Source organism: Pseudomonas sp. B16120 (genome assembly GCF_044218845.1).
Classification (GTDB): domain Bacteria; phylum Pseudomonadota; class Gammaproteobacteria; order Pseudomonadales; family Pseudomonadaceae; genus Aquipseudomonas; species Aquipseudomonas paracarnis.
Window position 1 is genome coordinate 2563219 of record NZ_CP162588.1, and the last position, 57671, is coordinate 2620889.

The following is a 57671-nucleotide window of genomic DNA, read 5'->3' on the forward strand; positions in this document are numbered from 1 at the left end:
CTGACTGTGCGAAGCCAAGCTTTTGGATACAAGTGCTTCTGCGTCTTCTAAAGTTTTGAACGTAGACGCTGCAGGTATATGTGGCTTCACCTCAAGCCTTTCTACCAATTGATAGTCAGTCCGCTCTACGTGCTTCTTAATCAGATGTCCGCCTGCTTTTTCATGCCCGTCTAGTACGCCGCTGGGTATTTTTTTTGCTGGAGCGTCGATTTTTGAGCCAGGACAAATTCCAACCTTACAGCTCAGCCCTAAGGGATCTACCCATCCCGTCGGATTGGGCACATACCGGTACCCATTGATCCCTCCCGCCAACTTCACCGGATCTGGCGTCAGGTAGCGACCAATATCTGGATAGTAGTAGCGATGGCGGTTGTAATGCAGCCCGCTTTCCGCATCGAAATACTGCCCTTGAAACCGCAGTGGGTTGTCGATTTTGCCCACGTCGAGCCGGGCGATCTGGCCGTAGGCGCGGTAGTGGGCGGACCAGACGATTTCGCCTTCGGGGCTGGTCAGTTCCTGCGGGGTGCCGAGGTGGTCGAGTTGGTAGTGGTAGGGCTTGGTTTCTTTTGGGCCGAAACCGTCCAATAGTGCCAATGGGCGGAAGCTGCCGGGCTCGTAGAGGTAGCTGCGATGGCGCTCTGCATGGTGTTCGGCAATCAGCTTGTCGCCTTGCCAGAAAAACTCGGTGGTCTTGGCGTCCACGGTTTTGCTGATGCGACGTCCAAATGGGTCATAGCGATAGCTGGCGGTTTGGCCGTTGGGCGTTGTAACCCCGACTAACCGATGCTGGCAGTCGTAGCGGTACTCAGTGACAAGTTGCTGGCCCTTGCCGCGTCGTTCGCGGATGAGGTTGCCGAAGGCGTCGTAGTCGTAATGACGGTCGCCCTGGATCATCAGGCGGTTGGCCGCAACGATGTCCGGGCCGGGGCGGTCTTGCATGAGCAGGTTGCCGGCGGGGTTGTGGCCGAAGCGTTCCTGTACGTCCTGCGAGTGATCGGCGCGGGTCAGGCGGGCGAGGGGGGCGTAGCGGTAGTCGTGTTGGCCTTTGCGGGTGTCGAGCAGGCGGGTGAGGTTGCCGGCTTTGTCGTAGTCGTATTGGCGTTGGTAGAGGTGGTTTTGTTGCTGCGTTACCGCATGGGCGTGCAGGCGGTGTTGGTCGTCGTAGTGGTAGTGGCTGAGCACTTGGCCTTGCTGGCGCTGATGCTCTCGACCGCTCTTGAATAGGTGCGAGGTAAGCACTTCACCGTTGAGTTCGATGGTGGCGAGGTGGCCGCCTTTGTCGTGGTTGAAGGTGACGCGGTTGTTGTCCGGCAGGCACAAGGTTTTAAGCTGCCCGCAGGCGTCGTAGCCGTAGCGCAGGGTGCCCCAGCCTTGGTGTTCGGCGGTGAGGCGGTTTTGGCGGTCGTATTCGTAGGCCAACGCCCAGTGGCCGTCCTCGACGCTGAGGAGGTTGCCTTGGCGGTCGTAGGCATAGTCGACAATGCTGGCATCGGGCAGGATTTTTCGGACGAGGCGCCCGGCGTGGTCGCGCTCGTAACGGGTGATTAGCTGACTGCCATCGTCGCCGTATTCGGTCTTTTCCAGCAGGTTGCCGTTGAGGTCGTAGGCATAGGCGGTGCGCTGGCCGTCGAAGCCGGTTTCCTGCCGGATCAGGCCATTGGGGTGGTAGTCGAGTTGGTAGGTTTCGCCGGCTTCGTTTTCGATCTCGGTGAGCAGCAGCCGGGCGTTGTCGTAGCGGTACTTGACCTGGGTGCCGTCGGCGTTGAGACGGCGGCTGATCAGGTGCAGGCCGTCGGCGTATTCATAGCGGGTGACGTGGCCCAGTTCGTCGCGTTCGGCGATGATTTTGCCGTAGGGGTTGTAGCTGAATTCCCTACAACTACCGCCTGGCAATACAAGACGAATCAACCTGCCGACGCAGTCCCAGTGATATTGCGTCAGCGCACCATGCTCATCCTCACAGGCAACTTGCCGCCCCAGATCGTCATAGCGATAACGCTTGATCCCACCATTGGGCAATTGCTCCTCAAGCAGTTGCCCGCGTTCGTTCCACACCAGCCGCTGGCAACTGCTGTCGGGATACCAAACCCCAACTAATTGCCCATGTTTGTCATAGCTGTAGTCAGTCGAATTGCCATCCGGGTCAATCTTGCGGATGACATCGCCCTGAACATTGCGCTCATATTTCCAGACCGCCTCCCCACGCCTGACAACCCGAACAAAACCGTTGTCATGTTCGTAGGAAGTCGGCTCATCATCCCCCGGAAACAGCGCCACCAAGCGTCCGGCGTCGTCATATTGATAGGCCGTCACCGCGCCCATCGGGTCTTGCTCGACGGTCAGCCGGCCCTGGTCGTCGTAGGATTTGAAATGCGTGGCACCATCCGGATCAATCCTCTGTACCAGCCGCGCCCGCTGATCATGGACATACACTTCCTGGCTACCATCGGCGTTATGCACGGTGACGCGCCCGTCATCGCCCCAGGCATAACGCGTGTCCATCTGCGAAAAACTCGCCCAATGCCGAACGCAGCGCGCCGCCTTGCCAGCGTGTTCCCATTCCCAATAGAAACTCGCGCCTCCGGCCAACTGCCGCTCGAGAATGACGTGCTGATCGTCGTACCGATAACGCTCGCTTTCCCCGACAGCATTGGTCGCGCAGACCAGTCGTCCGTGTTCGTCATAGGCGTAGGAAACAAGGTTCTGCTCGGTCTCCCACACGTAGGGCTCACGCCCTTTGGCGCGATGCACCTGATAGTCCACCGCGACGATGCGACCCAACTCATAACGCAGCAGCAACGAACGACCGGCGCCGTTATCCAGCCGCTCAATCCGCCCTGAACGATCCCGGCAAAGGCGCAGGCGGTTGTCATACGCGTCGCTGATCGAGACCAGCACACCGTCGCGAAAGTGATAAAAACGCGAGGCCTGGGCCAGCACCAACTCGTCAGGCGCCGAACCCAAATAGATCGCCGCTTCCGCCAGGCTATTGGTGATCGCGGGCCGAGAGTCGGTGGGCAATGGAAACTGCGTATGGCGGTTCTCATGATCGGTCCACACCACCGAATCGCCCGACACCACCAGCCGATGAGCCAGCGCATGACTCCAGCCAAACCCCAACCCACAATCAATGTCCACCGCACTGGTGCGGTACAGCCTCGTCCACTCAAACGGCAAGATCCCATCCAGCACGCCATCGGTGAGGGTCAGCAATTCCTCGCCGGTGACCATCGACACCGGGCAGCCGTGAGTGACTGTTTTATCCGCAGGCGCCGCCGCATCGCCCTTCGGATTCGACGCCATGGCCGGCACATCATCGACAGGCTCCTGACGAACCAACGTCGTGCGCTGGGCCTTGCCGCGCACCATCGGCACCGGGTTCGAAACCAGCGTATCGCCCGCCTTCAACGGCACAGCCGGCACCGTCTTAATCGGCGTCGCCGCACTGCTCAGCAACACCGGCTTGGCGGCCTCGACATGGGTTTCCAGCCGAGGCCCCGCCACCTGCTTGGCCAGCAACTCCAACAACGCCCGCGCCCGCCCGGACTTGACGCCACTAAGCACCTGAGCACCCAGGCGCAGCTGTACTCCAATACCCCGTGTGGCCCAGATCAGCAGCAAGTTGATCAACACTTCGCCGGTGATTTCACCCAGCAGTTCGTACATGTCGGGTGGCGGCAGCATGCGTACCCAGGCCACCAGCGCCGACAGGTAGATAAACAACAGCGGCTCATCACTGAGTACCAGCAACCCCTTGGCCAGCGTGTCTTTGCCCAGTTTGAGCAGTGCATCCAGCTCGGCCTGGGACAGGTATTTCAGCAACGTTTCGCTGTTGGACTTGAGGTTGGCGAGCAGGTCGTACAGCTCGGTGATGTTGTCCCACAGGTTGTAGAGCGCCTTGCCCAGCCCGGTCGCAAAGGCAATGCCCTGAATGCCGCTACGCTTGTAGGCTGGCGCTTTGGCAAAGTCTGTCCATCGAGGCTTGAAGTGCTCGGCCCATGCCGTGCGCAAATCCGCTTCCAGCCCGGCGATCACAGACTCATAGGACGCATACAGCGCCTGGACGTGAGCCTTGGAAACAGTGGGGTAAAAGGTGATTTCGTACTGTTGGTCGCGGCTACAGTCGCTGACTTCAAGAATGCCGCTGGGGCCAATGGTCCGATGCAGTGGCGCGCCTACCGGGCTGCCGTCCTGTGCAACGGCTTGCAGCCTCACGGGCGTGTTGCCGATAGGCACGAACTGCGTGCTTTCGAAAAGATGCACCAAGGTCAGCCCGCCCTGGGCTTTGCATTGAGCGACGGTGCGGCTGGGTTTGTCGGAAGAGATCGGCGCGACCAGTGCGACGTCTTCCCCAACCTTGAACACCTGCTCCACGCTAAGTGCCGAACCACTTAAAAAGCTGTCGGTCCACTTATCAAAGGTATTCAGGCAGGTACGCAAATCCGCGAATACGCGCTCAACCTTCGGCGCTTCGGGATCCATCGGCACCAGCATCAGGTTGGCCAGCACCGCGATCAAGAGACAGCCCCATTCATCAGGGCTCTAACGAACACCACCATCTGCAATCCCTCGCACTGTTTGATCAGGCGAGGGACTTTGCAGAGGTTTACAGGGGAGGGGAGTAGAGCTTATCCGGCAGTTACGTGGGACGTTTCAGCAACCTTGTCGCGCAGTACCAGGCTGCACAGCGCCGGCAGAAACAACAGCGTCAACACCGTGCCCACCAGCACACCGCCAATCAGCACATAAGCCAGCGACGACCAGAACACCGACAGCGTCAGCGGAATGAACGCCAGCGCCGCTGCCAGTGCGGTAAGGATTACCGGCCGCGCGCGCCGTACCGTGGCTTCGATGATGGCCTCGCGAATTGCCATGCCGTGGTCCTGGTTCTGGCGGATCTGGTCGGTGAAGATCAGCGTATTGCGCATCAGAATGCCGCCGATGCCAATCAGGCCCAGGATCGCGTTGAAGCCGAACGGCTGGTTGAACAGCAACAAGGTCGGCACTGCGCCAATCAGGCCCAAAGGCGCGGTAGCGAACACCATGAACATCACGCCGAACGAGCGCACCTGGAACATGATCACCGTGAGGGTCAGCAGGATCATGATCGGGAACAGCGCCGCCAGGGCGACGTTGGCCTTGGCGCTTTCCTCAACCGGGCCGCCGATGTCGATTTTGTACCCGCTGGGCAGTTTGGCGATCAGTGGCTGCAGGTCTTTGTACACGGCCATTTCCACATCGGGCGGTTGTACGCCGTCGATGATGTCGGCGCGCACTTCCACGGTGGTGGCGCGGTCGCGGCGCTTGAGGATCGGCTCTTCCATTACCGCCTGGAAATGCCCGACCTGGGCCAGCGGCACCGACGTACCGGCGCTGTTGGTCAGCGTCATGTTGTTGAGGTTGGCCAGGTCTTCGCGTTGGCTGCCTTGGGCGCGGGCCACCACTGAGACGGTGCGGTTGCCTTCGCGGACTTCGGTGATCGGGTTGCCGCTGAGCAGGGCGTTGAGTTGGGACTTGACCTCGTCGGGGGTAAAACCCAGCAAGCGCAAGCGATCCTGGTCCAGCACCAGGCGATAACCGCTGGCACGTTCGCCCCATTCGAGGAAGGTGTCCCTGGTCAGCGTGTTGCCAGCCACAACCTGACGCACGTCTTCCGACAGCCCGCGCAGCACATTCAGGTCCGGCCCGGAGACGCGGAACACCACCGGGAACGGCACCGGCGGTCCGAAGACGAGCTGCGTGACCCGTACCCGCGCCGACGAAAATTCGCCTGCTGCAATGCGCTCGCGCATCCGCAGTTTCAGTGCGTCGCGGGCGTGGGAATCCGGGGTTTGCACAATCAATTTGGCAAACGCCGGGTCGGGCATTTCAGGGTTCAACGACAGGAAAAACCGCGGTGCACCGCCCCCCACATAGGTGTCGACCATACTGGTCTGCGGCTCTTGCAACAGCGCCTTCTCCACCTGCGCCGCCACGGCTTCGGTGCTTTTGAAGGCGCTGCCGGGTGGCATATACACTTCCACAATCAGTTCCGAGCGGTCGGAGTCCGGGAAGAACTGTTTCTTCACCACCGCCATACCCAGGCCGCACACCACGAACGCGGCCACCACCAGCCCGGTCACCAGCCAGCGCCCGCGCACGCAAGCCTCCACCAGGCTGCGCAGTTTCTGGTAGTAGCGCCCGGCATAAATCGCATCATGCCCGCCGGGCACTGGCTTGATCTGCGGCAACAACTTCACGCCCAGGTAGGGCGTGAACACCACGGCCACCAGCCAGGATGAAATCAGCGCGAAACCCACGATCCAGAAGATATTGCCGGCGTATTCACCCGCCCCGGAGCGCGCAAACCCAACCGGCAGAAAGCCGATGATGGTGACCAGGGTGCCGGTCAGCATCGGCGCCGCCGTGGAGCTCCAGGCGTAGGTGGCCGCGTGGATGCGGTCAAAGCCTTCTTCGAGTTTGACCACCATCATCTCGATGGCAATGATCGCGTCGTCCACCAACAGGCCCAGGGAGATGATCAATGCCCCGAGGGTCACGCGGTCGAATTCGCGGCCCGTGACCAGCATGATCACGAACACGATCGACAGCGTCAGCGGCACGGCCGCCGCCACCACCAGCCCCACGCGAAAGCCCAGGGCCAATAGGCTGATCAGCATCACCACCGCCAGGGCGACGAAGAATTTGAGCATGAATTCATTGACTGCCAGGCTGATGTTTTTCGCCTGGTCGGAGACCTTGGCGAAGTTCACGCCCAGGGGCAGGTCGGCCTGAATCCGCGCTTCTTCGGCTTGCAGGCTCTTGTCCAATTCCAGGCCGTTCCAGTGCTTCTCCATGATCACGCCCAGCATCAACGCCGGGTCGCCCTGATGGCGGATGCGATAACTGGGCGGGTCTTCATAACCGCGGCTCACGGTGGCCACATCGGCGATGCGCAATACGCGGCCATTGACTTGCAGGGGCACGTTCTCGATCAAGGCCAGGCTGTCGAACGCGCCGTCGATGCGGATATAAGCGCGGGCGCCCGCCGTTTCGACGAAGCCTGAGGGCGCCACGGCGTTTTGTGCGGCGAGGGCGGCGAAGATCTGTTCGGGCTTGATGCCCAGGGTTGCCAGGCGTTCATAGGAAAACTCCACAAACACGCGCTGGGCCTGCTCGCCAAGGATATTGACCTTCTTCACCCCCGGCAGGTTGAGCAAACCCTGGCGCAGTTCCTCGGCCATTTGCACCTGTTGACGGTGGGGCAGGTGTTCGGCTTCCAGGGCGTACAACGCAAAGTACACGTCGGAATATTCATCGTTGAAAAACGGCCCGATCACGCCCTTGGGCAGGCGCGTGGCTTCGTCGCTGAGTTTTTTGCGGGTCTGGTAGAACAGTTCCTGGATTTCGCTCGGGCGTGTGGACTCCAGGAAGGTCATGCGCATCGACACAAAGCCTGGCTGGGCGATGGTCTCGACGCGGTCGTAGTAGTCCAGTTCCTGTAGGCGTTTTTCCAGGCGGTCGGCCACTTGCTCCTGCATCTCCTGGGCGGTGGCGCCGGGCCAGGCGGCGGTGATGGTCATGACCTTGACGGTAAACGAAGGGTCTTCGGCGCGCCCCAGCTTGCCGAACGCGAAGACCCCGGCAACGAGGATCGCAATCAGCAAGAACAAGGTGACGGCGCGGTGTTTGACGGCCAGTTCGGAGAGGTTGATCCCGCGCATACTCAATGGTCCTGCTGACGGTTGAGGGCCAGCGCCTGGGCGGGCAGCAAGCGCACCGTGTCGCCGCTGTGCAGCAGGTGAGCGCCGAGGGCGACGATGGTTTGGCCGGGTGTTACGCCGCTGTCGAGCAAGGCGTCTTCCTGGCCGAGGCTGGCGACCTTCACTGGGGCGAAGCTGATCTTTTGGTCATCGCCAATCAGCCAGACGCCCGTGCCTTGCCCCGCATCCTGCAAGGCGCCAATCGGCACGCGGGTTTGCAGCGGCTGGCCATTGCCTTGCAGGCGTACGGTGATGGTGGAGCCGAGGGCGAACCGCTCGACCGGACCCTGCAGCACATAACGTGCGCGGTAGGTGCGGGTGACCGGGTCGGCGCTGGCGGACAGTTCGCGCAGGGTGGCGGTCACGGCCTGGTCCGCTGCGCCAAAGGGAAGCGCCAGGGCTTTTTGCGCGGCCAGGTCACGCCGGTTCTCCGGCAGGTTGACGATGGCTTCGCGGGCGCCGTCATGGGCCAGGCGCGCCACGATTTGCCCTTCGGCCACCACTTGGCCGCGATCGGCCAGTACGTCGGTGATGATGCCGTCGCCATCGGCCTTGAGGACCGAATAAGTGCGACGGTTTTCGATCTGGCTGGCGTCCGATTGCGCCGCGGCCAGTTCGGCCTGGGCGACGCGCAGGTTGGTGGCCGACTGGTCGAAGATCTGCCGCGACACCGCGCCGGTACTGGCCAGGCGTTGGTAACGGTTTTCATCATCACGGCGCTGGCGCAGTTGGGCCTGGGCGGCGTTGACGCGGTTCTTGGCCGAGCGCAGCGCCAGTTCGAAGTCGCCGATGTCCAGCACCAACAGGGTGTCACCACGGGAGACGTGCTGGCCGGGGTCGACCTTGCGCTCGATCACCTTGCCGCTGACCCGAAAGCCCAGGTCACTTTCAGTGCGTGCCGCCACCACGCCGGTATAAGCGCTTTGCTGGGTGCCGGCTGCTTCGACTTTGACGGCCAGCACCGGGCGCGATGTGGGCGCCTGGGCGGCGCTGTCGGCCTTGCTGTTACAACCACTGAGGACCACCAGCAGAGCCAGGGGCGTGAGAAGGCGCAGGGGGAGAGGGGGCATGACGAACTCCAGGGTGACCATAGGGCAAAAAATTATGGACATAATTTTTTGCTCATATTATGGTCGAAATATAAATTAATCCAGCCCCCGGATATTCCCCATGGCAAACGCCCCGGCACCCTCACGCAGCTTGCTGTTCTTGCTGGTTGCCCTCACCGCATTGGGTGAAGTCTCGACGCAACTGATCATCCCCGGCCTGGGTGCCATCGAGCACGCGCTGCAGGCGCCGCAAGGCTCGGCACTGATGGCGCTGTCGGCGTTCGTTGCTGCGTTTGGCCTGGGGCAGCTACTGTTCGGGCCGCTGTCGGATCGCATCGGCCGGCGGCCAGTCTTGATCGGGGGCCTGGCGCTCTACGTAGTGGCGACGCTGGCGATGCTGCTGGTCACCGACATCCAGCAGTTTATCGCCGCTCGGGTGTTGCAAGGCCTGGGCGCGTGCGCCGCGCTGGTACTAGCGCGCACCGTGGTGCGCGATGTGTGGAAAGCCGAGGCGGGCCCGGCCCTGGCGCTGACGATGATCGGCATGTTGTATGCCATCGTCGTTGCGCCGATAGCAGGGGGCTTGCTGATCAAATTACTGGGGTGGCGTGCGCCCATCGCCCTGGCGTTGGTGATCGGCAGCCTGGTGTTATTGCTGGCGCTGCTGTTCTTTCGCGAGAGCAATCATCACCTCGATCCCAGGGCCGCACACTGGCGCACCCTCGGCGGGCAGTATCTGGATCTGCTCAAGGGGCGCCAGTACCGTGCTTACGCGGTGGCCCTGGCGTGTACCTATGGCGCGATGTTTGCAGTGATCGCGGGTTCATCGGCGGTGTTTATCAATCTGCTGGGGTTCAGCAGCCTTGAGTACGGGCTCAACTTCGGGCTGATTGTGTCGATGCTGATCGTCGGCTCCACCTACACCCGGCGTAACATTCAGCGCCTGGGGCCGCAGCGCATTGTGGCGATGGGTGTGACGATGGTGGCGGTGGGCGGGGTGGCAGCCCTGGCGATTTACCTAGTGTTCGGGTTGTCGGTAGTGGGGCTGGATATTCCCATCGCCCTGGTCACGCTCGGCGGCGGCCTGGTGCTGCCGGGATCCGTTACCGGGGCCGTGATGCCCAATGCGCACCGTGCGGGTTTAGCCGCCGGGCTCATGGGATTTGCACAGATGTTCGGCGCCACGTGCAGCGGGTTGCTGCTGAGCCAGTTACGCGATGGCAGTGCCGCGCCGATGATCATTATCCAGGCCGGGCTTGCACTGTCGGCACTGGTTGCCTTTCAACTGCTGCGCCAACGCCAGGTTAAAACGCTGTCCTATATATAGAACAATCAGGGCCATTTTTACCGGCTAGTGCTCAAGGGTGAGGCGATTTAAGGTGTACTCACTTTGGAGGTACACCATGAAAAAGCTGATTGGTATCTACACCAGCCCCCGCGCCCACTGGGTCGGCGATGGCTTTCCGGTACGCACGCTGTTTTCCTACGACACCATGGGCAAGCACATCAGCCCATTCCTGTTGCTGGATCACGCAGGTCCGGCCGAATTCACCCCGACTGAACAACGTCGCGGCGTCGGCCAGCACCCGCATCGCGGTTTTGAAACCGTGACTATCGTCTATGACGGCGAAGTCGAGCACCGCGATTCCACCGGTGCCGGCGGCAAAATCGGCCCAGGTGATGTGCAATGGATGACTGCGGCCAAGGGCATTCTTCACGAGGAGTTCCACTCCACAGACTTCGCCCGTCGCGGCGGCGCACTGGAGATGGTGCAACTGTGGGTCAACCTGCCGGCCAAGGACAAAATGGCGGATGCCGGTTACCAGACCATCGTCGATGGCGACATTCCGGTGCTGCCATTGGCGAACGACGCTGGCCACCTGCGCCTGATCGCCGGGGAATTTGCCGGTACTCAAGGCCCGGCCCGCACCTTCACGCCGATAGACGTGTGGGACTTGCGCCTCAACGCCGGTAAAGCGGTCACGCTGGACCTGCACGCCGGGCGTAACACCGCTTTGGTGGTGCTCAGCGGCACGTTGTTGATCAACGGCGAGGAGGTCGCACGCCAGGGGCAGTTGGCGCTGTTCGAGCGCGACGGTAAGCAACTGACCCTGGAGTCCAACGACGACGCCAAGGTGCTGCTGCTCAGCGGCGAACCCATCGACGAGCCCATCGTCGGCCACGGTCCGTTCGTGATGAATACCGAGCAGGAGATTCACCAGGCATTTGCCGACTTCCAGTCGGGAAAATTCGGGCAGATGCACGCCTGACGGTTCACCGCCACCCCCTGTGGGAGCTGGCTTGCCTGCGATAGCATCATCATGGTGTAGCTGATACACCGCGGTGTGTGCATCGCAGGCAAGCCAGCTCCCACATTTTGTTTCCAGGGTTCTGATTTCATGCGATCTTCTCGGCATTCGCCCTGGAGTCGCCTGGATGCCCTCATTTATCGCTGATCACCCGATGCTGTGCGCCGTGGCGTTGATCCTGATCGACATCGCCGTGTGGCGCCTTATTTCCCCAAACCTTGCCAACTGGAAACTCGCAGCGCGGCTAGTGATCTTTGCGGTGTTCAGTGCCGTATTGTTCAACGACGGCATGAACCCTATGCAGGCGGCGCCCTATGCCGATGACACCACCTTGCACCTGGCCGCCACGGCATTGCAGATCGGCTGGTGGCTGTTTGCGGCGCGTACCCTCACGGTATTGCTCGGCGCAGTGATGATGCAGCGGGTCGGCCATACCGGGCGCTTGTTGCAGGACCTGATGGGCGCGGTGATTTTCCTCATTGCGATCATCGCCGCCATGGCCTATGTGCTCGACCTGCCGGTCAAGGGCGTGCTGGCCACCTCCGGCGCCGTGGCAATCATCGTCGGCCTGGCGTTGCAAAGCACTCTGAGCGATGTGTTTTCCGGGATCGTCCTCAATACCACCAAGCCTTACCAGATCGATGACTGGATCTCCATCGACGGCACCGAAGGCCGTGTCACCGATATCGACTGGCGCGCCACGCGCCTGCAAACCTCTCAGGGCAGCCTGGCGGTGATCCCCAACTCCCTGGCGGCCAAGGCCAAGATCATCAACTTCTCGCGTCCGGCGGACATGTTCGGCCTGGCGGTCAGCCTGCAAGTCAGCCCCCATGCGCGCCCGCAAACCGTGATCGAAGCGCTGGAGCGTGCGATGCAGGGCTGCCGGCCGTTGCTGGCCCAGCCGGCGCCCAGCGTCGCGTTCAAGGCGTCCACCGGCAGTGGCGTGGAGTATGAGATCAGCGGCTTTGTGCCGGCCATGGGCCTCAAGCGCGAAACCCGCAACCAGCTTTACGACCTGGCCTACCGGCATTTGCAGGCGGCAGGCGTGGGCCTGTTGTCCGCCACCGAAGGCAGCACGCCGCCTGCGGTGTCTGGCGCCCGCGCCTTGCTGGAGCGCTCGACGATCTTCTCCACCTTGCGCCAGGAAGAAAAAGACACCTTCAGCCAGAACATGACCCTGCACACCTACCGCGCCGGTGAGATGATCCTGGCGGCGGGGGAGGTCAGCGATCACCTGTTCATCATCGAGTCCGGCGTGGTCTCGGTGCTGTTGATCAAGGACGGGCACACGTTCGAGGCAGGGCGCATGGGCCCGGGGGAGGTGATCGGTGAGTCCGGCATTCTCTCCGACCAGGCGGCGCTGGCGGATTTTTCGGCCAAGACCTACTGCACGCTCTACCGCATCGAAAATGAATACCTCAAGCCGTGCCTCGACGCCCGGCATGATATCGGCGAAGCCATGAAGGCGCTGCTGGACTTCCGCCGCCATGCCGCCCAGGCCCTGACCGAAGACGCGCCCGTGGTACCGGTCAAGAAGGGCTTCATCCAGTGGCTGAGGAACCGCGGCCTGTAGATTGGTCACCTGTTCTTCGCCCGGATTGGCTATTTCTCCAGGACGCCGGGGTGACTAACCTGCTCACCAATCCCACTGTCCTGGAGCAACACCATGCAAACCCGTACCGATTTCTACACCGCTTCCCCAGACGCCATGAAAGCCATGCTCGCCCTGGAAGCGGCAGTCGGCAAACTCTCCATCGAACTGCCACTGCTGGAACTGGTGCGCCTGCGCGTATCGCAGATCAACGGCTGCGCGTTCTGCCTGGACATGCACACCGCCGATGCACGCAAGGGCGGCGAAACCGAGCGGCGCCTGTACACCGTGTCGGCCTGGCGTGAAACCCCGTTCTTCACCCCGCGCGAGCGCGCCGCCCTGGCTTGGGCCGAAAGCCTGACCCTACTCAGCCAGACCCACGCCCCGGATGGAGACTTCGACGCACTGGCCGCCCAATTCAGCCCCCAGGAACAAGTCGACCTGAGCGTCGCCATCGCCACCATCAACAGCTGGAACCGCCTGGCGGTGGGTTTTCGCAAGATGCCCAAGTAAGGCCTTCAGTTGGCTTTGAAATAGCTGCGCGGCGTGGTGCCGGTCATGCCTTTGAAAAAGGCGATCAGTGCACTGTCGCTGGCAAAGCCCAGTTCAAAGGCGCAGTAGCCCAGGCTGCGCCCGGTGGCGAGCAGTTCGATCACCCGCATCAGACGCCACTGTTGGCGCCATTGCTGATACCCCAGGCCGGTTTCCTTGAGGAAAATCCGGCCGATGGTCTTGGTGCTGGCGCCAATGTGCTGTTCCAGGTCCTGCAGCGTGGGGGGCAGGCGGTCGAGCTGGGCTAGCAGCGGCGCCAGGCGCTTGTCCCGTGGCAACGGCAGCAGCATGGGTTGTGCGGCTGCGTGGCGGATTTCATCCAGGCACAGCCCCAACAAATGGGCATAGCGACCCGCCTGCCAATCAGTCTCGAACGGCGCCAGGGCCATGGGCTCCAGCACTGCCCTGAGCAAGGCACTCACTTCGATCACCCGCACCTGGGCCGGTAATTGCTCGGCCAGGGCCGCACTCACATACACCGACCGATAGTCCACCGCCTGCTGCATCACCGCACGATGGGGTAGGCCGCTGGGGATCCAGGCTGCGCGGCTAGGTGGCAACAGGCACAGTTGATTGTCCAGGGTGATGCGCGTGCAACCTTGCTGGGTGAACAGCAGTTGCCCGCGCTGGTGCACATGCAGGCCCGAATCGTGATTGCCCAACACCGCCGCGATGCCGATCACGGGCGCTGAGTAAACATCGGGGTTGAAAGACGCGGTAGCGGCAAGCCAGGCCATGGGTTGTCCGATTTGATGGATAAAGTGTCGAAGTCTGGATAATAGCCCAGCTGGCGCGCCCTAGAATTCGTCCGTTGTGTTTATGGAGGGATCTTGTGATGACGTTTAAAAAATTGCTGGCGCTGACCATGGCCCTGCTGATGTTCCCGCAGTTGGCCCAGACCCTTTACAGCCCGGCCTTGGGCGATATCGGCCGGGCCTTTGATGTCGCGCCCGAGCGAGCGGGGCAGACCTTGTCGGTGTATTTCCTCGCCTTCGCCCTGGGCGTGGTGGTGTGGGGCCGGTTGAGTGATCGTTTGGGGCGGCGGCCGGTGATGCTGATGGGGCTGGCAGTCTATGTGGGCGCTTCGGCGCTGGCCTTGACTGCGACGACATTCAACGCCTTGCTGCTGGCCCAGGCCTGCGCGGCATTGGGTGCGGCCGTGGGGTCGGTGGTCACGCAGACAGTGCTGCGTGACCGTTTCCACGGTGCCGAACTGGCCCAGGTGTTTTCCGTGATGGGCGTTGCGCTGGCCGCCAGTCCTGCTATCGGCTTGTTCAGCGGTGCGAGCCTGGTGGAGTTTTTCGGTTACCGCGGTGTGCTCTGCACGTTGCTGATGCTCGCGGGGGTGTTATGGGGGCTGGTGTTGGTGGGCCTTACCGGAGACCCGTCCGGCATCGCTGCCCACCGCCGCCCTTGGCCAGACGCTCGGCCTGATGCTCAAGGATGCCGGAGTATGGCGCTCGGTCGGGTTGGTCGCGGCGTTCAATATTGCGCTGTTCAGCTATTACAGCGTGGGGCCGTTTATCTTCGCGCAGCAGGGGCGTTCCACCGCCGAGTTTGGTTACAGCGGTGTGCTGCTGGCGCTGGGCTCCGGCTCGGGTGCATGGCTGAACAAAGCCTTGCTCAAGCATGGGTGGAGCGGCGAGCGGTTGGTGGTTGTCGCCGCCGCGGTGACCGTGGTGGGGAGTCTGTTGGTGTTGGCCCTGCAGCACAGTTGGCTGTTGGTGTGGCCGATGCTGTTGGTGGTGCTGGCCTTCGGCATGGCGATTCCCAACGTGCTGGGGGCGGCCCTGGTCGATTACCGTGACCGCCTCGGCACCGCCGCCGCCCTGTTTGGCTTGCTGTACTACCTGGTGATTGGTGGCGGGCTGGCTTTGGTGACCTGGTCCCAGGATCTTGGCTGGAGCCTGTTGGTGTGCGCTTTAGCGGCGTTGTGGCTGGCCACGTCGCGGCTATTCAGAAGTTGACCGACGCGCTCAGGCGCGCGGTCAACGGTGCGCCCTGGAACAGGTAGTCATCACCCATGTATTCGCCGGCGTCGCGCCAGTAGCGCTTGTCGAACAGGTTATCGACGCTCAGGCGAAACACCGTTTCGTAGCCATCGACCTTGGTGGTGTAGCGGCTACCGACGTTGACCACCGCGTAGTCGCCCACTTCCACATTGCCGGTGCGATTGGCGGACTTCTTGGCGCTGTATTGCACGCCGCCCAATACCGCCAGGCCGTTGACCCAGGGCAGGGCGTAGTCGGCGTACACGCTGGCGCGCAGCTTGGGCACGTTGATCGCCTGATGGCCTTCGTACGCCGGCGTGCCGCTGCCGCTCACCCGCGCTCGGATCGCGGCCACGCTGGTGGCGATCTGCAGACGGTCGGTGGCCCAGCCGTTGGCGGACAATTCAATGCCGGTGTTTTTTTGCTGGCCCTGCTGCACGTAGTTGAACGTGTCACCTTCGGGTTTGGCGTACTGGTAAGCCTGGCGCGTCTGGAACACGGCGGCGGCGAAGCTGATACGGCGCCAGTCGTATTTCACCCCGGCTTCGAGCTGGCGCGAGACAGTGGGGGCGAGTGTTTCATCCGCATTGTTTGCGAACCACGGCGCGGTGCCGCCCAGGGACAGGCCCTTGCTGTAGCTGGTGTACAGCGAAACGTTGTCCACTGGCTTGTAGATCAACGAGGCCTGGGGCAGGAACACGTATTGCTGGGTGTGGCGCGTCTGGTTGCCGGTGACGCTGTCGAAGGCTTTTTCGTCCAGGCGCACTTCACGGCCGCCGAGGATGGTTTGCCATTGCTCGTTGAAGCGGATGCGGTCGGTGACGAACAGCCCGTACTGGCGGCTGTCGAGGTTGCGGTGGCTGTCGTTCAACGGCTTGTCGGTCGGGGGAAAGCTCGGCACCTCTTCGTTGATATTGGCGGTGCCGATGAATTCGTTGACCGACTTGCGTTTGTCGATCACCCGGCGAAACGCGCTGGTGCCAAAGGTCAGTTCGTGGCCGATGCCGGCGGTGTCGAAGAGGCCGGTCATGGCCGCCTGGATTTCGTCGTCGCGGCGAGTGTCGTCCGGGCTGCGGTAGTCGTAGACGTCGTAATTGCCTTCGGGGCTGAAGTAGTTCGGCACGCTGGCGGCACTGCAACTGGCCGAACCATAGCAACCCCAGGCAAACGAGCTGTAGTCATCAATCACCACCTTGCTACGCGCCGCGCTGACACTGCCTTTCCACTGATCGCTGAAACGGTACTCGAACTTGCCGTTGAGGTTCAGCGAATCAATCCCCACCTGCTTGCCGCCCGTCTGGTGCCCCAGCAGCTTCTTCGGTGAAGCACCGTGGGGCACTTCGGTGCCGCCCAACAGTTGATACCCCGGTACCGAACGCTGTTGCTTGTTCTGGTATTCGGCGTCCAGTTGCAGCACGGCGTCGGGGCTGATGTTCCAGTCAAAGGCCAGGGACACGAAATCGCGCTGGCCGTTGGCGTGTTCCACATAGGAGTTGAGGTCTTCATGGGCGACGTTGGCACGCAGGCCGAACTGCTGCTCGCTGCCAAACCAGCCGCCGACATCGGTGGCGATATAACCGCTGCCGCGATCATCGGTGGACACCGTCACCGAGCGCACATCCTGGGGGCGTTTGGTCACGTAATTGATCACCCCGCTGGGCTCGGAAATACCGCTCTGCAAACCGGCCAGGCCCTTGAGCACTTCCACCTGCTGCTTGTTTTCCAGCGCGACGTTCTGCTCGCCGGTGATGGTGCGCCCATTGATCTTGTAACTGCTGGCCGCGTTCAGCGAAAAGCCACGCACCACGAAATTCTCGTAATAACCGATAGGCGCATAACTGTCGCCCACTGAGGCATCGTTGCGCAGCACTTCACTGAGCAAGCGTGCCTGCTGGTCCTTGATCAGCGCGGCGTTGATCACGGTGATCGAGGCGGGGGTGTCCAACAGCGGCGCTTCATCAAAGCCGCCCACCGACGCGGTTTCACTGCGGTAGCCCGACTCATCCTGGCCCTGAACCTTTACCGTCGGCAACTCGATCTCGGCGGCCAGGCTGCTGCCGATGCCGCCACTGAGCAACAGGCCGAGGGCGAAACGTGAAGTGACGACGGGGCGAAAACGCAAAACCATGGGGCAAGGCCTTAAAGCGCTGGGCGGGGGGCGCCTAAGCTAGGCATAAGCGCGGCCTTTTACAAGCTTTCGCGCAAGGTTCGCACGGCGAGACAACCCGTCTCAGCTCCGATGCCGATCCTGTTGCGGCTCGACAGCCAGGCGCCGGCTTGCGATAGACAAGGCTCCCCTCATCGTTTCAGGAGATTGTCATGGGTATCGCAGGTAAAGTCGCGCTGGTCACCGGCGCCGGGCAGGGCATAGGCCGGGCTATTGCCATGCGCCTTGCACAGGACGGCGCCGATGTCGCGTTGGTGGACATTGACGGCGCCAAGCTCAACGCCGTGGCCGCCGAAATCGTCGCCACCGGCCGCAAAGCCTCTGTGTTCATCGCTGATGTATCCAGACGCGAACAGGTGACGGCTGCGGTAGAGCATGCCCACCAGACGCTGGGCGGATTCGACATCATCGTCAATAACGCCGGAGTGGCGCAGATCGACTCATTGCTCGATGTCAGCCCGCAGCAGGTCGAGCGCACCCTGGATATCAACGTCAAGGGCGTGCTGTGGGGGATCCAGGCGGCCGCCAACAAATTCAAGGCGCTCAAGCACAAGGGCAAAATCATCAATGCTTGTTCAATCGCAGGGCATGAAGGCTTTGCGCTGTTAGGGGTCTACTCGGCGAGCAAATTCGCGGTGCGCGCCTTGACCCAGGCGGCGGCCAAGGAACTGGCGAGCGCGGGGATCACGGTAAACGCCTATTGCCCCGGTGTGGTGGGCACCGATATGTGGGTTGAGATCGACAAGCGCATGGCCGAGATTACCGGGGCGCAGGTGGGGGCAACCTACAAGCAGTACGTGGATGGGATTGCCTTGGGCCGTGCGCAAACGCCGGAGGATGTGGCGGGGTTTGTGGCATTTCTGGCAGGCCCGGACGCAGACTATATGACCGGGCAGGCGCCGTTGATCGACGGTGGCCTGGTCTACCGCTGACAGCGTGGTCGACTCGCCTGCGTGGGAGTCGATCCCTTGTATCAGTGGGTTTTGCCGGGCATATCAATACCCAGTTGGTTCACGCGTCGGTACAGGGTTGCCCTTGAAATCCCCAGGGCCTGTGCCGCAGGCGAGGGTTTCCAGCGATGGCGAATCAACGCATCCAGAACCATTTGACGCTCGGGGCTGGCGCTTTGCTCTTCCAGCCCTTGAGGCTGCTCGCCCCGGATTTCAATCGGCAAATCCACCACTTGCAGCGTAGTGCCTTCGCACACCGCACAGGCGTACGCCAGCACATGCCGCAGTTGCCGCACATTGCCCGGCCACGCATAACCCAGTAGCAATTGCAGTGTGGCCTGGCCGATGCCCAACGACACGCCACTGTTACGCGCCTCTTGCTCCAACAGCCGATTGATCAGGGCCAGCTTATCGGTGCGTTCGCGCAACGGCGGCAGGCAGAAGCGCGCACAACCCAGGCGAAAGTACAGGTCTTCACGGAATCGGCCCGCGCTGACCAGCGCCGCCAAATCGCGGTGGCTGGCGCAGATCACCTGAATGTTCACCACGCGGGTTTTCGCTGCGCCCAACGGCGCGACTTCACCCTCGGCCAGCACCCGCAGCAACCGTGTCTGCAACGCCAACGGCATATCGCCGATTTCGTCGAGGAACAACGTACCGCCTTCGGCTTGCAGTAGCAGCCCGCTCATGCCTTTGCTGGAGGCTCCGGTGAAGGCGCCGGGCGAATAGCCGAACAGCTCGCTTTCAATCAGGCTCTCCGGAATCGCCGCGCAGTTCACCGCCACAAACGGCCCGTGCCGGCGCGCGCTGTGCTCGTGCAACTGGCGGGCGAAGACTTCTTTGCCGACGCCGGTTTCACCTTGCACCAGCACGGGCAGGTTGCGGTCCTTGACCCGCGCAGCCAAGCGCAGGTGCTCCTGGATCCGCGGGTCGACTTGAGTCTCTGGCAGCGCCCGAACCGAGGGGCGTCGGGGTGCATTGACCCTCACGTGTACCGCGTCGGGCTTGCCCAGCCAGTGCAACTGCCGGGTTGACTGATCACTGGCTGCACGCAATGCATCCACATCGAACACTTCGCCGATATGCTCAGGCAGCTGGCCAAAGCGCAAGCGCAGGGCTTGACGCGCCTTGCTGTTCAAGGCGTGCAGACGTCCGTCCTGGTCCCAGGCCAGCAGCAGGTCGGGTTGGCTGTCGACAAAGCCTGGAGTGCTATGGGCTTGTAACACCCAGTGCTGCCGGGCGCTGTGCATGAAAAAAGCGTTTTCGATGGCCTGGGCGCTCTGCGCCACCATCTGCCTTATCAGGTGCTGGCTGCCGCGGTCATCCGGCGACTTGAGCGCCGAGACATCCAGCACACCCAACAGGTGGCCCTGCGGGTCGAAGATGGGCGCAGCCGAACACGTCAGGCCGATAAACGCTGCGCGAAAGTGATCACGCTTGTGCACCGTTACCGCCGTTTTACTGGTCAGCACCGTGGCCACGCCGCAGGTGCCTTCCTCGGCTTCCGACCAGCAGGTGCCCAGGTAAAGGCCGGCCTTGCGGCAGTCGGTGCGAATGCTCGCATCGACACGGTGATCGATGGTCTGGCCCTGGGCGTCGGTGAGCATCACGCAGTAGTCGGCATGGCGCACGCGATGGTGCAACTGTGCGACTTCTTCGCCGGCGATGCGCATGAACAGCTCGGCGCGCTCGCGGCATTCCTTGAGCAAGGGTTCGCTGAGGATACGTGGACCTTGCAGGGAGCCGGGGTCCAGGCGGTGTTGCTCCATGGACCGCCGCCACGAATCGAAGATCAGCGACGGCACGGGCGCCTGGGGCAGGCGCTCGGCATTGCGGACCACGCGGCTGACACAGTCGACATGCTCCCTGGAGTTCATGGCGAGCATAAAGCCTCCGGTTCTCAAGCTTTGTTGTTATGCGCGTCATTAAGCGCGCATGTGTGCCCACGGACAAGGGCACCCTGACCAACGCCTGCATTGAGACGCTGCGTCTCATGCCGCTGAGACTCAAGGGTCGAACTGCGTGGTTGCGTCTCACATTTAGTCGACCACTTGCCTGGGCATCGCTGTGTTGCACGGCTCTGGATCAAGGCTTTGCCAGGTTTTCTCGACGGTTGGCACAAGCTGTGCTGAACAGCTTGGCACTGGCCGCAGCCAGTTTTTTGTGCGTCGAGACAACCTGGAGAACAACAAGATGTCCACCCACCTGTGCACCGATCAGTTACTGCATGCCTACACCGTGATGCGCACCATCCGCGATTTCGAAGAACGCCTGCATGTGGAGTTCGCCACCGGCGAGATCCCCGGTTTCGTTCACCTGTATGCCGGTCAGGAAGCCTGCGCCGCTGGCGTCATGGCGCACCTCAATGACGATGATTGCATCGCGTCCAACCACCGCGGCCACGGACACTGCATCGCCAAGGGCGTCGACGTGTTCGGCATGATGGCCGAAATCTATGGCAAGAAAACCGGCGTGTGCGGCGGCAAGGGCGGCTCCATGCACATCGCCGACCAAGAGAAAGGCATGCTCGGCGCCAACGGCATTGTCGGTGCCGGCGCACCGTTGGCCGCGGGGGCGGCGCTGGCTGCCAAGCTCAAGGGGAGCCAGGGCGTGGCAGTGGCATTTTTTGGCGACGGTGGCTCCAACGAAGGTGCCGTGTTCGAAGCGATGAACCTGGCGTCGATCATGCAGCTGCCGTGTCTGTTTGTCGCCGAAAACAACGGTTATGCCGAGGCCACTGGCGCCGGTTGGTCGGTGGCCTGCAAAGACATCGCTGAGCGCGCCGCCGGGTTTGGTATGCCGGGGGTGATCGTCGACGGCAATGATTTTTTCGCGGTGCATGAAGCACTCGGCGTTGCTGTGGAGCGGGCGCGCCAAGGCGACGGGCCAACGCTGGTCGAGGTCAAGCTCAGCCGTTTCTATGGGCACTTCGAGGGCGATGCGCAAACCTATCGCGGCGCTGACGAAGTGAAAAACCTGCGTGAAAACGCCGATTGCCTGGCCTTGTTCCGTCAGCGCTGCCATGCCGAAGGCTGGCTGGATGCAGCGCAGTTCGAGCGCATCGACGGTGAAGTGGCGCAATTGATCGAAGACGCCGTACGCCTGGCCAAAACCGATCCCAAGCCCCAGGCCGCCGACCTGCTAAGCGACGTTTACGTGGCCTACCGCTGATACCAACCCTATAAAAACAAGACGTGGAGAGAATCTAATGGCTCGTAAAATCAGCTATCAGCAGGCGATCAATGAGGCCTTGGCTCAAGAGATGGGCCGTGACCAGAGCGTATTCATCATCGGTCAGGATGTGGCCGGTGGCACCGGTTCCCCCGGTGAGCAGGACGCATGGGGCGGCGTGCTCGGCGTGACCAAGGGCTTGCACCCGCAATTTCCCGGGCGCGTGCTGGACGCACCGTTGTCTGAGGTCGGCTACGTGGGCATGGCGGTGGGCGCCGCTACCCGTGGCATGCGCCCAGTGTGCGAATTGATGTTCGTCGACTTCATCGGCTGCTGCCTGGACCAGTTGCTCAACCAGGCTGCCAAGTTCCGCTATATGTTCGGTGGCAAAACCACTACACCGCTGGTGATCCGTGCCATGTACGGCGCCGGTTTGCGGGCGGCTGCCCAGCATTCGCAAATGCTCACCTCCATGTGGACGCATATCCCCGGCCTCAAGGTGGTATGCCCGGCCACGCCCTACGACGCCAAGGGCATGTTGATCCAGGCAATCCGCGACAATGACCCGGTGATTTTCCTTGAGCACAAAATGCTCTACGGCATGCAGGGCGACGTACCGCAAGAGCTGTACACGGTCCCGTTTGGCGAAGCCAACTTTGTGCGTGAGGGCAAGGATGTGACGCTGGTGACCTACGGCCGCATGCTGCATATCGCCCTGGAGGCTGCGGCCAACCTGGCGCGTCAAGGCATTGATTGTGAAGTGCTGGACCTGCGCACCACCAGCCCGCTGGATGAAGACAGCATCCTTGAAAGCGTCGAGAAAACCGGGCGCCTGGTGGTGATCGACGAATCCAACCCACGCTGCTCGGTCGCCACCGACATCAGTGCCCTGGTGGCCCAGCGGGGGTTCGCTTTCCTGCGCGCTCCCATCGAGATGGTCACCGCGCCGCACACCCCGGTGCCGTTTTCCGATGCACTGGAAGACCTGTACATCCCCAACGCCGCGAAGATCGAGGCCGCCGTGATGAAGATCGCCGACAAGAGGACCGCCGCATGATTCATACCCTGACCATGCCCAAATGGGGCCTGTCGATGACCGAGGGCCGCATCGATGTCTGGCTCAAACAACCCGGCGACCGAGTGGAAAAGGGCGAGGAAGTGCTGGACGTGGAGACCGACAAGATCTCCAGCAGTGTCGAGGCGCCTTTTAGCGGCGTGCTGCGTCGGGTACTGGCGCTCAGTGATGAAACCCTGCCGGTGGGCGCTCTACTGGGAATTGTGGTGGAGGGCGAGGCGACAGAGGCTCAGATCGATAGCGTGATCGAAAGCTTCAACGCCGGGTTCGTCTCCAGTGCCGCCGAAGCCAAAGAGGCCGGCCCCAGCGCACAAAAAGTCGAGGTAGGCGGGCGCTTGCTGCGTTATCTGGACATGGGCGAGGGCGGCACGCCGCTGGTGTTGGTGCACGGCTTCGGGGGCGATCTGAACAACTGGCTGTTCAATCAACCGGCCCTGGCCGCCGAACGCCGGGTGATTGCCCTGGACCTGCCGGGGCACGGGGAGTCGGGCAAGTCTCTGCAAACGGGAGACGCTGCCGAACTCAGTCATGCCGTACTGGCATTGCTCGACCACCTGGCGCTCGACCGTGTGCATTTGACCGGCCACTCCATGGGTGGGCTGGTGACCCTCACCGTCGCCAGCCTGGCGCCTGCACGTATCGCCTCCATCACCTTGATCGCCAGCGCCGGTCTGGGTGCCGATATCAACGGCGATTACCTGCGAGGTTTTGTCGAAGCCAACAACCGTAACGCGCTCAAGCCGCCATTGACTCAACTGTTCAGTAACCCTGCGTTGGTGACGCGGCAGATGCTGGAGGACATGCTCAAATTCAAGCGCCTGGAAGGGGTGGATCAAGCGTTGCGCCAGCTCGATCACAAGCTGTTCGATGGCGGGCGGCAGATGCTGGATCTTCGCAGCGAGGTGGGCCGCCAGCCGAGCCTGGTGATCTGGGGCAGTGACGATGCGATCATCCCGGCAAGTCACGCCCAAGGGCTGCAGGCTCAGGTGCATGTATTGCCGGGGCAGGGGCATATGGTGCAGCTGGAGGCGGCGGAGCAGGTCAATCAACTGATCTCCACTTTTTTGAACGCGCAGCCCTGATTGAGGTTCAAGGGAGGGACGGTTTGGTCTGTCCCTCCCACAAGGTCAAGCGTGTTTTTTCAGCTGGAGCGTTTCAGGGTTTCGCTGGGCAGCTCCTGAAAAAGCGCCCGGTAGCTGTTTGAAAACCGCCCCAAATGCCAGAACGACCAATTCATCGCGACCTCGGCCACCGTGGTGTCGGTCGTGCTCAGCAACTCCCGCCGCGCCCCGTTCAAGCGGCGCAACCGCAACCACTGCGCCGGGCTTATCCCCGTGTAGGTCTTGAACCCTTGCTGCAATTGGCGCAACGGCACACCCGCAATCTGCGCCAGTTCCAACAGGTTGGCGGTTTCATCCGGTGCATCCGCCGCCCATTCGCCGATGCGCGCCATCAATTGGCGTTCTTCATTGCGCTTTTGCAATGAACTGCCGTCCAGGCACACGCAGGCGTTATCGAGGATAAACAGGCAGTCGTCGAGCAGTTGCTGGGTGAGGGCATCGCGGCTGATGGGGTCGGTCAGTGCCGACAGGCGCGTAAGGGTGCCGCTCAGCCAGCGAGTGAACAGCGCATTTTGCCGACAGGTCAGCGGTGCCATGAACAAGCCTTCGAGTTTGGCTATATCCAGGCCCTGGCGCTGGACGAACTGCGGGCCGAACACCACTGCCACTTCGCGGTAGTTTACCGGGGTGATCCAGGTGTTGCGGCTTTCGCCATTGAGCAGGTACAGCGCGTTGTCACTGGCGTCGAAACAAAACGCCAGGGCGCCGGCAGGTGCGTTGAAATGCTGCTCCACCCGGGTGTTCATGCACTCTTCGTAGACCTGCACCCCGTGCAGGTCGAGGTAGCGCACCTGCCCGGCAAAATGCCCGGGGGACATCTGCTGGTACTGCTGCACCCAGCCGGGTGTCGCACTGCATTGGGCGGCCACATCGCCGGTGGCGAAGGCCTGTACGCGCAAAGCGGTTGCCTGTGTCATGGTGATCCGTGCGCACCCTATTGGTGCGTTGTGCCGCGTGCAAAGTGGATAGATGCCGTTTCAAGGCTGGCCCAAGATAGACCTCAATGCGCTGGGAGTACAACCCAGCGTCGCATCCCACCCAAGACGAGGTCCTTATGAACGCCCCCTTCGATCAGCTGTCCACCTGGCTGAAAGAACACAAGATTACCGAAGTCGAATGCGTGATCAGTGACTTGACTGGCATCGCACGCGGCAAGATTGCACCCACCAACAAGTTCCTGCATGAGCGAGGCATGCGCCTGCCGGAAAGTGTGTTGCTGCAAACGGTAACCGGGGACTTTGTCGACGACGATATCTATTACGACCTGCTGGACCCGGCCGATATCGACATGATTTGCCGCCCGGTCGCCAACGCCACTTACGTAGTGCCGTGGGCCATCGAGCCCACCGCCATCGTGATCCACGACACCTTCGACAAGCAGGGCAACCCCATCGAACTGTCGCCGCGTAATGTGTTGAAGAAAGTCCTGCAGCTCTATACCGACCAAGGCTGGCAGCCGATTGTCGCGCCGGAAATGGAGTTCTACCTGACCCAGCGCTGCGAAGATCCGGACCTGCCCTTGAAAACTCCCATCGGCCGCTCGGGCCGCGCCGAAACCGGGCGCCAGTCGTTTTCCATCGATGCCGCCAACGAATTCGACCCGCTGTTCGAAGATGTCTATGACTGGTGCGAAGCCCAGGGCCTGGACCTCGACACCCTGATCCACGAAGACGGCCCCGCGCAGATGGAAATCAACTTCCGCCATGGCGACGCCCTGGACCTGGCCGACCAGATCACGGTGTTCAAGCGCACCTTGCGCGAGGCCGCCCTCAAGCACAACGTCGCCGCCACCTTCATGGCCAAGCCGGTGGCCGACGAGCCCGGCAGCGCCATGCACCTGCACCAGAGCGTGGTCGAAATCGCTACCGGCAAACCGGTGTTCGTCGATGCCGACGGCAACATGAGCCCGTTGTTCCTGCATCACATCGGCGGCCTGCAGAAGTACATCCCCAAGCTGCTGCCGATGTTTGCCCCCAACGTGAACTCGTTTCGGCGTTTTTTGCCGGACACCTCGGCGCCGGTCAACGTCGAATGGGGCGAAGAAAATCGCACCGTCGGCCTGCGCGTACCCACGTCCAGCCCGGAGGCGATGCGCGTGGAAAACCGCCTGCCAGGGGCCGATGCAAACCCGTACCTGGCCATTGCCGCGAGCCTGTTGTGCGGTTATCTGGGCATGATCGAGCACATCGAACCCAGTGCCCCGGTGGAAGGCCGCGCCTATGAACGCCGCAACCTGCGCCTGCCGTTCACCCTCGAAGATGCGCTGGCGCGCATGGAGGATTGCGACACGGTCAAGCAGTACCTGGGCGAAAAATTCGTGCGCGGCTACGTCGCGGTCAAGCGCGCCGAGCATGAGAATTTCAAGCGGGTGATCAGTTCCTGGGAGCGCGAGTTCCTGCTGTTGAGCGTCTGAAAACAAGCATAAGAGGGGTGACGATATGCGTCTTGTGAACAAGCTTCTTCCACTGGCCCTGGTCGCGGCGTTCAGCGGTGCCGGTCAGGCGGCGCCGACGGTGAGTGTCTACAACTGGACCGATTACATTGGCGAGACCACCTTGGCGGATTTCCAGGCCAAGACCGGCATCAAGGTGATCTACGATGTGTTCGACTCCAACGAAACCCTGGAGGGCAAATTGCTGGCCGGGCGCACCGGGTATGACGTGGTGGTGCCGTCCAACCACTTCCTGGCGCGCCAGGTGAAGGCCGGCGCGTTCCTCAAGCTTGACCGCGCGCAGTTGCCCAACTTCAAGAACCTGGACCCCAAGCTGCTCAAGTTACTGGAACAGAACGACCCCGGTAATGCGCACTCGGTGCCGTACCTGTGGGGCACCAATGGCATTGGCTACAACGTCGACAAGGTCAAGCAAGTGCTGGGCATCGACCGCATCGACTCGTGGGCGGTGTTGTTCGAGCCGGAAAACATCAAGAAGCTGCATGAGTGCGGCGTGGCCTTCCTCGATTCAGCGGATGAGCTGTTCCCGGCGATCCTCAACTACATGGGCAAGGACCCACGCAGCGAGAATGCCGAGGACTACAAGCAGGCCGAAGCCAAGTTGCTCACGCTGCGGCCGTACATCACCTATTTCCACTCTTCCAAGTACATCTCCGACCTTGCCAACGGCAATATCTGCGTGGCCTTCGGTTATTCCGGCGATGTGTTCCAGGCCGCCAACCGCGCCAAGGAAGCCAAGAACGGGGTGAACATTGCGTATTCGATCCCCAAGGAAGGCTCCAACCTGTGGTTCGACCTGTTGGCGATTCCGGCCGACGCGAGCAACCCTAAAGAAGCCCATGCGTTCATCAACGACCTGCTGGAGCCTGAGGTGATTGCCAAGGTCAGCGCCTCGGTGGGCTATGCCAACGCCAACCCGGCCGCCAAGCCGTTCATGGCACCGGAACTGGTGAACAACCCTGAGGTGTATCCGCCCCAGGAGGTTCTCGACAAACTCTATATTTCCACCACGCCCACGCCGGCGACCATGCGCGTGATGACCCGTGCCTGGAGCAAAGTGAAGTCCAACCGATGATGCAGTCCAATGAACATGCCCCGTCCTATTACCGCGCTTCGGCGAATGCCATGGTGCAGCGGCCCGCACTTGAGGCAGACCTGAGCGCCGATGTGTGTGTGATCGGCGGCGGTTTCACCGGGGTCAACACCGCCATTGAACTGGCCCAGCGCGGGCTTTCGGTGATCCTGCTGGAGGCGCGCCGCATCGGTTGGGGCGCCAGCGGGCGCAATGGCGGGCAATTAATTCGGGGTATCGGCCATGATGTCTCCGGGTTTGCCAAATACGTGGGCGAGGAGGGCGTGCGCTATATGGAGCGGGCCGGTATCGACTCGGTCGCTCTGGTGGGCCAGCGCATTGCCGAGCACGGCATCGACTGTGACCTGCGCTGGGGCTTTTGCGAACTGGCTAACACCCCGGCGCAGTTTGCCGCGTTCAAGGGCGAACAGGCGCACCTGGCGGCCATGGGGTATGCCCATGAAACGCGGCTGGTCGGCCCACAAGACATGGCACAGGTGGTGGGCTCTACGGTGTATGCCGGCGGCCTGGTCGACATGGGTTCCGGGCATCTGCACCCGCTTAACCTAGTTTTGGGTGAAGCGCGTGCGGCCGAGGCCCTTGGGGTGCGCATCTTTGAGCACAGCCCGGTGCTGGAGCTGATCCATGGCGAGACGGTGCAAGTGCGCTGCGCAGGCGGCAGCGTGCGCGCAGCCAACCTGGTGCTGGCATGCAATGCCCATCTTGAGGAACTGGAGCCGCGCTTGAGCGGCAAGGTGCTGCCGGCGGGCAGCTACATCATCGCCACCGAGCCACTGCCTGAACCAGTAGCCCAGCAGTTGATCCCGCGGAACCTGGCGCTGTGCGACCAGAAAGTCGGCCTGGATTACTACCGGCTGACTGCCGACCGGCGCCTGTTGTTCGGCGGTGCCTGCCACTACTCGGGGCGCGACCCCCAGGACATCGCCGCGTACATGCGCCCGAAAATGCTCAAGGTGTTCCCACAGTTGGCCAACACGGCTATCGAGTTCCAGTGGGGTGGCAAGATTGGCATCACCGCCAACCGCTTTCCCCAGGTCGGGCGGCTCAAGCAGTACCCCAATGTGTTCTATGCCCAAGGCTATTCCGGTCACGGCTTGAACGTGACGCATTGGTGCGCACGGCTGCTGGCCGAAGGGATACATGCGGGTGCAAGCCAGGGCCTGGATATCTTCAGCCAGGTGCCGCACATGACCTTTCCCGGTGGCAAGGCGCTGCGCTCGCCACTGCTGGCGTTGGGGATGTTGTGGTATCGGTTGCGCGAAGCACTCTGATTCCTGACCCAATGTGGGAGGGGGCTTGCCCGCGAAGGCGGTGTGTCAGTCACTGAATCTTCAACTGAACCACCGCTATCGCAGGCAAGCTAGCTCCCACACTGGTCCGGCGTTGCCCACAAAATCATCACCCGGCATAGACACCCTGTGAGACGTCAGTCAGATAGCCTCAGGTTCGGTCAGCACTTTGCGAAAGGTTTCCACCAACGGCCTCAAGTTGACGCGGTGCCATGCCGCCCACAGCGGTGTGGTGTAGTCCAGCCACGGCAGCTCGCGCAACACTACGCCTGGCGGTGCGTTGCGGCTCAGGCCTTTTTGCACCATCGCCACCCCCAGCCCGGACGCCACCAGGCCCAGTGCGGTAAAGGGCTCGCTGGCCTCCATGGGGATTTGCGGGGTGAAACCGGCACGGATACAGGCGGCGACGAAATCATCGGCCGGGTTGGCGCCAGGTTTGCGCTGCACGCCGATCCATTGTTGGTCGGCCAGGTGCTCGGGTAACAGTCCATGTTGTTGAACCAGCGGATGCTGTTCGGGCAGAGCCAGCAGCATCGCGTCGTCGAGGACTTGCCAGGCGGTCAGGTTCGGGTCGTCGGCGGCAGGTGGTTCGCTCACCAGGGCGATGTCCAGGCTGCGTTGGCGCAAACCTTCCAGTTGTTCCAGGGATGGCAGGTTATACAGCTTGATATGCACGGCGGGCCTATCGTCGCGCAGTATGCGCAAGGCATTGGGCAAGACACCGGCGTGCATGGCGTTTTCGATATAACCGATGCACAAACCGCCTTCTTCGCCGCGGCCCAGGCGCTTGCCCAGGGACTCCAGGCGGTTGGCGTGGGTCAGCAGGGCCTTGGTTTCGGCCAGGAAGGTCTGGCCGTCGCGGGTCAGGCGGATGCGCTGCTGGCTGCGCTCGAACAGGGTCAGGCCCAGGCGTTCCTCGAGCTGGGCGATCTGCCGGCTCAGGGGCGATTGGGAAATGTGCAAGCGCTCGGCGGCGCGGCCGACGTGTTCTTCTTCGGCTACCACTTCGAAGTAGCGCAACTGGCGTAGATCAATCATGTAAGACCTTCAAGGACTCAAGTTGGTCGCAGTATGTCTTGGACGGTCTGATCTGCGCAATCTAGCATCTGCTCAACGGTCACAGCGACCTCGCACCGATTGAGGAACCACCATGAGCTTGAAAGACACACTGCCCGGCGTACTGGGCTTTGGCACCGCCCCCTTGGGCAATATGTTCCGCGCCATCCCCGAAGCAGAAGCCCAGGCCACCGTCCAGGCCGCCTGGAACCAGGGCGTGCGTTACTTCGATACCGCGCCGTTCTACGGCTCGGGCCTGTCGGAAATTCGCCTGGGCCAAGCGCTGTCCAACTATCACCGCGACGACTACGTGCTCAGCACCAAGGTCGGCCGGGTGATTCTCGATAAAGTCGAAGAAACCGCCCGTGACCTTGGCGAAAAAAGCGGCGTATTCGAACACGGCCGGCCCAATAAAATAATCAATGACTACAGCGCCGACGCCACCCTGCGCTCCATTGAAGACAGCCTGACACGCCTGCAAACCGATCGCCTGGACATCGTGTGGGTTCACGACATCGCCCAGGATTTTTACGGCGACCAATGGCTGGAATACTTCAACCAGGCCCGCACTGGTGCCTTCAAAGTACTCACCCGTTTGCGCGAGCAAGGAGTGATCAAGGCCTGGGGGCTGGGCGTCAATCGTGTCGAGCCTTGCGAGTTGACCCTGGACCTGGCCGAAGCCCAGCCTGATGGTTTTCTGCTGGCGGGTCGCTATACGCTGCTGGACCACGACCGCGCCTTGCAGCGCCTGATGGACGCGGCCCACGCCCAGCAGGTCGAGATCGTTGTCGGTGGCCCGTACAGCTCCGGCATCCTCGCTGGCGGTGCGCACTTTGAATACCAGCAAGCCGGCCCGGCGATCATTGCCAAGGTCGAGCAGATCAAGGCAATTGCCCAGGCGTTTGGCGTCAGTATCAAGGCCGCTGCGCTACAGTTTTCACTGGCCCATCCGGCAGTGGCAGCGGTGATTCCTGGTGCCAGTCGTCCGGGGCGGATTGCCGAAGACATTGCGGCGTTGTCTGAACAGATTCCAGCAGCCTTCTGGCAGGCGTTGCGCGAGGCCCGCTTGATCTCGGACCGTGCACCTTTGCCTCTCTCACGTTAAGGAGCTTGAGCATGAAAATTGATGTAAGTGGCAAAGTGGCTATTGTCAGCGGCAGCACCGCCGGGATTGGCCTGGGTATCAGCCAGGCCCTGGCGCAATCCGGTGCCACGGTGGTGGTGATCGGGCGGGATGCAGGCAAGGTGGACGACGCCTTGGCCAGCATTCGCCAAGCGGTTCCGGCTGCTCAACTGCGTGGTGTGGTGGCCGACCTCGGCACCGTTGAAGGCGCACAGAAACTTTTCGCCGCCGAACCCCGCGCCGACATTCTGGTCAACAACCTGGGCATCTTCGACGCGGTGGATTTCTTCGACGCGCCGGACAGTGAGTGGGCGCGCTTCTATGAGGTCAATGTGATCTCCGGCGTGCGCCTGGCGCGGCATTATGTGCCGGGTATGGTCGAGCAGGGCTGGGGCCGGGTGATCTTCGTGTCGTCGGAGTCTGGCGTGGCGACGCCGGCCGACATGATCAACTACGGGGTGACCAAAAGCGCCAACCTGGCGGTGTCCCACGGCCTGGCCAAGCGCCTGGCGGGTACTGGGGTGACGGTGAATGCTATCTTGCCGGGGCCGACCTTTACCGATGGCCTGGAACACATGCTCAAGGACGCCACGGCCGAATCCGGGCGCAGTGCCCGAGAGGAAGCGGATGTGTTTGTGCGCCATGCGCGGCCCACCTCGATCATCCAGCGCGCGGCCAATGTGGATGAAGTGGCGAACCTGGTGGCGTACATTGCTTCACCGCTGTCTTCGGCGACGACCGGTGCCGCGCTGCGGGTCGACGGTGGCGTTGTCGACAGCATGGCAATCTGATTTTTTCCTGACTGGAGTATTGATCGTGGCAACAGCGTCTTCTGTGATTGAAATTGCGGTGTCGGCCGACCAGGTCTGGCAACTGATTGGCGGCTTCAACAGCCTGCCTGACTGGCTGCCTTTGATTGCCAAGAGCGAGCCGAGCGAGGGTGGCCGTGTGCGTCACCTGACCACCGCTGACGGCGGCGCGATTGTCGAGCGTTTGCAGACCTTCGACAACGTGGCGCGCACCTACAGCTACACCATTGAAGCCTCGCCGTTTCCGGTGAGTGCTTACTTGGCGACCTTGCAGGTTGAAGCGCTGACGGACACCTCGGCGAAAGTGACCTGGTCCGGCGTGTTCACGCCGGCAGCGGGTACCACCGAGGCGCAAGTCGAGGCATTGTTTGCCGGTGTCTACGAAGGCGGGCTTGAGGCGTTGCGCGGTAACTTCTAAAGAATGTGGTGAGGGAGCAAGCTCCCTCGCCACAGGTGGGTTTTAGCCTATATGGAGCAAGGCTGCCGCGACAGCCTCTGCCGGCGTCATCTGCGCCGTATCCAGCCTGAACGGTGGGGTTTCCCAGCGTTCGTACTCATGCGCCTGCACCGATTCCCAGGTCGGCGGCACCAGCCCGGGAATATCGCCCACACGCCCTTCGACTCGACGCCGATGCGCCTGCTGATCGGTACACACCACCTCGATATTGCTCAGCGCCACACCGGCCGCTGTCGCCACCGCTTGCCAGGCATCGCGGCTTTCCTTCACGGGGTTCACACAATCGGCGATCACCCGCTGCCCCAGGCGCAGGTTACTCAGCGCCAGCGCATTCGCCACCGCGTAGCCGCTGGCCCCCACATCGCCTACCAACACCGCAGCCTCCCGCAGCGCCTGCTCAATCACATCGATACGCAGGTAAACCGCGCCCAACTGTCGCGCCAGCTCCCTGGCAATCGTGGTCTTGCCACTGCCGGGCAAGCCGCTGAATACAATAAGCATGACCCTTCAACCCTTTGTAGGCGCGCTGCTCGCGAAAAACGCCAACCATAACGCGCACTCCCTGAATAAACGCGGCGCCTGTGAGTTTTTCGCGAGCAACCTCGCTCCTACAGTGGTATTAGAACCGCTTGACTCATTTCATCCACAGGAGCGCCCATGACCCTGCCGTTCGTGAAGATGCACGCCCACGGCGACGACTTCATTATCATTGACCGCCGTGGCGAGGATAACCCTATTACTGCGCAGATTGCCCGCCACTTGGGTAACCGCCGCACCGGCATCGGTTTCAATCAGTTGGCGGTGGTGCTCGACTGTGAGGAGGCTGCTGCGCGCGTTCAGTTCTGGAACCCGGACGGAACACGCTTGCAAACCTGCGGCAGCGCGACGCGTGGCGTGGCGGATCGCCTGATGCATGAGGCTGGCACCCAAAGCATCGTCCTGGGCAGCGACCGGGGCTTGCTGACATGCACACGTGCTGATGGGCAGCGCGTGTCGGTGGATATGGGCCCACCCTCGCTGGACTGGGCGTCGGTACCCTTGGCCAGGGCGATGGACACCTGCGTGCTGCCTATCGACGGCCAGCCGGCGGCGTGCAGCATGGGCAACCCGCATTGCACGTTTTTTGTGGAGGATGTGACGGCGCTCGATATTGAAGCCATGGGCTCGACCCTGGAAGTTCACCCGCTGTTTCCGGCCAGGACCAATGTGCATTTCGTGCAAGTGCTGGACCGCGGCCATATCCGCCTGCGTATCTGGGAGCGTGGCGGCGGTGTGCCGCTGGGGTCCGGTTCATGCTGTTGCGCGGCGGTCGTCAACGGCATCCGGCGAGGGCTGCTCGATGAGCGTGTGGAGGTCCAGTGCGACGGCGGCGCGGTCACGGTGCAATGGGACGGGCAGGGCGGGGTGATATTGACCGGCCGGGTCGAGCCGATCATGCAGGGCACCGCGTACCTGTACTAGAACTTCACGGTAAACGTGGTGCCGGCGCTCGCACAGGAACTCACCGCCACATCACCGCCATGCACTCTGGCCAGTTCGCGCACGATATACAGGCCCAGGCCTACGCTGCGCACGTCGCTGCCCTGGTCGGTGCCGCGGGTCATGGGTTCGAACAACCCGGCCAGCAGGGTTTGGGGAATCGCCGGGCCGTGGTTATGCACCGCGACCGCACAGGTGTCGTCGCCCAGGCGCGAGGTAATGGTGATCGGCTGCAGCAAGTCGCCATAGGCCACGCTGTTGGCCACCAGGTTACCGATCATCTGTTGCACGCGGTCGGCGTCCAGGCACGCATCGCCCTGGCCCTCGGCGTGATGCACCAGCGTGGCCTTGGGGAAGGCCACCCGCAGTTCGTCGACGCTGCGATGAATAACGCTGTGCAGGTCCAGCGGTTGCGGCTTGATGGTAATGCCCTGGCCGACCCGGGCCTGGGTGAAGTCCAGCAGGTCGGCGATCATGCGGTGGGCGCGTTCGGACGACTGGCCGATGTGCCCCAACAACTGGCGCTCCTTGGCCGTGCGCTCGCCACGCTGGAGAAAGTCGGAGGCCATGCGGATCGCGGTGAGTGGGTTTTTCAGGTCATGGCTGACAATCGCCACCATCTGTTCGGCAAACAACGCCCGGCGCTGGGCAATGGCATAGGCCTCGCTCAGTTCGGCCTGGGCCTGTTGCAGGGCCAGTTCCGTAGCAGTTTTTTCCTGCAGCAGGGCTTCAGCCTGCTTGTGGGCATTGAGCAGCTCACGCTCGTACTTGTCACGGTCGGTGGTGCCGAACAGCGCCAGGTCATACACCACGCCGTCCGGCTGCTGGCGCTGGTTGGCATTGAGCAAGACCGTGACTTTGTGCCCGTTGCAATGACGGATGTCGAGTTTCACCTCGGTGACGCTGCCGTGCATGCGCAGCATTGGCGCCAGGTGCGTCTGGTAAAAAATCCGCCCGCCCATGGCCAGCAGGTCCTGGAAACGCCGGCCCAGCAGCTGGGCCGCAGTGAAGCCCAGCCAATCGCACAAGCGCGGGTTGACGTGCAGGATCGTGCCATCTTCCTGGGTCACCGCCAGGGCACAGGCCGCGCTGTCAAACAGCGGGTCAACGGGCATCGGCAGCCGCCCAAGGGGCCAGGAACCGGTCCATCGCCGTTGCACACGCCTGGGGGGCGCTCATATGCGGGCAGTGGCCGACATTCTCGACCAGGCAATAAGTGCTGTTAGGTAATACGGCGTGCAGGTATTCACCCACGGCCACTGGGGCGATCAGGTCGTCGGTCGATTGCAGGATGAGTACCGGGGTGGTCAGGCCGAACACATCCTGGCGGTTATCCGAGAGGAAGGTCACGCGGGCGAACTGCTTGGCGATGTCCGGCTCGGTGCGACAGAAGCTGTCGGTGAGCGCCTCGCTCAGGTGCGGCTGCGTCGGGGCGCCCATGATCACCGGGGCCATGGCGCTGGACCAGCCCAGGTAGTTGCTGTCGAGGGTGTCGAGCAGGTCGTCGATGTCGTCGCGCTTGAAACCGCCGACATATTCCTCGGTATCGATATAGCGTGGCGATGGGCCAATCATCACGTGCGCGGCAATGCGCTGCGGGATGAAACGGTCGGCGAGGGTGCCGATCATCGCGCTGACCGAGTGGCCCACCAGAATCACCGGGCCTTGGGCGTAGGCGTCGATAATCTCGTTCAGGTCATGGGCATAGCCATCCAGGCGGCTGTATTTGGTTTTGTCGAACGCACTCAAGTCCGACAGGCCGGCGCCGACCAGGTCATACAGCACCACGCGAAAGCGCTCGAGAAAGTGCGGTGCCAAGGCATTCCACATGGCCTGGTTGCAACCAAAGCCGTGGGAAAACACCAGTGTCGAGGGACCGTTGCCCATCACATGTACATTGTTGCGGTGACGTAGGTCCATGGGGTTCTCGTGGATGGCTAATTGCTATGCAGCTTAGCGGGCAGTTTAGATAGTCGCAGGCCCTGGGTCACGCGTTTGCGTGCAGATAAGGTAAAGTCGGCGTCTTCAGGGAGAGACTTCAGGTAACCATACATGATCGTGCTTGTGCGGCAATCGGTGTTCAGCCTACTGGCCCTGGTGTTTTCCAGCCTGTTAATCGCCGCTCATGCGGACACCTCGCCGATTGGGGTTGCCCTTGATCAGCGGGTTATTGACCTGACCAATACCCTCGACTCGGGCACCGTGCTGCGCCTCAAGCAACAACTCGCCGACCTTGAACAACGCAAAGGCGCGCAAGTGGCCGTATTGCTGGTGCCGACCACCGGCAGCAGCGGCATCGAAGACTATGCCAACCAACTGTTCCGCGCCTGGAAGCTGGGGCGCAAGGACGTCAACGACGGCATCCTGCTGGTGGTGGCCAAAGCCGACCGCACAGTGCGCATCGAGGTGGGTTATGGCCTGGAAGGCATCGTCACTGACCTGCTGGCCCATCGCATCATTGAAGAACGTCTCACTCCAGCGTTTCGTCAGGGCGATTTTGCCGGTGGCATCCAGCAAGGCGTGAGCGCGCTGGTGGTCCTGGTGGACGGCGGCGACCTGCCTGAAGTGGCCGGGCCGGGGATCAACCCGCAATTTTTCGCGATATTGGCGGCGTTTGTCCTGGGGGCGCTCGCCGGTACACTGATCGCCGCTGGCAAGTTGCACTGGCGCAGAGCTTTGATCATCGCAGTTGCGGCCACGCTGTTGCTGGCGGTATTGGCCGGTGGTCGGGACTGGCCGATGTTCCTCGTTGCAATGCCGCTGACCTTGTTGATTGGCGGCGCGCTATTCGGCGCGTTGTGGCAGGTGCGCACGCTGTTTTACGGCGTGATCGGGCTGCTGGCTTACATCCTCGGGTTGGTGGTGGCAAACCATTACGTAGACGTCAGTTTCACCCACTGGTTGCTGTGGCCCCTGGGCGTCTTGGTGGTGCTGGGGTTGTACCTGGTGCTGGTGCTGCTCATGAGGCAGACCTGGCGCACCAGCCGCGCAGGTTTTAGCGTACGACTGCTGGCGGCGGTGGCCGTGTATGGGGTGGCGGGGCAGGTGATGGACGGCGATCGCGACGCCTGGTTGCTGGCATTTCCTATCGCATCGTTTGTTGCGCTGATTATCTTTGGCAAGGTCGGCGAAGGTTCTGGCTCCGGCGGCGGGTCCAGCTCAGGTTCCAGCGGCTCCAGCACCAGCAGCAGTTCGTCGGGCGGTGGCGGTTCCAGCGGTGGCGGGGGGGCTTCCGGCAGTTGGTAGATGACTCGGCGGCTGTCCCATAGTGGAACAACCGCTGAACTGTACCTTTGAGGGTGAAGCCCCTGGGTACTGGTTGTTCGGCAAAGCCCTGAGTGCTAAAGCGGCTTAGACAGTGGAGTTGTCACGCCTTGGTCCAACCGCCGTTGCCGTCAGGTTTTATTTCGAAGTCGATCGGTTGACGCAGGGCATTGGACGCGGAGTCGTTTAAGGCCTTGTCATCCCAAGTTGGGAAGGCGGGCAGGGTGCCGGTGCCGTGATATCCAGCCCTGGTATTGACCTGGGCGTCATCGACGGTCTTTTTGTCTGAAGGCAAGAAATTGCGATCCAGCCGAGTGCGGTTGGCGTGGTCGCGCGTCGCATTGCCAATGTTTTTCCAGCCGCCCTTGCCATTGGACACTTCGGCATCTTCTCCAGCCTGTTTGTCCAGAGAGTTTTTCCTCGGTACATCATTATCGATAGGGTGTTTGGCAGCGGGCTGGTACGCGGGTACGAATGGGGCGGAGCCATTGATTGAAGACATGATTGCACCTCTCTGATTGCTTGGAAATTGACCCTGTCAGAGGGTGGCCCTGACAGGGCGTTTCGCAGGCTACAGCGCCTGGGGCAGGCGCTCAACGAGGTCTGTTTTGGCTGGATGTAACAACGTGAAACCGCATCAGGTGTTGGTTTTCGAGTGAGTCAAAAGGCTATAGGCGCAGTCCGGCCCACGCTCCGAAAAGTCAGGCTGGCTGTCAGATAGCGCAGCGCAGTGCCAGCTTTTCACTCACCGAAACACATTCGGTCGTTGCAGGTCTTTTGGTTGCCTCACGCTTGGAAACACTTTTGCAATCACTCGTGCAACGGCTTGCATTAAAGCGTCTTCACCATCTCATGCCACGCCATACCCCCATGATCCGACGGCGAAGGGCGCACGTAGGTGTAGCCCATTGCTCGGTACAACGGCACATGCTGCGCCTTGCACATCAGGTGGAGGGTGCGCTTGCCCATTGCCTGCATGCGTTGCACGAACTCAGTCATCAGCCGTTTCGCATAGCCCTTGCCTTGATGGGCCGGGTCGACCACCACCGACATGATCACCACATTCGGTGCCTCGGCCACATGGCCCACCAACTCCTTGAAGGCCTCGTCCGACATCACCACTTCATGGGCGCACCCTGAGTTGATGAAGCCCACCACTGCGCCATCTTCCTCCAGGATCAAAAAGCCCTCGGGATACTGCGCGATACGCGTGGTGATCTTTTCAAGCGTGGCGGCTTCGTCGCCCTCGTAGGCGCTGGTTTCGATTTCAAAGCAGCGTGCTGCGTCGGTGGGCAGGGCGTTGCGCAGGGTGAGGGTGGGCATGGGCCGTTCCAGAGATTTTCAGTGAAAGGCCACATCATAGAGAAACGTTGCACCTTTGGCACCGCAAGGCCGGCCCTGACGGGTGAAGCGTGAGGTTCAACTTTGGTGCTGCGCAATCAAACTGTGGGGCTTGCCTGCGATGACGGCCTGAAGGCCGACACCTATCTATCTGACCCTACGCGATCCAAATGTGGGAGCTGGCTTGCCTGCGAAGACGGCCTAACAGTCAACACAGTTGGACCGTGTACATATCCATTCCTGCGGTAACGGCCACTTAGGGTTCCGCTTTTACAGCCAGCCCTTTCAAGGTCTTTTCGTCTTGGCAGCCTTGATTATCCGGTCCGTTGAAACATGCGCATTCACCGCGGTGCCTTTAACCCATGTTTTGGGCTTGGGTACCTTGGGGCCACGGAGGCTTTTCGCAACTTGTTTAGGTTGGATATTTCTGGCAAGCGCCAATAAGTGCTGAGCCAGTTTTTCCAACGGAATGACAGGAAGATGTTCCGAGGGCAGCGCAATCTGCATTCCCTCATATCCACTCCTGACCTGAACCGCTAAATGGTAAATCGAGGCTTCCCATCCTTCAGGCTGGGTATCCCGATGAGCCTGTTCAACACTGCGTTTGAGAACAGCCAGGACGTTGTAAGCCAATACCGCCGTTGCGAACCCCAGTAAGGCAGCCTTTGGGCTGCCAAGGGTTTCGATCTCACTTTCCAGGATCGCTTCCAGTCGCTGGAACATACCTTCAATGCTCCAGCGGCGGCGATACAGTTCGGCGATCTGTTGCGCACTGACGCTCTCAGGCAGGTTGCTCCAGAACATCAAGCTGCTGTCGCCGGAGTCCGTTGGCGAATGAAGCGTCAGTTCGACACGCCGACATTGGTAACCGCCTTTGACCTGGATGATCTGCTCACGCACAGTGCCAGTTTCCACAGGTACTGGCTCTTGCCACTCACCCTCTTGAATCAAGCGTGGATGCTTGGCTTGCTGACGAATGACAAAGCAAGTTTGGACTTGCTCACAAGCCTCCATAACCGGGAGCGTGCAATAAAGCCGGTCAGCCAGCCACACTTGGCCTGGCTCGGCATTGGCCAATAAAGGCAGCACACAAACGCGCTCGCTTGCGTAGGCATCCTCACACGCCTGAAGGTCGACGACCTGATCCAGATCGGGATCGTATGCAACAACCGAAAAACCGGGACGAGCGGCGCCGCGCTCGTTGCGTAAAGCTCCCAGACGTTTTTCAGTGGATGCCAGGTGATTACCGTCCACTACCCGAACCTGCCAACCCGGCAGCATCGCCGTGCAGCCCAGCTCCCGGATGGTTGGAGCCAGGCGCTGTGCACAGCCCGTAATCAGGGCGCGCAACAGAGCAGGCTCGGTACGACTGATCTTGTCGTAGAGAGCCGCCAGGCTGACCGGAAGGTCCTCCAGTTGTCGCGCGGCGGCGTGCAGAGATGGCTTCAAGCCCAATGAAACAAGGGACATTAGCTTGATGATGGTCGAGAACAATAGCTCACGAGAATACTGCCGTTGCCGGTGTTCTTCGAAAACCTGATCAATCCACTCGGGGGCAATAGCCTGCTGCAGCGCCAGTTTGGCCATGACACTGGCAGGTGCTTTTTTTTCGAAACGCGCTAGAACTTCCGCCCACATCGTTTAGGTACCCCCTGAATGAATTTCAGGGGATTTTACAGAAGACCTTGAAAGGGCTGGCTTTTACAGCGGGTCACTTTTGGAAGGACCCAAAAGTAACCAAAAGGTCCTCGCCCCACCACTCGGCACCTCGCTTGGGCTCGGTGTGCCCGTAATCCGCCAGTGATTTGGGGGGCCGCCGCCACGCGCCATCCATGGCGCGGGGCGGCTAAACCGGCATCCCTGCCGGTTTACCCCCCAAATCCCTGTCGAATTCCGGCCAGCGTGGTTTAACGGGGCGCCTGAGATCAAAAGCAAGATCAAAAGCAGATCAAGAGCGGCTCGCTTCGCATCGTGGTTACCGCCTGGGTAGGAGCGGGTAGGATTGAGTTTCGCAAAAACCAGAAAACCCGCCGAGGCGGGTTTTCTCACAACTTACTGCACAGCAGGCGAATCAAGGCCATGTTTTTCAATCACCGTAAACACATCCGCCACATCCTGGACCATGATCCGGGCGGTATTGGCAACTGTGCGCGGGTTCGCATACCAGGAAGAATCACCCCCGGCAGACCCGAAGGTCTCCGACGCACAGCCGCCATACCGACAGGATGTATCAAACCCCACTCACCAACTTCCCACTGTCCATCCGGCGCTTATACGCACTGTCCCGACTCGCCAACCAGAAGTACAACGGCGACGTCACCACCAACCCCACCACCCACGACAAGTCCGCGCCGTTGATGTGCTGCGAAATCGGCCCCACGTACAGCGGCGTGTTCATGAACGGAATCTGCACCACGATCCCCACCGCATAGGCCAGCAGCGCCTGGGGGTTGTACTTGCCGTAGATGCCGCCATCCACGCGGAAGATCGAGGCGATGTCGTATTGGCCTTTGTGAATGGCATAGAAGTCGATCAGGTTGATCGCCGTCCAGGGCACCAGCACCACCAGCAGCACCAGCACCATGTCGACGAAGTGGCCGATGAAGTCTTGGGAGGCAAACACCGCCGCAATCGAACAGGCGGCCAGCACGATGATGGAGATCACCGCACGGCTTTTCGCGGTCGGGATCCAGCGGTAGGCGAAGGTCTGTACCAGGGTGATGATCGACAGCACCGCGCCGTACAGGTTGAGGGCGTTGTGGCTGATCACGCTGAGCAGGAACAGCACCAGCATCAACGGGCCGATGGCGCCGGTGGCGAGTTTGACGGCGTCCATGGTGTCCATGCCTACCGGCGTGGCGAGCACTGCCACGGCGCCGAAGATGAACGCCAGGCTCGACCCCAGCGCCGAGCCCAGGTAGGTGGTCCAGAAGGTGGCGGCTACCGGCACGTCGGCGGGCAGGTAGCGGGAGTAGTCCGACACGTAGGGCGCAAACGCGATTTGCCACAGTGCAGCCAGGGAAACAGTGGCCAGCCAACCGGAGATGTTGAAGCTGCCACGGGTGAGGAAATCGGTGGTCTGCACATGGGTGAAGATGTAGCCAAAGCCCAGCACGATGCCTGCGCCGAGGACCCAGGTACCGATGCGGTTGAGTACGTGGATGAAGCGGTAGCCGATGATGCCGATGATCCCGGAACCGATGGCGCCGATAACGATGCCCACCGGTACAGGCACGGCGTCCACCACACCATGCAGGGATTTACCGGCCAGCACGATGTTGGAGGCGAAGAAGCCGATGTACATCACCCCGGCAATCACCACCACCAGCAATGCGCCGAGGGAGCCGAACTGTGCACGACTCTGGATCATCTGCGGGATACCCATTTGCGGGCCCTGGGCCGAGTGCAATGCCATCAACACACCGCCGACCAAATGGCCGACAAGGATGGCGACAATGCCCCACACCAGGTTGAGGTGGAACAGTTGCACACCCAGTGCGCCAGTGACGATCGGCAACGGCGCGATGTTGCCGCCGAACCACAGGGTGAACAGGTCTCTTACCTTTCCATGGCGATCTTCCGGGGGCACGTATCCAATCGTGTGTTTTTCGATGAGCGGGGCGGAGGATGTTGCAGTGGTAACCATGACGAGCTCCAAGGCAAGGTGAGTACGTGGGCGTACTTCGCTGTGCGGCGCATGGGCACCGCTTTGTTGTTGGAGTGATCATCTGCAATGGGCGCAGGCAGGTAAATTAGTAAGTTTGTTGCTATAGACCTTAAAAAAAGTATCTCGTGAGGTTTTTTGCTCCGGTATGTTGCATGCACGTCAATGGCTTGAAAAACCGGTGTTTCTGCGCACTTGTTTGGGGCAAAAAACCACGTTTAGGGAGGTGCCGATGGCAGCCTATAACCTGCGTCAGCTCAGATATTTTGTGACCACGGCCGAATGCGGCAGCGTTGCCGAGGCGTCGCGCAAGCTGTATATCGCCCAGCCGTCGGTTTCCACGGCGATCAAGCAACTGGAAGACAGCTTTGGCGTGCAACTGTTTATCCGCCATCACGCCCAGGGCGTTTCCCTCACGCCCAGCGGCGCGCGCTTTTATCGCAAGGCGTTGGAGCTGTTGCGGGTAGCCCATGAGTTCGAACAGAACGCCCTGGCCGATAACGATGTGGTGGCCGGGCAGATTGACATCGGTTGTTTTGAAACCGTGGCACCGTTGTACTTGCCACGCTTGATCGCCGGTTTCAAGGCGCGCTGGCCGGGCGTGGAGATCCGCATCCGCGATGGCGAGCAGCAGGAGCTGGTGCAGGCGCTGACGGCGGGCAGTATCGACGTGGCGATGCTGTTTGAGCACGACCTGGGCAGCACCATCGAGACCACGCCGCTGATGCCGCCGCAACAGCCCTATGCGTTGCTGCCGGCCGACCACCGCTTTGCCCAACAGGCCAAGGTGTCCCTGGCCGACCTGGTGCTGGAGCCGATGATTTTGCTGGACGTGTTGCCCAGCCGTACCTACTTCGTGAGCATCTTCGAAGAGCGCGGGCTGACCCCGAATATCGTATTCAGCTCGCCCTCCATCGAAATGGTGCGGGGCATGGTGGGGCGGGGGTTCGGGTTCTCGATCCTGGTGACCAAACCGTTCAGCGAGTACACCTATGATGGGCAGAAAGTGGTGTGCATTCCCTTGGTGGAAACGGTCACGGGGTCGGGGTTGTCCGCCGTCTGGCTACGCCGCGCACCCTTGACCAAACCGGTGCAGTTGTTTGTCGACTACTGCCGCGAAGAGTTGGCCCGACTACTGGGCTGAACACCAAACCCCAATGCCGATCAGTTAAGCGAACACAGTGCTCAACGCAACGAAGATCAAAGGTGGGAGCTGGCTTGCCTGCGAAAGCGGTCGTGCAGTAACCGATGCAGTGATTGACACACCGCCTTCGCGGGCAAGCCCGCTCCCACAGGGATTTGCGCTTAACTGATCGGCATTGGGGCTGGCCCCTCCCACATAGGTGGTGCGATGTCTTCAGGTGCTGATAAAGCCTAGCAACCGCTGCAACATCGCATCGCAGCCATCGAGCTGCTCCAGGCTCACAAACTCATCGGGCTTATGCCCTTGGTCCATGCTGCCTGGCCCGCATACCACGGTGGGAATACCCACCGCATCGAACAGCCCGCCCTCGGTACCAAACGCTACGGTGCCGAATGCCTGCGAGTCGCAAAACGTCGCAATCAATTGCGCCGCCTGGCTGCGCTCATCCGTGACCAGCCCTGGGTAGGCCGACAGCTCGGTGAACCGAATCGAACTCTGCTTGCTGACCGCCTGCATGCGCGGCAACACCTGCTGCCGCGCGTAGGCCTGTAGCTCTTCAGCTACTTCGCCCGGGTCCATGGAGGGCAGGGCGCGCACCTCAAAGTCAAAGCGGCAGTCGGCTGGCACGATATTCAAGGCCTTGCCGCCGTTGATCATGCCGGTCTGTACCGTGCTGAACGGCGGGTCAAAACGTGGGTCCTGACGCGCGCGTAGCCGTTGGCCAATGCGCCCCAGTTCACCGATCAACTCGGCGGCGTGTTCAATCGCATTCACACCCGAGGGCGCATAGGCCGAGTGGCACGCCTGGCCCTGAACATCGCAGCGCATCGCCAACTTCCCCTTGTGGCCCAGCACCGGCTTGAGCTCGGTCGGCTCGCCGATGATGCACAACATCGGCTTGACCGGACGCTGTTCAAGAACGGCGAGCAGCGAGCGCACGCCCAGGCAGCCGACTTCCTCATCGTAGGACAGGGCGATGTGCACCGGCAGGCGCAATGGCGCCTTGACCAGCGCTGGCACCAACGCCAGCACGCAGGCGATATACCCCTTCATGTCGGCGGTGCCGCGCCCGAACAGCTTGCCGTCGCGCTCGGTCAGCGTGAACGGCGGCAGGCTCCAGGGTTGCCCATCCACCGGCACCACGTCGGTATGCCCCGACAGCACGATACCTGGCAGTTCCACCGGGCCGATGCTGGCAAACAGGTTGGCCTTGCTGCGTTGCGCGTTGTAGACCAGCTCGCTGGTGACGCCAAGCCCGGCCAGGTAATCGCGCACATACTCGATCAATTGCAGGTTGGACTCGCGGCTGGTGGTGTCGAAGCCCACCAGGGTTTCCAGCAGGTCGCGGCTGCGGCTCATCGGTCGTCTCCGGCCACACCGTAGCCGGGGGAGCGGTCGGGGGCGAGGGCGCGATCGATATAGTCCTGCACCTGTGGGCGGTAGGCATCCCAGAGTTTTTGCAATTCGCCAATCGGCGCCTCGTCGGCCCAATCCACGCGCAAGTTGATAATCGGCCAAGTCAACTCGCCCACCACCACCAGCGCGGCGGAGTGCACCGGGCCGGCTTCGCCACCGGCGGCGATGGCGGCATGCATCGCGGCCAGTAGACGGTCTGCGAGCTGGCCTTCGCCCTGTTCGAAGGCCGTGACCATCGCGGTGATCACTTCAGGGGCGGCGAGCATATTGCCCGCCGCCACGCATTGCTCGCCCGATACCGCGTGATGGGTACCCAGGGTCTGACTGCCGCTGAAATGCACGCTGCGGCCCAGGTGGTCAATCGCCGTCAGTTGCCGGTACTGGCTGTAGCCGTTGCGGGTGAGCGCTTTATCGACGGCGTCGGCGGGAGCCAGGCCCTGTTCCAGCCCGTCGAGGACGTCCGGACCGAGGGCCGGCAAGGTGATGTTCTGGGTCGACACGGCGCCCACACCGGGCCGCAGCCACGGGCAGCGGGCGCCCACGGCGATGCTCGATGAGCTGATGGCAATGCCCAGTTGGCCGGTCTCTGCACAACGGCCGACGATAGAAAAGGTCATGGCTAGCCTCCTTACTCTGGAATAACCGCGATCACATCAATTTCCATCAGCCACTGCGGCTGGCCCAGGGCCGAAACCACCAGCCCGGTGGAAATCGGGAACACGCCCTTGAGCCACTTGCCGACTTCCTGGTACACCGGCTCGCGATAGCGTGGGTCGATCAAATAGGTGGTGGTTTTGACGATATGGCTGAGGTCGCTGCCGGCTTCTTCCAGCAGTTGCTTGACGTTCTTCATCGCCTGCTCGGCCTGGGCCCGTGGGTCGCCGAGGCCGACCAGGTTGCCGTCGAAATCAGTGCCCACCTGGCCGCGTACGTACACGGTGTTGCCGGCGCGCACGGCCTGGCATAGGTCGTTGTCCAGGCTCTGGTTGGGATAGGTTTCTTTGGTGTTGAACATGCGAATGCGAGTGTGAGTAGGCATCAAAAAACTCCTGGGAAAAATGATCAGGCGCTGACAGGGGACTGGCGGGCAACCGGGGCGGCTTCGCGGTACTCAAGGTACTGACGCTGGATGGCGATATGGTCGGCCACGTATTTGGCGTCGTGCCACACGCCCCAGATAAACGACGAGCCACGCCGCGATTGCCATGGCAACCCAAGGAAGTAGATGCCCGCTTCGCTGGAGACACCGCGCTGGTGTTGCGGCTTGCCAGCGGCGTCGAAGGCGTCTACCTGCAACCAGCTGTAGTCCACGGCAAATCCGGTGGCCCAGATGATCGAAGTGATGCCAGCCTCCGCCAGGTCCAGTGTCAGGATCGGCTGCTTGATGCATTCAGCGTCGGGGAACACGCGACGTGCCTCGGGCTCCAGGGGCAGGTCGAGGCCGTTGCGCTCGATATAGGCGTCGGCCGCATCCAGCAAGGCCAGGTAGTTTTCATCACCGCGCGCCAGGTTCTCCACCAGGTTGGGTTGGAACGTTGCCACCGTGCCGTCGAAGGCGTGAGTCAGGCCGACCAGGGTCATGCCTTGCTGGGCCAGCTCGCGAAAGTCGATGGTCTTGCCGCCGTGGGCGCCACTCACGGCAATGGTGACGTGCTCGCGGCCGGGTTTCATCGCCGCCTGGTCCCACTCGCCCAATACGCCCAACCACCAGCAGAAGTCGCGGTTGCGATAGGCGCGAGGAGGGCGGTCATGGGCGCCGACCGACAGGTACACCTGGCGACCGGAACGCTGCAATTCATCGGCAATTTGCACCCCGGACGAGCCGGCGCCCACCACCAGCACAGCGCCGGCTGGCAGTTGCCCAGGGTTGCGATAGTCGGCGGAGTGGATCTGGTGCAGCGCGGTGTCTTTAGGCGCGATAGCGGGAATCACAGGCTTTTGAAAGGGCCCGGTGGCGGCTACCACGCGGTTGGCTTCGATCACGCCTTCGCTGGTGTGCACGGTAAAGCCGGGGCGCCCCTCGTTGCGTACTACTGAGGTGACGTCCACGCCGGTGCGGATCGGCGCGTTGAATTTACGGGCATAGGCTTCGAAGTAATCGGCGACGCGCTCTTTGGGTGCGAACCCATCGGCGGGGACGTCATCGAAATGCAGGCCGGGGAAGCGGTCATGCCAGGCCGGGCCGTTGGCGACCAATGAGTCCCAGCGGCCGGTGCGCCAGCGCTCGGCAATACGGCTGCGTTCCAGCACCAGGTGCGGCACGCCTTGCTTGCTCAAATGCTCGCTCATGGCCACGCCAGCTTGACCTGCGCCAACCACCAGCGTGTCTATTTTTGTTATCGCTACAGTCATGTCTCTATCCTTGCGTAATGCAGTTGGATTCAGCTCGGGCATGACGTCAAGTTAGGCGGCGGGGGGGTATTAATAAAATATTATTAAGTTGGGAAGTGAGCATAAATATCGGATGCAGAGCCGGCGAATGCCTGCCAGACAGCACATACATGCAATTCCCCACACCTGCCAACCGGCCACACTCTCCCCATCGCTCAATGCTCCGGGGAAACACCCAGCCATGGAATCAACCGCCAACACCCGCCCCGACGAAGTCGTCACCCTGGTCGTCAAGCACCGGGTCAAACCCGGCTTTGAAGTCGAGTACGAAGCCTGGCTGCGCCGCATCGTGCGCATCGCCGGCGAACGCCCTGGGCACCTTGGCGTTGACGTGGTGCGCAGCCAGCAAAACGGCATGGCGCTGTTCACTTGCGTGCTGCGCTATAGCTCCACCAACGCCCTTGAGCTGTGGCTCGGCTCCCCGCAACGCCAGGCCCTGATCGACGAAGCCGCGCCCATGCTGGCGGATGGCGACCAGACGGAAATCGGCGCGGCCAATGAATTCTGGTTCACGCCCCAGGCCGATGGCGGTGCCAAGCCGCCGCGCTGGAAGCAGGCGGTGGTCAGCCTGTTTGTGATCCTGCCGCAAACCCTGCTGCTGCCGTTTATCTGGGGGCCGATCCTGCGGTTGCACCCGTTTTTGTCCAACTACGTGGTCTCCACCTTCCTGGTCACCCTGACCATCGTGTTGCTGGTGGTGTACCTGCTGATGCCGGCGGCCACCCGCCTGTTCGCTCCCTGGCTTGAAGCCTCTGTAAAGGAAACCCTATGAACGCCGATCTGATTCTGTTCAATGGCCAGTTCCACACCGTGGACCGGGAAAACCCACGCGCCACCGCCGTGGCCATCCACCAAGGGCGCTTTGTCGCCGTCGGTACCAACGGCGAAGCCATGGCCCTGCGCGGCAGCGGCACCCAGGTCATCGACCTGAAGGGCCGCACCGTGATTCCCGGCCTCAACGACTCGCACTTGCACCTGATTCGTGGCGGGTTGAACTACAACCTTGAACTGCGCTGGGAAGGCGTGCCGTCCCTGGCCGATGCCTTGCGCATGCTCAAAGACCAGGCCGACCGCACGCCCACGCCGCAATGGGTACGCGTGGTGGGCGGTTGGAACGAATTCCAGTTCGCCGAAAAGCGCATGCCCACCCTGGAAGAACTCAACCAGGCCGCCCCGGACACCCCGGTGTTCGTGCTGCACTTGTACGACCGCGCCTTGCTCAACCGCGCAGCCCTGCGGGTGGCGGGCTACACCAAGGACACGCCGAACCCGCCGGGCGGTGAGATCGTACGCGACAGCAACGGCAACCCCACCGGCATGCTGGTGGCGCGGCCCAACGCGATGATCTTGTACTCGACCTTGGCCAAAGGCCCGAAACTGCCTTTGGAATATCAGGTCAACTCCACCCGCCAGTTCATGCGGGAACTCAATCGCCTGGGCCTGACCAGCGCCATCGATGCCGGCGGCGGCTTCCAGAACTACCCCGATGACTATGCGGTGATCGAGCAACTGGCCAAGGATCAACAGTTGACGGTGCGCATCGCCTACAACCTGTTCACCCAGAAGCCCAAGGAAGAGCTCAGCGACTTCAAGCACTGGACCGGCAGCGTCACCCTGCACCAGGGCGATGACTACCTGCGCCATAACGGTGCCGGCGAGATGCTGGTGTTCTCGGCGGCGGATTTCGAAGACTTCCTCGAACCCCGCCCGGACCTGCCGCTGACCATGGAACAGGAGCTGGAACCGGTGGTACGCCACCTGGTGGAACAGCGCTGGCCGTTCCGTCTGCACGCCACTTACGACGAGTCCATCTCGCGCATGCTCGACGTGTTCGAGAAGGTCAACCGCGATATTCCGTTCAATGGCTTGCCGTGGTTCTTCGACCACGCCGAAACCATCACCCCGAAAAACATCGAACGCGTGCGTGCCCTCGGTGGCGGTATTGCGATTCAGGATCGCATGGCGTTCCAGGGCGAATACTTCGTCGAGCGCTACGGCGCCAAGGCCGCCGAAGCCACGCCGCCGATCAAGCGCATGCTGGCCGAAGGCGTGCCGGTAGGGGCGGGCACCGATGCCACCCGCGTGTCGAGCTACAACCCCTGGACCTCGCTGTATTGGATGGTCAGCGGCCGCACCGTCGGTGGCCTGGAGCTGCACGCCGAGGGCTTGCCGCGCCTTACCGCATTGGAGCTGTTCACCCACGGCAGCGCCTGGTTCTCCTCCGAGCAGGGCAAGAAAGGCCAGATCAAGGTCGGTCAACTGGCGGATGTCGCCGCGTTGTCGGCGGACTTTTTCAGCGTCGAAGAAGAAGCCATCAAGTGGATCGAGTCGGTGCTGACCGTGGTCGGCGGCAAGGTCGTGTACGGCGCTGGCGACTTCGAAGATTTCGCACCGCCACGGGTACCGGTGCTGCCGGACTGGTCGCCGGTGGTCAAGGTGCCGGGGCACTGGCGCCCCACGTCGCCGATGCAGGCCCAGGTTCACCAGTGCAGCGGCCCCTGTGGCGTGCATGCCCATAGCCATGAAAAAGCGCGCCTTTCCAGCGTGCCGGTCAGCGACTTCCAGGGTTTCTGGGGTGCGTTCGGCTGCTCCTGCTTTGCCTTTTGAAGAACACCCCATCCCTAAAGGAGTTACCCATGACTTACAAGCGCTTGAACAAAGACGATGCTGTTGTTTTGTTGGTTGATCACCAGACCGGCCTGATCTCCCTGGTGCAGGATTTCTCCCCCAACGAGTTCAAGAACAACGTGCTGGCCCTGGCCGACGTGGCGAAGTTCTTCAACCTGCCGACCATCCTGACCACCAGCTTTGAAAGCGGCCCCAACGGCCCATTGGTGCCTGAGCTCAAAGAACTGTTCCCCGACGCGCCGTACATTCCGCGCCCTGGCCAGATCAACGCGTGGGACAACGAAGATTTCGTCAAGGCCGTCAAGGCCACCGGCCGCAAGCAAATCATCATTGCCGGTGTGGTGACCGACGTGTGCGTGGCGTTCCCGACCCTGTGTGCCCTTGACGAAGGCTTTGAGGTCTTCGTGGTCACCGACGCTTCCGGCACCTTCAACGAAACCGTGCAACAAGCCGCCTGGGCGCGTATGACCGCCGCCGGTGCACAACTGGTCAACTGGTTCTCGGTGGCTTGCGAGCTGCAAGTGGACTGGCGCAACGACATGGAAGGCCTGGCCAACCTGCTCTCGCCGCGCATTCCCAACTACCGCAACCTGATGAACAGCTACTCGGCGTTCGCTGCCAAGTAACCTGGTCGGTAAAACACCGCAAAACCCTGTGGGAGCTGGCTTGCCTGCGATAGCGGTGCATCAGTCAACAGCATTGCTGGCTGATACACCGCTATCGCAGGCAAGCCAGCTCCCACATTTGATTGTGTTCACATTTTGGTTTGTGGTGTGACCACTGACAGGCTATAAAACAGCCCATCGTCCCCTGAGAAGCGACAATGAACCCCTTCGAAGACATGCGCCTGTTCTGCCAGGTCATGGAATCCGGCAGTTTCACCGCCGCCGCCGAGCAATTGGGCTTGTCCAAGCAATTCGTCAGCCGCCGCCTGATCCAACTGGAAGACCGCCTGGGCGTGCGCTTGCTTAACCGCTCCACACGGCGCCTGGACGTCACGCCGCTGGGCCAGAGCTACTACGAGTCGGCCTTGCGCCTGCTCGGTGAGGTGGAACAAGTGGAGCAGGGCATCGCTGGCCAGAACAGCGAGCCCCGAGGCACCATTCGCCTCAGTGCACCCTTGTCGTTCGCCATGGCGCACCTGGGTTGCCTGTTGCCGTTGTTTCTGCGTCAGCATCCGCAGGTCTGCGTTGAAGTTGACCTGAGCGACCGTCCGGTGGACTTGATCGGCGAAGGCTACGACCTGGTGCTACGCATCGGTACCCTGGAAGATTCCACCCTGATCGCCCGACGGATCGCCGCTATCGAGCGGGTGTATTGCGCCAGCCCCGACTACCTGGCGTTGCGGGGTACGCCTTTGAAACCCGAGGATTTAACCACGCACGACTGCCTGCCCTACGGCCACGGCCGCCAGGTGCAATGGCGCTTCAAAGGCAAGGTGCAAGCCTTGAGCGTCAGTGGGCGCATGCGCGTCAATAACGGTGACCTGCTGCGCGATACCGCGATTGCCGGTCTGGGCGTTACCTACCTACCGACGTTCATCGTCAGCGACGCCTTGAAGGACGGTCGCTTGGTCAAGGTATTGGAAGACTTCGCCCCAGAGGCCTTGACCCTGTCGGCGGTGTACCCGCAGCACCGACAGAGTTCACGCCCGGTGCAAGCGCTGGTGGAGTTCCTGCGCGAACGCCTCGCTAGCGGCTGCTGAACAGTTGGCGGATCAGGTTGGGCGTGCTGCCCGTCCACCGCTTGAACGAACGCCGAAAATTCGCCGCATCGTTGAAGTTCAGGTACGCCGCGACTTCCTCGTTACTCAAGCCCTTGGTCAGGTACAGGTGCAAGGCCACATGCTTGCGCACCCGGTCGACCTGTTGCTGAAAACCGGTGTCGTGCCGTTGCAACTTGCGCTTTAGCGTGGCCGGGCTCATGGCGAAAATGTGCGCGGCCTGTTCCAGGCTGGGTGGTTGGCGCACATGTTCGCGCAGGTAGGCATAGAGGCAGTCCAGAAAACTTGTGGCAAAGCCCAGTTGCTCGATTTGTTCAAGGGCTTGCTGGCGTGCGACCTGGCCCGCCGTGGCCGAAGCGCCCGGCCAGTTGTGGGTGAGGTATTCACGGGGGATGCACATCATATCCAGCGGGCGTTCGAAGCGCGTGTGCTCGCCCAGATGCACCCAGTATTGCTCGACATACCGAGGTTCGGCATGGTTGAAACTGCACACCCATGGCAAGCGCTGGCCGCTGAGCCATTGGCTCATGGCAACCAGCGAGGTCATGCTGGCTTCGAGCAGAAAGCGCCAGTGTTCGCCGGCGCCGCAACTGTCCAACCAATACAGGTAAGCGTGGTGCTCATCCAGTTCCAGTTGCAGCGTGGCCAGCGGGCTGAGCAGCACTTGTTGCTGGATCAGGATGTCCAGGGCCTGATGAAGGTTCTGTGCATGCCCCAGCGCATGGCTGGCGGCGCCGTAGTAGCCGGGCAGCAGGCGTTGGCCAAACAGGAAACTGCTGTCATCGGCGTCCAGTAGTTTGCGGCTGTTGCCGATCAAGCCCAGAAACTGTTGCGGGCTCAACCGCGCGTTGCCGGCCAGGATGTCTTCGTGGAACAGGCCGGTGCCCCGCAGCAGGCGATGGCTGTCGATGTCCCGGGACAAGCCCAGGTCGATCAACGTGGCGGGTTGATAGTGACCGGGGATGAAGCGGCTGTCGTTTTCATACCAGCTGGTTTTCACGGCCATTTCAGGCGCTTTTCGCAAGGGGTTGCTTGGCCCGGGCCAGGCCCATATTCAGCCGCGTGAGCAGCTCGTGGGGGGACTCTTGCAAGGCCATTGCCACCGCCGTGGTCGCCGCCAGTTGCAGGCGTTCGCCCTGTTGCCGGGTCTTGTGGGCCAGGCTCTGCACCGCGTGTTGCAACTCCAGCGCCAGGCCCTGGGCCTGACGCTCGCCGGTATTGGGCAGCAGCACCACGAAACGATCGCCCGCCAGGCGGCACAACAGGTCTTGGCGGCGCAGGTTGAGCAGCAGCACGTGGCTGACCGCCTGTAGCACCGCATCACCCTCGGCATGCCCGTAGACCTGGTTGATGGTGGTGAAGTTATCCAGGTCCAGGGCGAGCAACGACAGTGGTTGTTGCTGCGCTTGGCTGTCGCGCAGGCTGTCGATGAGTTGGCGCTTGAGGTAGTCGGCGCCGGCCAGGGGCGTGAGTTTGTCGAATAGCCGGTGCTCGCGAAACAACCGCTCGCGTTTTTCCATTTGCGCGCTGATCGCCAGTTGTTCGTGGTGCCAGTGATAAATGCCAATCGTCAGCAGGATCATGCCCACCGGCATTGGCCCTGACTCCAGCCAGTGGTCCCAGGACACGCTATCAGGCAGGCGGATGAATTCGTCGAGGCTGTCGATCCACCAGGAAAAAAAGATGCACGACAGCCCCAGCGCCAGGTATTGGGTGACCCGTCCGGCGGGGCGGCTTTTCAACACCAGGCCCAGCCAGATCAGCGCGAGCAGCGCCGAACCGCCTTCGCCGATGATATCCAGCCATACCCATTCGCTGACGCTCTTGAGCTCGCCGCAGGCCAGGTGCAGGAGTAGTCCGAGGTTGGCGGCGATCAGGAGCAACGCGAGTTTCCAGCGGTGGGGTTTGAGCACGGAAAACATGGCCACGGGTCCTTGGGCAAATGAGTAATGGGCGCCAGCACAGCAGATGGATGTGACGGTTGGATGACGGGCGGGGAGGGTCGAATCAGCTCATGCCCTTGGCCTATTTTTTAGCTGGACATAGAGCCCATGTGGGAGCTGGCTTGCCTGCGAAGACGGCCTGGCAGCCGGCCTCTATCTATCTGACGGTCAGCGTTCCAAATGTGGGAGCTGGCTTGCCTGCGATGGCGACCTGACAGGCGACACTGTTTATACCGAGTACATATCCATTCCTGCGGTAACGGCCACTTAGGGTTCCGCTTTTACAGCCAGCCCTTTCAAGGTCTTTTCGTCTTGGCAGCCTTGATTATCCGGTCCGTTGAAACATGCGCATTCACCGCGGTGCCTTTAACCCATGTTTTGGGCTTGGGTACCTTGGGGCCACGGGGGCTTTTCGCAACTTGTTTAGGTTGGATATTTCTGGCAAGCGCCAATAAGTGCTGAGCCAGTTTTTCCAACGGAATGACAGGAAAATGTTCCGAGGGCAGCGCAATCTGCATTCCCTCATATCCACTCCTGACCTGAACCGCTAAATGGTAAATCGAGGCTTCCCATCCTTCAGGCTGGGTATCCCGATGAGCTTGTTCAACACTGCGTTTGAGAACAGCCAGGACGTTGTAAGCCAATACCGCCGTTGCGAACCCCAGTAAGGCAGCCTTTGGGCTGCCAAGGGTTTCGATCTCACTTTCCAGGATCGCTTCCAGTCGCTGGAACATACCTTCAATGCTCCAGCGGCGGCGATACAGTTCGGCGATCTGTTGCGCACTGACGCTCTCAGGCAGGTTGCTCCAGAACATCAAGCTGCTGTCGCCGGAGTCCGTTGGCGAATGAAGCGTCAGTTCGACACGCCGACATTGGTAACCGCCTTTGACCTGGATGATCTGCTCACGCACAGTGCCAGTTTCCACAGGTACTGGCTCTTGCCACTCACCCTCTTGAATCAAGCGTGGATGCTTGGCTTGCTGACGAATGACAAAGCAAGTTTGGACTTGCTCACAAGCCTCCATAACCGGGAGCGTGCAATAAAGCCGGTCAGCCAGCCACACTTGGCCTGGCTCGGCATTGGCCAATAAAGGCAGCACACAAACGCGCTCGCTTGCGTAGGCATCCTCACACGCCTGAAGGTCGACGACCTGATCCAGATCGGGATCGTATGCAACAACCGAAAAACCGGGACGAGCGGCGCCGCGCTCGTTGCGTAAAGCTCCCAGACGTTTTTCAGTGGATGCCAGATGATTACCGTCCACTACCCGAACCTGCCAACCCGGCAGCATCGCCGTGCAGCCCAGCTCCCGGATGGTTGGAGCCAGGCGCTGTGCACAGCCCGTAATCAGGGCGCGCAACAGAGCAGGCTCGGTACGACTGATCTTGTCGTAGAGAGCCGCCAGGCTGACCGGAAGGTCCTCCAGTTGTCGCGCGGCGGCGTGCAGAGATGGCTTCAAGCCCAATGAAACAAGGGACATTAGCTTGATGATGGTCGAGAACAATAGCTCACGAGAATACTGCCGTTGCCGGTGTTCTTCGAAAACCTGATCAATCCACTCGGGGGCAATAGCCTGCTGCAGCGCCAGTTTGGCCATGACACTGGCAGGTGCTTTTTTCTCGAAACGCGCTAGAACTTCCGCCCACATCGTTTAGGTACCCCCTGAATGAATTTCAGGGGATTTTACAGAAGACCTTGAAAGGGCTGGCTTTTACAGCGGCTCACTTTTGAAAAGCGCAAAAGTAAGCAAAACGCTCTTGCCCCACCACTCGGCACCTCGCTTAGGCTCGGTGTGCCCGTAATCCGCCAGTGATTTGGGGGGCCGCCGCCACGCGCCATCCATGGCGCGGGGCGGCTAAACCGGCATCCCTGCCGGTTTACCCCCCAAATCACTGTCGAATTCCGGCCAGCGTGGTTTGACGGGGCGCCTAAGATCAAGATCAAGAGCAGATCAAGAGCGGCTCGCTTCGCATCGTGGTTACCTGGGCGGCACATTCGACTTCTCTGTCGATTGAACTGCCGTCTTCGCAGGCAAGCCAGCTCCCACATTTGGACTGTGGGGTGTCAGAGAGATAAGCATCGGCTGTCCGGCCGCTATCGCAGGCAAGCCCGCTTGCTCCCGCATCTGGCCGAGGTCATTTCAGCTCATTTGTACCCTCCAGAAGCCTGTAAACCCCGCTTTGACAGGCTCTGCCCGCAACCCTGTCACAGAACCGTCACGCCTCATCCCTAGCTTGCCCTCCCAGTTGCCAGGCCCTTTGCCTGGCGCCAACGGATTCTTGGGGAGGGTTTCATGTACAAGCGCACCGGGCTCGTCAGCTTTACGCTTACCGCCTTGGCTCTGGCGATAGCCTGCGAGCGGCTCAACGCCGCCGAAGCGGCGACCGAGCATGTCGATGTGGTCGGCCAAGCCGCTGCGATCGACAGCGCCCTCAAGGAGCAACGCTCTTCCGACAGTATCAAAAGCGTGGTGCATGCCGACGGCGTCGCCCAGTTGCCGGATGAGAATGTTGCCGAGGCGGTGCAGCGCTTGCCGGGCATCAGCGTTGAACGTGACCAGGGCGAAGGCCGCTTTGTCAGCGTGCGCGGCCTGGGCCCGGACCTCAACAGCGTGACCATCAACGGCACCCTGGTGCCATCCCCCGAGAGCGAACGCCGCGCCGTGGCCCTCGATGTTCTGCCTTCGGAATTGGTGCAGTCGCTGTCGGTGATCAAGACGCTCACACCGGACATGGACGCCAACTCCCTCGGCGGCACTGTCGATGTGAAGAGCCTCTCGGCGTTCGACCACAAGGGCCTGTTCTACACCGGCAGCACCGAGGCCAGTTATGACAAGAACACGCACCAGACCAGCCCGAAATTCTCTGGCGCCGCCAGTAACCGGTTCAGCCTCGGCGACGGTATCGACAACTTTGGCGTGGCCGCGGCGCTCAGTTGGCAGAAGCGTGATTTCGGCTCGGACAACGTCGAAACTGGCGGCGCCTGGGACTTCACCAACGGCGCCCGGCTCAACGAATTCGAGCAGCGCGACTATGACATCAGCCGTGAACGCGCCGGTGGTGGCCTTAACTTCGATTACAAGCCCGATGACCTGAGCAGCTACTACCTGCGCACCCTCTACAGCCGCTACAAGGACACCGAAACCCGCAACGCCGCCAGCCTCGAGTTCGCTGACCCGCAAGCGCCCGGTGAATTGGGCGAAGCCGAGGGCAAACGCAAGCTCAAGAACCGCGAGGAAACCCAGAAAATCCAGTCCTACGTATTGGGCGGTGAACGCCTGCTCGGCCTGTGGACCTTGAGCGGCCAGGCCGGTTACAGCCGTTCCAGCGAAGACAGCCCAGGGCATATTGCCGGTGCGACCTTCGATGGCGGTGATTTTGCCCACAGCGGCTTTTACGACAAGGCCAAGCCGCGGCCCATCGTTGGTAGCGGTTTCTACGACCCTGCCAATTTCAGCCTCGACAAAGTCGACTGGGAAAAACAGCACACCCAGGACACCGAGAAAAACCTGCGCCTGGACCTGGCGCGCGACTACGACCTGCGCGGTTACGCATCCCAGTTCAAGTTCGGCGGCAAGGTCAGCCGACGCCACAAGGACAATGACTTGGAGGCCTGGGTCTACAAGGACCTGGATGAACAGGGCTTGAGCGATGAACAACTCAACCTCACTCAGTTCCAGAAGGGCAGCGTCGACTACCGTCTCGGCCGCTTTGGCCCAGGCATCAGCGCGAGCAATATCCGCCAGTTGATCGGCGGCCTCAATCGCGATGACTTCTATGACCCCACCGAATCCACGGTCAACGACTTCACCATCCGCGAAGACATCAACGCCGGCTACCTGATGAACACCGTCGATATTGACGACTGGCGCTTCATTGCCGGCATGCGTTACGAGGGCACTGAATTCGAAGCCAAGGGCACCGGCGCCACGGACGGCCAGTTCAGCGCCACCGAGACCAAGCGCCGTTATCACCATTGGCTGCCGGGCTTGCATGCGCGCTACCAGATTGACAAGAACACCCAAGTGCGCGCCGCCTGGACCAAATCGGTGGTGCGTCCGACCTTTGGCCAACTGGCCCCAGGTTTTGTGATCGACGATGACGAAGCCACCTTCGGCAACCCGGACCTCAAGCCTCTGGAGTCGAGCAACCTGGACCTGGGCATCGAACATTTCATGGGCCGTGCCGGTACCGTGTCGGCATTCGTGTTCTACAAAGACATCCAGAACTTCGTCTACAACACCGATGTCGCCGGTACCGGGGCCTGGGCCAACTTCGCCGAGGCGCACACCTTTGCCAACGGCGACAGCGCCAAACTCTATGGCCTGGAGTTGGCCTACTCACAGAAGTTCGACTGGCTGCCTGCGCCGTGGAACGGCTTGATGATCGGCGCCAACAGCACCTTCAGCCGTTCCAGCGCGGACATCGAGGGCTTCGACAGTGCCAGCGGGCGCAATCGCAAGCGCAACATCAGCCTGCCCAACCAATCGGACACGGTCGGCAACCTGATGCTCGGTTGGGAAGACGACACCCTCAGCCTGCGTCTCTCGGCCAATTACAAATCGGCCTACCTGTACGAGTTGGCGTCGATCAACGACAAGGCCCATGACCTGCACGTCGACGCGCAAACCTTCGTTGATTTCAGCGCGCGCTACTCGCTGACCAAGAACCTGCAGGTCAG

Annotated in this window: 44 protein-coding genes and 2 pseudogenes (2 of these 46 only partly in view); 23 read left to right on the forward strand and 23 right to left on the reverse strand. The window is 61.5% G+C overall.

Annotated elements, in window-relative coordinates:
- The 3 genes from AB4P90_RS12180 to AB4P90_RS12190 all read right to left on the reverse strand — a co-directional run.
- Positions 1 to 4494 carry the 5' portion of an RHS repeat-associated core domain-containing protein gene (locus AB4P90_RS12180; protein ID WP_395606096.1) on the reverse strand. It extends 195 nt beyond the left edge of the window, so 4494 of the gene's 4689 nt are visible here — the first part of the coding sequence; its start codon is at positions 4492 to 4494; its stop codon lies beyond the left edge, outside the window.
- Positions 4495 to 4628: 134 nt separating this feature from the next.
- Positions 4629 to 7703, reverse strand: coding sequence for an efflux RND transporter permease subunit (locus tag AB4P90_RS12185; protein WP_060767328.1), 3075 nt, complete (start codon positions 7701 to 7703; stop codon positions 4629 to 4631).
- A gap of 2 nt (positions 7704 to 7705) precedes the next feature.
- Positions 7706 to 8812, reverse strand: coding sequence for an efflux RND transporter periplasmic adaptor subunit (locus AB4P90_RS12190; protein WP_060767332.1), 1107 nt, complete (start codon positions 8810 to 8812; stop codon positions 7706 to 7708).
- Positions 8813 to 8912: 100 nt separating this feature from the next.
- Between AB4P90_RS12190 and AB4P90_RS12195 the strand changes: the two genes are divergently transcribed.
- The 4 genes from AB4P90_RS12195 (at position 8913) to AB4P90_RS12210 (ending at position 13204) form a co-directional block, all read left to right on the forward strand.
- On the forward strand, positions 8913 to 10118 hold the full coding sequence (locus AB4P90_RS12195; protein ID WP_014718125.1) for a multidrug effflux MFS transporter: 1206 nt from the start codon (positions 8913 to 8915) through the stop codon (positions 10116 to 10118).
- A gap of 76 nt (positions 10119 to 10194) precedes the next feature.
- Positions 10195 to 11061: a pirin family protein gene (locus AB4P90_RS12200; protein WP_014718126.1), complete on the forward strand. Its 867-nt coding sequence runs from the start codon at positions 10195 to 10197 to the stop codon at positions 11059 to 11061.
- Between the two features lie 166 nt (positions 11062 to 11227).
- Positions 11228 to 12673: a mechanosensitive ion channel family protein gene (locus AB4P90_RS12205; protein ID WP_014718127.1), complete on the forward strand. Its 1446-nt coding sequence runs from the start codon at positions 11228 to 11230 to the stop codon at positions 12671 to 12673.
- A gap of 93 nt (positions 12674 to 12766) precedes the next feature.
- On the forward strand, positions 12767 to 13204 hold the full coding sequence (locus tag AB4P90_RS12210) for a carboxymuconolactone decarboxylase family protein (RefSeq protein WP_019817347.1): 438 nt from the start codon (positions 12767 to 12769) through the stop codon (positions 13202 to 13204).
- A 5-nt stretch (positions 13205 to 13209) separates the two neighbouring features.
- Here AB4P90_RS12210 and AB4P90_RS12215 read toward each other — a convergent pair whose 3' ends face one another.
- Positions 13210 to 13980, reverse strand: a complete 771-nt coding sequence (locus AB4P90_RS12215; RefSeq protein ID WP_038449861.1) for a helix-turn-helix domain-containing protein — start codon at positions 13978 to 13980, stop codon at positions 13210 to 13212.
- A gap of 98 nt (positions 13981 to 14078) precedes the next feature.
- On the opposite strand from AB4P90_RS12215, the pseudogene AB4P90_RS12220 reads away from it, so the two are divergent.
- A pseudogene (locus tag AB4P90_RS12220) lies at positions 14079 to 15210 on the forward strand (MFS transporter).
- Here AB4P90_RS12220 and AB4P90_RS12225 read toward each other — a convergent pair.
- A complete protein-coding gene (locus AB4P90_RS12225; RefSeq protein WP_395605921.1) occupies positions 15200 to 17362 on the reverse strand; it encodes a TonB-dependent siderophore receptor in 2163 nt (720 codons plus the stop codon). The pseudogene AB4P90_RS12220 and the gene AB4P90_RS12225 overlap by 11 nt on opposite strands.
- Before the next feature lie 191 nt (positions 17363 to 17553).
- Here AB4P90_RS12225 and AB4P90_RS12230 point away from each other — a divergent pair, with 191 nt between their 5' ends.
- A complete protein-coding gene (locus AB4P90_RS12230; protein WP_003190660.1) occupies positions 17554 to 18333 on the forward strand; it encodes an acetoin reductase in 780 nt (259 codons plus the stop codon).
- A 41-nt stretch (positions 18334 to 18374) separates the two neighbouring features.
- Here AB4P90_RS12230 and AB4P90_RS12235 read toward each other — a convergent pair whose 3' ends face one another.
- Positions 18375 to 20237 (reverse strand): sigma-54-dependent Fis family transcriptional regulator, encoded by a 1863-nt coding sequence (locus AB4P90_RS12235; protein WP_130175661.1) that lies wholly within the window; start codon positions 20235 to 20237, stop codon positions 18375 to 18377.
- Between the two features lie 307 nt (positions 20238 to 20544).
- On the opposite strand from AB4P90_RS12235, the gene AB4P90_RS12240 reads away from it, so the two are divergent.
- From AB4P90_RS12240 to AB4P90_RS12250, 3 genes are read left to right on the forward strand one after another with little or no spacing between them, the layout of a single operon-like run.
- On the forward strand, positions 20545 to 21522 hold the full coding sequence (locus AB4P90_RS12240) for a thiamine pyrophosphate-dependent dehydrogenase E1 component subunit alpha (protein WP_003190663.1): 978 nt from the start codon (positions 20545 to 20547) through the stop codon (positions 21520 to 21522).
- Positions 21523 to 21559: 37 nt separating this feature from the next.
- Positions 21560 to 22579, forward strand: a complete 1020-nt coding sequence (locus AB4P90_RS12245) for an alpha-ketoacid dehydrogenase subunit beta (RefSeq protein ID WP_003190665.1) — start codon at positions 21560 to 21562, stop codon at positions 22577 to 22579.
- Positions 22576 to 23679, forward strand: coding sequence for an acetoin dehydrogenase dihydrolipoyllysine-residue acetyltransferase subunit (locus AB4P90_RS12250; protein WP_019817349.1), 1104 nt, complete (start codon positions 22576 to 22578; stop codon positions 23677 to 23679). The genes AB4P90_RS12245 and AB4P90_RS12250 overlap by 4 nt, the downstream gene beginning before the upstream one ends.
- Positions 23680 to 23738: 59 nt before the next feature.
- On the opposite strand, the gene AB4P90_RS12255 is transcribed toward AB4P90_RS12250, so the two are convergent.
- A complete protein-coding gene (locus tag AB4P90_RS12255) occupies positions 23739 to 24635 on the reverse strand; it encodes a helix-turn-helix domain-containing protein (RefSeq protein ID WP_020301853.1) in 897 nt (298 codons plus the stop codon).
- 137 nt (positions 24636 to 24772) lie between these two features.
- Between AB4P90_RS12255 and AB4P90_RS12260 the strand changes: the two genes are divergently transcribed.
- The 3 genes from AB4P90_RS12260 to AB4P90_RS12270 are packed head-to-tail and all read left to right on the forward strand — an operon-like array spanning position 24773 to position 28534.
- Positions 24773 to 26131 carry a glutamine synthetase family protein gene (locus AB4P90_RS12260; RefSeq protein ID WP_014718136.1) on the forward strand — a complete coding sequence of 453 codons (1359 nt, stop codon included), beginning with the start codon at positions 24773 to 24775 and terminating at the stop codon, positions 26129 to 26131.
- 25 nt (positions 26132 to 26156) lie between these two features.
- A complete protein-coding gene (locus AB4P90_RS12265; RefSeq protein WP_060767324.1) occupies positions 26157 to 27245 on the forward strand; it encodes a polyamine ABC transporter substrate-binding protein in 1089 nt (362 codons plus the stop codon).
- The gene (locus tag AB4P90_RS12270; protein ID WP_073454468.1) at positions 27242 to 28534 is read left to right on the forward strand and encodes an FAD-binding oxidoreductase; all 1293 of its coding nucleotides are present in this window, start codon (positions 27242 to 27244) and stop codon (positions 28532 to 28534) included. The genes AB4P90_RS12265 and AB4P90_RS12270 overlap by 4 nt, the downstream gene beginning before the upstream one ends.
- 159 nt (positions 28535 to 28693) lie before the next feature.
- Here AB4P90_RS12270 and AB4P90_RS12275 read toward each other — a convergent pair whose 3' ends face one another.
- Positions 28694 to 29590, reverse strand: coding sequence for a LysR substrate-binding domain-containing protein (locus AB4P90_RS12275; protein ID WP_236466394.1), 897 nt, complete (start codon positions 29588 to 29590; stop codon positions 28694 to 28696).
- 112 nt (positions 29591 to 29702) lie between these two features.
- On the opposite strand from AB4P90_RS12275, the gene AB4P90_RS12280 reads away from it, so the two are divergent.
- Genes AB4P90_RS12280 through AB4P90_RS12290 form a run of 3 tightly spaced genes read left to right on the forward strand, consistent with a single transcriptional unit; the run spans position 29703 to position 31958 of the window.
- Positions 29703 to 30713 carry an aldo/keto reductase gene (locus AB4P90_RS12280; protein WP_395605922.1) on the forward strand — a complete coding sequence of 337 codons (1011 nt, stop codon included), beginning with the start codon at positions 29703 to 29705 and terminating at the stop codon, positions 30711 to 30713.
- Between the two features lie 11 nt (positions 30714 to 30724).
- The gene (locus AB4P90_RS12285) at positions 30725 to 31522 is read left to right on the forward strand and encodes an SDR family NAD(P)-dependent oxidoreductase (RefSeq protein WP_020301857.1); all 798 of its coding nucleotides are present in this window, start codon (positions 30725 to 30727) and stop codon (positions 31520 to 31522) included.
- A gap of 25 nt (positions 31523 to 31547) precedes the next feature.
- Entirely contained in the window at positions 31548 to 31958 is a 411-nt protein-coding gene (locus AB4P90_RS12290; protein ID WP_032903525.1) for an SRPBCC family protein, read from the forward strand.
- A gap of 42 nt (positions 31959 to 32000) precedes the next feature.
- Here AB4P90_RS12290 and AB4P90_RS12295 read toward each other — a convergent pair whose 3' ends face one another.
- Positions 32001 to 32498, reverse strand: coding sequence for an AAA family ATPase (locus tag AB4P90_RS12295; RefSeq protein WP_014718143.1), 498 nt, complete (start codon positions 32496 to 32498; stop codon positions 32001 to 32003).
- 156 nt (positions 32499 to 32654) lie between these two features.
- Between AB4P90_RS12295 and dapF the strand changes: the two genes are divergently transcribed.
- Positions 32655 to 33458 carry a diaminopimelate epimerase gene (gene dapF / locus AB4P90_RS12300; protein ID WP_395605923.1) on the forward strand — a complete coding sequence of 268 codons (804 nt, stop codon included), beginning with the start codon at positions 32655 to 32657 and terminating at the stop codon, positions 33456 to 33458.
- On the opposite strand, the gene AB4P90_RS12305 is transcribed toward dapF, so the two are convergent.
- Together AB4P90_RS12305 and AB4P90_RS12310 are read right to left on the reverse strand one after the other, a co-directional pair.
- The gene (locus AB4P90_RS12305) at positions 33455 to 34591 is read right to left on the reverse strand and encodes an ATP-binding protein (RefSeq protein WP_395605924.1); all 1137 of its coding nucleotides are present in this window, start codon (positions 34589 to 34591) and stop codon (positions 33455 to 33457) included. The genes dapF and AB4P90_RS12305 overlap by 4 nt on opposite strands.
- Positions 34581 to 35396, reverse strand: coding sequence for an alpha/beta fold hydrolase (locus AB4P90_RS12310; protein WP_395605925.1), 816 nt, complete (start codon positions 35394 to 35396; stop codon positions 34581 to 34583). The genes AB4P90_RS12305 and AB4P90_RS12310 overlap by 11 nt, the downstream gene beginning before the upstream one ends.
- Positions 35397 to 35528: 132 nt before the next feature.
- Here AB4P90_RS12310 and AB4P90_RS12315 point away from each other — a divergent pair, with 132 nt between their 5' ends.
- A complete protein-coding gene (locus AB4P90_RS12315) occupies positions 35529 to 36722 on the forward strand; it encodes a TPM domain-containing protein (RefSeq protein WP_395605926.1) in 1194 nt (397 codons plus the stop codon).
- A 121-nt stretch (positions 36723 to 36843) separates the two neighbouring features.
- On the opposite strand, the gene AB4P90_RS12320 is transcribed toward AB4P90_RS12315, so the two are convergent.
- From AB4P90_RS12320 to AB4P90_RS12340, 5 genes and pseudogenes are all read right to left on the reverse strand, one after another.
- A complete protein-coding gene (locus tag AB4P90_RS12320) occupies positions 36844 to 37242 on the reverse strand; it encodes a hypothetical protein (RefSeq protein ID WP_014718148.1) in 399 nt (132 codons plus the stop codon).
- Positions 37243 to 37571: 329 nt separating this feature from the next.
- On the reverse strand, positions 37572 to 38063 hold the full coding sequence (locus AB4P90_RS12325) for a GNAT family N-acetyltransferase (RefSeq protein WP_014718149.1): 492 nt from the start codon (positions 38061 to 38063) through the stop codon (positions 37572 to 37574).
- Positions 38064 to 38366: 303 nt separating this feature from the next.
- Complete coding sequence (locus tag AB4P90_RS12330; RefSeq protein WP_395606097.1) at positions 38367 to 39668, reverse strand: IS4 family transposase; 1302 nt, start codon at positions 39666 to 39668, stop codon at positions 38367 to 38369.
- Positions 39669 to 40133: 465 nt separating this feature from the next.
- Positions 40134 to 40229: pseudogene (locus tag AB4P90_RS12335) on the reverse strand (fructose-bisphosphate aldolase); the annotation flags it as partial.
- Positions 40230 to 40311: 82 nt separating this feature from the next.
- The gene (locus tag AB4P90_RS12340) at positions 40312 to 41727 is read right to left on the reverse strand and encodes a cytosine permease (RefSeq protein WP_020301876.1); all 1416 of its coding nucleotides are present in this window, start codon (positions 41725 to 41727) and stop codon (positions 40312 to 40314) included.
- Between the two features lie 250 nt (positions 41728 to 41977).
- On the opposite strand from AB4P90_RS12340, the gene AB4P90_RS12345 reads away from it, so the two are divergent.
- Positions 41978 to 42889 (forward strand): LysR substrate-binding domain-containing protein, encoded by a 912-nt coding sequence (locus tag AB4P90_RS12345; RefSeq protein ID WP_014718151.1) that lies wholly within the window; start codon positions 41978 to 41980, stop codon positions 42887 to 42889.
- A gap of 213 nt (positions 42890 to 43102) precedes the next feature.
- Here the strand turns inward: AB4P90_RS12345 and argE are convergent, their stop codons facing one another.
- The 4 genes from argE to AB4P90_RS12365 are packed head-to-tail and all read right to left on the reverse strand — an operon-like array spanning position 43103 to position 46699.
- Positions 43103 to 44248 carry an acetylornithine deacetylase gene (gene argE, locus AB4P90_RS12350; protein ID WP_014718152.1) on the reverse strand — a complete coding sequence of 382 codons (1146 nt, stop codon included), beginning with the start codon at positions 44246 to 44248 and terminating at the stop codon, positions 43103 to 43105.
- Positions 44245 to 44922, reverse strand: a complete 678-nt coding sequence (locus AB4P90_RS12355; RefSeq protein WP_014718153.1) for a DUF1028 domain-containing protein — start codon at positions 44920 to 44922, stop codon at positions 44245 to 44247. The genes argE and AB4P90_RS12355 overlap by 4 nt, the downstream gene beginning before the upstream one ends.
- An 11-nt stretch (positions 44923 to 44933) precedes the next feature.
- Positions 44934 to 45344 (reverse strand): RidA family protein, encoded by a 411-nt coding sequence (locus tag AB4P90_RS12360; protein ID WP_014718154.1) that lies wholly within the window; start codon positions 45342 to 45344, stop codon positions 44934 to 44936.
- A gap of 23 nt (positions 45345 to 45367) precedes the next feature.
- Entirely contained in the window at positions 45368 to 46699 is a 1332-nt protein-coding gene (locus AB4P90_RS12365; RefSeq protein ID WP_161981182.1) for an NAD(P)/FAD-dependent oxidoreductase, read from the reverse strand.
- A 178-nt stretch (positions 46700 to 46877) separates the two neighbouring features.
- Between AB4P90_RS12365 and AB4P90_RS12370 the strand changes: the two genes are divergently transcribed.
- The 4 genes from AB4P90_RS12370 (at position 46878) to AB4P90_RS12385 (ending at position 51029) form a co-directional block, all read left to right on the forward strand.
- A complete protein-coding gene (locus AB4P90_RS12370; protein ID WP_060767285.1) occupies positions 46878 to 47468 on the forward strand; it encodes an antibiotic biosynthesis monooxygenase in 591 nt (196 codons plus the stop codon).
- On the forward strand, positions 47465 to 49303 hold the full coding sequence (locus AB4P90_RS12375) for an amidohydrolase (protein WP_395605927.1): 1839 nt from the start codon (positions 47465 to 47467) through the stop codon (positions 49301 to 49303). Before AB4P90_RS12370 ends, AB4P90_RS12375 begins: the two co-directional genes overlap by 4 nt.
- Positions 49304 to 49332: 29 nt before the next feature.
- Positions 49333 to 49950 (forward strand): isochorismate family cysteine hydrolase YcaC, encoded by a 618-nt coding sequence (gene ycaC / locus AB4P90_RS12380; protein WP_003191905.1) that lies wholly within the window; start codon positions 49333 to 49335, stop codon positions 49948 to 49950.
- Between the two features lie 197 nt (positions 49951 to 50147).
- Positions 50148 to 51029, forward strand: a complete 882-nt coding sequence (locus tag AB4P90_RS12385; protein ID WP_072434450.1) for a LysR family transcriptional regulator — start codon at positions 50148 to 50150, stop codon at positions 51027 to 51029.
- On the opposite strand, the gene AB4P90_RS12390 is transcribed toward AB4P90_RS12385, so the two are convergent.
- From AB4P90_RS12390 to AB4P90_RS12400, 3 genes are all read right to left on the reverse strand, one after another.
- Positions 51016 to 52053, reverse strand: a complete 1038-nt coding sequence (locus AB4P90_RS12390; RefSeq protein ID WP_020301881.1) for an AraC family transcriptional regulator — start codon at positions 52051 to 52053, stop codon at positions 51016 to 51018. The two genes, AB4P90_RS12385 and AB4P90_RS12390, sit on opposite strands and share 14 nt — an antisense overlap.
- A gap of 1 nt (position 52054) precedes the next feature.
- Positions 52055 to 52969, reverse strand: a complete 915-nt coding sequence (locus AB4P90_RS12395; RefSeq protein WP_336827527.1) for a GGDEF domain-containing protein — start codon at positions 52967 to 52969, stop codon at positions 52055 to 52057.
- Between the two features lie 317 nt (positions 52970 to 53286).
- Positions 53287 to 54588 carry an IS4 family transposase gene (locus AB4P90_RS12400; protein WP_074059269.1) on the reverse strand — a complete coding sequence of 434 codons (1302 nt, stop codon included), beginning with the start codon at positions 54586 to 54588 and terminating at the stop codon, positions 53287 to 53289.
- Positions 54589 to 55284: 696 nt separating this feature from the next.
- Here AB4P90_RS12400 and AB4P90_RS12405 point away from each other — a divergent pair.
- Positions 55285 to 57671 carry the 5' portion of a TonB-dependent receptor gene (locus AB4P90_RS12405; RefSeq protein WP_395605928.1) on the forward strand. Its footprint extends 124 nt past the window's final position, so 2387 of the gene's 2511 nt are visible here — the first part of the coding sequence; its start codon is at positions 55285 to 55287; the stop codon falls past the right edge of the window.

Bases quoted from the DNA above. Each gene is read 5' to 3' on its own strand.
- AB4P90_RS12260 (WP_014718136.1), top strand. From the start codon at position 24,773: ATGAACGCCCCCTTCGATCAGCTGTCCACCTGGCTGAAAGAACACAAG.
- AB4P90_RS12340 (WP_020301876.1), bottom strand. From the start codon at position 41,727: ATGGTTACCACTGCAACATCCTCCGCCCCGCTCATCGAAAAACACACG.
- AB4P90_RS12205 (WP_014718127.1), top strand. From the start codon at position 11,228: ATGCCCTCATTTATCGCTGATCACCCGATGCTGTGCGCCGTGGCGTTG.
- AB4P90_RS12360 (WP_014718154.1), bottom strand. From the start codon at position 45,344: ATGCCTACTCACACTCGCATTCGCATGTTCAACACCAAAGAAACCTAT.
- AB4P90_RS12210 (WP_019817347.1), top strand. From the start codon at position 12,767: ATGCAAACCCGTACCGATTTCTACACCGCTTCCCCAGACGCCATGAAA.
- AB4P90_RS12195 (WP_014718125.1), top strand. From the start codon at position 8,913: ATGGCAAACGCCCCGGCACCCTCACGCAGCTTGCTGTTCTTGCTGGTT.
- AB4P90_RS12320 (WP_014718148.1), bottom strand. From the start codon at position 37,242: ATGTCTTCAATCAATGGCTCCGCCCCATTCGTACCCGCGTACCAGCCC.
- AB4P90_RS12400 (WP_074059269.1), bottom strand. From the start codon at position 54,588: ATGGCCAAACTGGCGCTGCAGCAGGCTATTGCCCCCGAGTGGATTGAT.
- AB4P90_RS12395 (WP_336827527.1), bottom strand. From the start codon at position 52,969: ATGTTTTCCGTGCTCAAACCCCACCGCTGGAAACTCGCGTTGCTCCTG.
- AB4P90_RS12215 (WP_038449861.1), bottom strand. From the start codon at position 13,980: ATGGCCTGGCTTGCCGCTACCGCGTCTTTCAACCCCGATGTTTACTCA.
- AB4P90_RS12305 (WP_395605924.1), bottom strand. From the start codon at position 34,591: ATGCCCGTTGACCCGCTGTTTGACAGCGCGGCCTGTGCCCTGGCGGTG.
- AB4P90_RS12190 (WP_060767332.1), bottom strand. From the start codon at position 8,812: ATGCCCCCTCTCCCCCTGCGCCTTCTCACGCCCCTGGCTCTGCTGGTG.
- AB4P90_RS12355 (WP_014718153.1), bottom strand. From the start codon at position 44,922: ATGACCTTTTCTATCGTCGGCCGTTGTGCAGAGACCGGCCAACTGGGC.
- AB4P90_RS12370 (WP_060767285.1), top strand. From the start codon at position 46,878: ATGGAATCAACCGCCAACACCCGCCCCGACGAAGTCGTCACCCTGGTC.
- AB4P90_RS12185 (WP_060767328.1), bottom strand. From the start codon at position 7,703: ATGCGCGGGATCAACCTCTCCGAACTGGCCGTCAAACACCGCGCCGTC.
- AB4P90_RS12365 (WP_161981182.1), bottom strand. From the start codon at position 46,699: ATGCCCGAGCTGAATCCAACTGCATTACGCAAGGATAGAGACATGACT.
- AB4P90_RS12330 (WP_395606097.1), bottom strand. From the start codon at position 39,668: ATGGCCAAACTGGCGCTGCAGCAGGCTATTGCCCCCGAGTGGATTGAT.
- AB4P90_RS12375 (WP_395605927.1), top strand. From the start codon at position 47,465: ATGAACGCCGATCTGATTCTGTTCAATGGCCAGTTCCACACCGTGGAC.
- AB4P90_RS12255 (WP_020301853.1), bottom strand. From the start codon at position 24,635: ATGACACAGGCAACCGCTTTGCGCGTACAGGCCTTCGCCACCGGCGAT.
- AB4P90_RS12230 (WP_003190660.1), top strand. From the start codon at position 17,554: ATGGGTATCGCAGGTAAAGTCGCGCTGGTCACCGGCGCCGGGCAGGGC.
- AB4P90_RS12240 (WP_003190663.1), top strand. From the start codon at position 20,545: ATGTCCACCCACCTGTGCACCGATCAGTTACTGCATGCCTACACCGTG.
- AB4P90_RS12280 (WP_395605922.1), top strand. From the start codon at position 29,703: ATGAGCTTGAAAGACACACTGCCCGGCGTACTGGGCTTTGGCACCGCC.
- AB4P90_RS12295 (WP_014718143.1), bottom strand. From the start codon at position 32,498: ATGCTTATTGTATTCAGCGGCTTGCCCGGCAGTGGCAAGACCACGATT.
- AB4P90_RS12390 (WP_020301881.1), bottom strand. From the start codon at position 52,053: ATGGCCGTGAAAACCAGCTGGTATGAAAACGACAGCCGCTTCATCCCC.
- AB4P90_RS12265 (WP_060767324.1), top strand. From the start codon at position 26,157: ATGCGTCTTGTGAACAAGCTTCTTCCACTGGCCCTGGTCGCGGCGTTC.
- AB4P90_RS12250 (WP_019817349.1), top strand. From the start codon at position 22,576: ATGATTCATACCCTGACCATGCCCAAATGGGGCCTGTCGATGACCGAG.
- argE (WP_014718152.1), bottom strand. From the start codon at position 44,248: ATGAGCCGCAGCCGCGACCTGCTGGAAACCCTGGTGGGCTTCGACACC.
- AB4P90_RS12345 (WP_014718151.1), top strand. From the start codon at position 41,978: ATGGCAGCCTATAACCTGCGTCAGCTCAGATATTTTGTGACCACGGCC.
- AB4P90_RS12245 (WP_003190665.1), top strand. From the start codon at position 21,560: ATGGCTCGTAAAATCAGCTATCAGCAGGCGATCAATGAGGCCTTGGCT.
- AB4P90_RS12270 (WP_073454468.1), top strand. From the start codon at position 27,242: ATGATGCAGTCCAATGAACATGCCCCGTCCTATTACCGCGCTTCGGCG.
- ycaC (WP_003191905.1), top strand. From the start codon at position 49,333: ATGACTTACAAGCGCTTGAACAAAGACGATGCTGTTGTTTTGTTGGTT.
- AB4P90_RS12225 (WP_395605921.1), bottom strand. From the start codon at position 17,362: ATGGTTTTGCGTTTTCGCCCCGTCGTCACTTCACGTTTCGCCCTCGGC.
- dapF (WP_395605923.1), top strand. From the start codon at position 32,655: ATGACCCTGCCGTTCGTGAAGATGCACGCCCACGGCGACGACTTCATT.
- AB4P90_RS12275 (WP_236466394.1), bottom strand. From the start codon at position 29,590: ATGATTGATCTACGCCAGTTGCGCTACTTCGAAGTGGTAGCCGAAGAA.
- AB4P90_RS12325 (WP_014718149.1), bottom strand. From the start codon at position 38,063: ATGCCCACCCTCACCCTGCGCAACGCCCTGCCCACCGACGCAGCACGC.
- AB4P90_RS12285 (WP_020301857.1), top strand. From the start codon at position 30,725: ATGAAAATTGATGTAAGTGGCAAAGTGGCTATTGTCAGCGGCAGCACC.
- AB4P90_RS12315 (WP_395605926.1), top strand. From the start codon at position 35,529: ATGATCGTGCTTGTGCGGCAATCGGTGTTCAGCCTACTGGCCCTGGTG.
- AB4P90_RS12200 (WP_014718126.1), top strand. From the start codon at position 10,195: ATGAAAAAGCTGATTGGTATCTACACCAGCCCCCGCGCCCACTGGGTC.
- AB4P90_RS12235 (WP_130175661.1), bottom strand. From the start codon at position 20,237: ATGCTCGCCATGAACTCCAGGGAGCATGTCGACTGTGTCAGCCGCGTG.
- AB4P90_RS12385 (WP_072434450.1), top strand. From the start codon at position 50,148: ATGAACCCCTTCGAAGACATGCGCCTGTTCTGCCAGGTCATGGAATCC.
- AB4P90_RS12310 (WP_395605925.1), bottom strand. From the start codon at position 35,396: ATGGACCTACGTCACCGCAACAATGTACATGTGATGGGCAACGGTCCC.